The sequence below is a fragment of the Streptomyces sp. NPDC027663 genome (assembly GCF_055566415.1).
Genome location: NZ_JBVHSK010000005.1, coordinates 451,398 through 499,383, shown reverse-complemented (window position 1 = coordinate 499,383; position 47,986 = coordinate 451,398). Strand labels below are relative to the sequence as shown.

Genomic DNA, 47,986 nt, shown 5'->3' with positions numbered 1-47,986 from the left:
TAATCGGGATGAACACCACGAGAGCGGTGCGAGAGGAGGAATAGTCCTCTCGCACACAGCGTCCTCGCTGTGTTTTTCAAAGGAACCTCGTCCCGGTCGTGATGACCGGAGACGGGGTATCAACATATCTGGCGTTGATTTTTGGCACGCTGTTGAGTTCTCAAGGAACGGTCGCTTCCTTTGTACTCACCCTCTCGGGCTTTCCTCCGGGCGCTTCCCTTCGTGTTTCCCAGTCTATCAGATCTTTTCTCGATCCGATTTCCTCGGTGCTTTCCAGGTTCCCGCTCTCGCGTTTCCCTTTCCGGCGGTTCAAACTCTATCAAGCTTTTTCCGTCTCCCTGACCACCGTTCCGCAGGCATGCAGAAGGCGATCCCGGATAGGATTTGATGAGTTTGGGTTCTGCCGAGCGGTCGCGCTTTCACGCCCTTCCGCCCCGCGGCAGGAGTACGACTGTACACGGGGGCTCGGAGGGCGTGCAAATCGACGGGGTTGGTGGTCTAGACCACTAGCTGGTAGCTTCCATACGGAACGACCGCTTCATCTGACATACGCTGCTGCTCAGTGCGCCGTCCGGGACAGCCAATGACGGTCCGTATGCAGCACCACTCCTTGGGAGGCTTCCCATGACCACCGTGACGTCCCCTCTTGCTGGACGGGCCATCGGACTGGCCGCAGTGCCGGATCCGGTCTTCTCCGGGGCCATGGTCGGCCCGGGCACCGCGATCGACCCGGTACGCGAGCCCTCCGAGGCGGTTGCGCCCGTGGACGGCGTCATCGTTTCCCTGCACCCGCACGCGTACGTCGTCGTGGACGAGAGCGGGCACGGCGTCCTCACGCATCTCGGCATCGACACCGTCCAGCTGAACGGCGAGGGCTTCCAGGTTCTCGTCAACAAGGGCGACACGGTCACGCGCGGCCAGAGCATCGTGCGCTGGGACCCCGCCGCCGTCGAGGCCGCGGGCAAGTCCCCGGTATGCCCGGTCGTCGCGCTCGAAGCCACGGCCGAGTCCCTCTCCGAGCTCCGCGACAGCGGGGACGTGAAGGCCGGCGACAGCCTCTTCTCCTGGAACTGAATCAGTGCCGTCTCAGGACGGTGAGCAGGACGACCACCGCGGCGGCGGGACCCGCCGCACTATCGGAGACGGGTGAGATGGACACAACGCTGCGAGGCGTCGGCGTGAGCCATGGCGTGGCGATCGGCGAGGTTCGGCACATGGGTACGGCGGTGCTGGAGCCGCCGGCCAAGCAGATCCCCACCGAGGAGGCGGAGCGGGAGCAGGGGCGCGCCCGCCAGGCCGTGGACGCGGTGGCCGCCGACCTGATGGCGCGCGGCAACCTGGCCGGGGGCGAGGCCCAGGCCGTGCTCGAGGCGCAGGCCATGATGGCGCAGGACCCCGAGCTGATGTCGGACGTGGACCGGCGGATCGCCGTCGGCAGTACCGCCGAGCGGGCCGTGTACGACGCCTTCGCGGCGTACCGGGAGCTGCTGGCCGGTGCGGGTGAGTATCTCGCCGGGCGCGTGGCCGACCTCGACGACGTGCGGAATCGTATCGTCGCCCGCCTGCTGGGCGTCCCGATGCCGGGTGTCCCGGACAGTGACCAGCCGTACGTGCTCGTGGCCAGGGACCTGGCTCCTGCCGACACCGCGCTGCTGGATCCGTCTCTGGTCCTCGGTTTCGTGACCGAGGAGGGCGGTCCCACCAGTCACAGCGCCATCCTGGCGCGGGCGCTGGGAGTGCCGGCCGTCGTGGCTCTGCCGGGCGCCGGTGAGCTGGCCGAGGGCACGGTGATCGCGGTGGACGGCAGCACCGGCGATGTCTTCGTGAACCCGAGCCAGGAGAAGAAGGCCGAGCTGGAGGCCTCGGCCGCCGAGCGCAAGGCCGCGCTGGCGGCTTCGACGGGTCCCGGTGCGACGGCGGACGGGCACAAGGTGCCGCTGCTGGCCAACGTGGGCGGGCCGGCGGACGTTCCGGCGGCCGTGGAGGCCGGCGCCGAGGGCGTGGGTCTGTTCCGTACCGAGTTCCTGTTCCTGGACGACAGCAAGAACGCTCCTTCCGAGGAGAAGCAGGTGGAGGCCTACCGGCAGGTGCTGGAGGCGTTCCCCGAGGGCCGTGTGGTCGTGCGTGTGCTGGACGCGGGTGCGGACAAGCCGCTGGAGTTCCTGACGCCGGCGGACGAGCCGAACCCCGCGCTCGGCGTGCGGGGGCTGCGGACGCTGCTCGACCACCCCGAGGTGCTGCGCACCCAATTGACCGCGCTGGCGAAGGCGGCCGAGGGGCTGCCCGTGTACCTCGAGGTCATGGCGCCCATGGTGGCGGACCGCAGCGATGCGAGGGCGTTCGCGGACGCCTGCCGTGAGGCGGGGTTGCGGGTCAAGTTCGGCGCGATGGTGGAGATCCCGTCGGCCGCGCTGCGGGCGCGTTCGATCCTGCAGGAGGTCGAGTTCCTGTCGCTGGGAACCAACGATCTCGCGCAGTACACGTTCGCGGCGGACCGGCAGGTGGGCGCGGTGTCGCGGCTCCAGGACCCCTGGCAGCCCGCGCTGCTCGACCTGGTCGCGCTGTCGGCCGAGGCGGCCAAGGCCGAGGGCAAGAGCTGTGGGGTGTGCGGCGAGGCCGCGTCCGACCCGCTGCTGGCCTGTGTGCTGACCGGTCTGGGTGTCACCTCCCTTTCCATGGGTGCGGCGTCGATTCCGTACGTCCGGGCCACGCTGGCGAAGTTCACGCTGGCGCAGTGCGAGCGGGCCGCCGCGGCGGCGCGAGCGGCGGACAGCGCCGAGGAGGCGCGCAGCGCGGCTCAGGCGGTGCTGTCCGGCGAGTGAGCCGTGCCGGCTCCTTCGGATTGATCGGTACAGGGGCGTCCTGCCTTCGGGCGGGGCGCCCCTGCCGCGTCCCGGTCTCGCGTCGGGTGTTCAGTGGCGGTGGCCCGGCGTCCGTGTCTCCTCTCCGAGGTCGGGTGGTTGGCGGTAGTCGACGCCGGGCTCCGGGGAGATGAGGTCGCCGGTCTCGACGTCGGTGCAGTAGGCGTCGAAAACCTCCGATGCCGTCAGTGGTTCCAGGGCGCCGCCGCGCAGCCGCCAGCCGTAGACCCGGTCGGCCGTGCCGGTGGCGCTGGTGCGGATGACGAGGCCGCCGGGGCTGCGGGTCGCAAGGCCGAGCGCGAGGACGCTGGTGAATTCGAGGGCCTCCGCCTCGTCCAGGCGGGTTGCCCCGTGGGGGTCTTGGTCGCCGTGGAGTACGCAGACGAGGGTGTCCGGTGGTCCGGAGACGGTGCAGACGAGGTGCCGGTCGCCGGGCGGTGCGGTGTCGAGGATGCGGACCAGGAGGTCGGCGGCGCGGGTGAAGGCGGCCCGGCCGATGTCCTCGCCGCAGGTGGGGCAGGGGCCCAGGCGGGTCAGGAGGGTGGTGGCGTACTCCCAGGTGGCCTGGCGTACGGCCTCGTCGACGAGGACGGGCAGGAGGACGGCGAGCGGGCGGCCGTCGTAGGGGATGGTGGGGCCGGTGGACGCGAGTTCCGCGGTGAACCGGCTGCGGCTGGCTGCGGCTTCCGGGTCCAGACCGGTCCCCGTGCAGTAGGCGGCGTAGTCCTCGGGGTCGAACAGGGCGAGTGTGGTGTGTGTGCCCTGGGCGGCGCGGCTCTTGAGGACGGCCTCCAACTGGTGGAGGTAGGTTCCGTGGTCGTCGAAGGTGAAGCTGCGGTACCTCCGCATGGCGCGGAAGTCGTGTTCGTCGGTGAGGACGGCGATGGTGCCGGCGATCTCGCGGCGCAGGACGCGTCGCATGGTCTGGTGGTCGGTGTGCGCCATGATTCCCCCAATGCGCAGTCGATCAATGCTCACTCACCGTAACCGGCGGCACTGACAATGGGGGGTCTGCGGGAGGGCTGGACCGGGTGGCGTGGGCGTTTGTGCGGGTCACAGCCCTGGCAGCGGCGAGGTAGCGGCCGGCCCCGGACGGCGGTGAGGGGGCCGGCGGGTCCGGGGCCGGATGCGGAGGGTGATGCTCCGGTGGATCAGGTGCGCTTGCGGGCGAGTTCCTGGTAGAAGCCGAGCAGGGCGAGGTCGTCGATGGAGCCGGGGTTGACCGCCTTCTCGATGGGGGTGCCCTGCAGCAGGCGCTTGACCGGGACTTCGATGCGCTTGCCGGTGAGGGTGTGGGGGATGCCGGGTACTTCGATGATCTCGTCGGGCACGTGGCGCGGCGAGAGCTGTTCGCGGATGGCCCGCTTGATCCGGTCGAGGAGTGTCTCGTCGAGTGCGACGCCGGAAGCGAGGTGCACGAACAGCGGCATCCAGTAGCCGCCGTCGGGCTGCTCGATGCCGATGACGAGGGATTCCTTGATCTCAGGCAGGCGCTCGACGACCTCGTAGATGTCGGCGGATCCCATCCGGACGCCCTGGCGGTTGAGGGTGGAGTCGGAGCGGCCGTGGATGATCACGGTTCCGCGCGAGGTGACCGTGATCCAGTCGCCGTGCCGCCAGACGCCGGGGTAGGTGTCGAAGTAGCTGTCGTGGTACCGGCTGCCGTCGGGGTCGTTCCAGAAGTGGATCGGCATGGACGGCATGGGGTTGGTGACGACCAGTTCGCCCACCTCGTCGACGAGTGGCTTGCCGCTCGGGTCCCAGGACTGCAGGTCGGTGCCGAGGCCGGGCGCCTGGAGTTCGCCGGTGTACACGGGGAGGGTGGGTACGGCGCCGGCGAAGCAGGAGCAGACGTCGGTGCCGCCGCTGACGGAGGCGATCCACAGGTCGTCCCTGACCTCGTCGTGCAGCCAGCGGAAGCCGTCGGGCGGCAGGGGCGAGCCGGTGGTGGCGACGCACTGCACCTTGCTGAGGTCGTGGTCGCGGCCCGGATGGACGCCGGCCTTCCGGCAGGCCATGACGTAGGCGGCGGAGGAGCCGTAGAGGGTGGCTCCGGTGCGTTCGGCGACCCGCCACTGGGCTCCCGTGTCGGGGTAGCCGGGGCTGCCGTCGTACAGGACGATCGTGGTGCCCGTGAGGAGGCCGGAGACGAGGAAGTTCCACATCATCCAGCCGGTCGAGGTGTACCAGAAGAAACGGTCCTCGGGGCCGAGGTCGCAGTGCAGGCCGAGTTGCTTGAGGTGTTCGACGAGGATGCCGCCCTGGGACTGGACGATGGCCTTGGGCAGACCGGTCGTACCCGAGGAGTACAGCACCCAGAGCGGGTGATCGAACGAGACCTGTTCGAAGACCGGTTCCGCGTCCCCGGAGGTCAGGGCCGACCACTCCAGCGCGTCGTCGGGCGCCTCGGTGCCCAGGAGCGGGATGTGGACGACGGCCCGCAGGGTGGGCAGCTCGCGGCGCAGTTCGGCGACGATCTCGCGGCGGTCGTGCTCCTTGCCGCCGTACCGGTAGCCGTCGACGGTGAACAGGACGACGGGTTCGACCTGCTGGAAGCGGTCGAGGACGCTGCGGGCGCCGAAGTCGGGGGCGCAGGAGGTCCATACGGCGCCGACGGCGGCGGTGGCGAGGAGGGCGACGACGGCCTGCGGGATGTTGGGGAGGTAACCGCTGATGCGGTCGCCGGGGCGCACGCCGAGGGCGCGGAGTTCGGCGGCCAGGGAGCCGACCTGACGGCGGAGCTCGGACCAGGTCACGGGGCGTGGGTCGTGGGTCTCGTCCACGTACAGGAGGGCGGGTTCGCCGGCGCGGTCGGCTGCGGCGCGCAGGGCGTGCTGGGCGTAGTTGAGGGTTGCCCCGGGGAACCACTGGGCGCCGGGCATGCTGCGGTCGCCGAGCACGCGCGCGTAGGGCGTCGAGAACCGTACGTCGAACCATTCGGTGACGGCTTCCCAGAAGGTGTCCAGCCGGTCGACGGACCACCGGTGCAGGGCCGGGTAGCCGCCCTCGGCCGGTGCGCCGTGGTGCTCGGCGGCCCATGCCTGGAACTGGGTGATGCGGGCCTTGGCGATCCGCTGGGGATCGGGTTGCCAGAGCGGCTGGGGGTTCGCGGTCGACATTGAAGCGGCTCCCGGACTGTGCGCGTCGTGTGCGTCGGTCCGCGCACGGGCTGGGGTGTGCGCGTGACGCGGCTGACAGGGACGATGCCATGTGATCGACTTCTGCACCAGGGTGCGCTCCACATAGTCCATGTCATGAAGATGTGGTCTCGACACGGGTGAACGGCAGTTGAACGACACGCGTGTGTGGGGCGCTCAGTGGCAGGGTGAGCAGCATGGACGGTCGTGACCTGGTGCGTTCGGTGAGTGTGGTCGGTTCGGGGAGGGCGGCTCGGGGGTTGCGTACCGTACGGGCCGCATGGCGCAGGAGGCGCATCGACGCCACTGACCTGCCGCAGCGGGGGCCGGAGCGGGCCCGGGTGCCGGGGCAGGTGGAGGGCGTGGAGCCCGGTCCCGGGGGCGGTCTGATCCGGTTCAGCCGTTCCGAGCTGCGGATCGTCGTGGCGGTGAACGGAGCGGTCTTCTGGGGCTGGGACGGGGCTGGTCCGCAGCCGTCGTACGCGCTCGCCGGGAGCGGCCCGGAACCGGATCCGCGGGCGGTGCTGGAGCCGGACAAGGACGGCGGCTGGCGGGTGGTGGCCGAGCGGGTGACGGTCGTCGTGTCGCGGCACGGCGCGGTCCAGGTGTGCACGCCCGGCGGGGTGACCCTGCGGCGGGATCTGCCGCCGCGCTGGTGGGAGCCGGTCGGCGGGGGTGTGGCCCGGTGGATGCAGCGGTCGGAGGTGGCGGCGGACGCCCGGTTCTTCGGCCTGGGCGGGCGGGCGTCCGGGCCTCGGTTGCGGGACGGCGCGTACCGGCTGTGGAACACCGATCCCGGCCGTGTGTTCGGTCCCGGTGAAGATCCGCTGTATCTGACGATGCCGGTGCAGTTCGTGGTGGCGGACGCCGGCACGCATCTGGTGTTCCACGACACCACCTGGGACGGGACCGTGGTGCTGCGCGAGGGCGAGGAGGGCGCCGGGTCGGGGCACGACCGGGCGGGGCGCTGCGAGATGCGGATGGACGGTGGTCCGCTGCGCTGCTGGGTGATGGTGGGGACTCCCGCGCGCGTGCTGAACGCGTGGGCCTCGCTGACCGGTGCGCCGGCGCTGCCGCCTGCCTGGGCGCTGGGCCACCATCACGCGCGCTGGGGTTTCGGCAGCGAGCAGGAGCTGCGCCGGATCGTCGCGGGCTACCAGGATCACGGGCTGCCGCTGGACGCCCTGCACCTGGACATCGATCATCACGACGGCCATCAGGTGTTCACCGTCGACCAGGAGCGTTTCCCGAAGCTGCCGGTACTGGCGCGCGAGCTGCGCCGGAGCGGGATCCGGCTGGTGTCGATCGTCGATGCGGCGGTGAAGGCGGACCGGGGCAACGCCGTGTACGACAGCGGGTCGGCAGTGGATGCGTTCGTTAGGGACGCGCAGGGCCGCACGGTGCGGGGTGTGGTGTGGGCGGGCGAGTCGGTCTTCCCGGATTTCACGCACGCGCGCGTGCGCAAGTGGTGGGGAGGGCTGTACGAGGAGCGGCTGGAACAGGGCTTCACCGGGTTCTGGCACGACATGAACGAGCCGACGTCGTTCAACGCCTTCGGTGAGTCGACGTTGCCGCGTTCGGCCCGGCACGCCCTGGAGGGCCGTGGGGGCGATCATCGGGAGGCGCACAACGTGTACGCGCTCTGCATGGCCCAGGCCGGCTACGAGGGCCTGCGGGAGCTGGCGCCGCAGGAGCGGCCTTTCCTGTTCTCGCGTTCCGGCTGGGCGGGGATGCAGCGGTACGGGGGCACCTGGTCGGGGGATGTGGCGACGGGCTGGCCGGGGTTGCGGGTCTCGCTGTCGCTGGTGCTCGGGCTCGGACTGTGCGGGGTGCCGTACTCGGGACCGGACGTGGGCGGTTTCGACGGCAGTCCGTCGCCTGAGCTGTATCTGCGGTGGTTCCAGCTCGGCGCGTATCTGCCCCTGTTCCGCACCCACGCCGATCTGCGGGCGGGGCGCCGGGAACCCTGGGAGTTCGGGGACGAGGTGCTGGAGCACGCGCGCGTGGCGCTGCTCGAACGCCGGCGGCTGCTGCCGTACTTCCTGACGCTTGCGCATCTCGCCCGCCGGACCGGTGCGCCGTACGTGCGGCCGCTGTGGTGGGGCGCGCCGGAGGACCGGGCGCTGCGCGACTGTGAGGACACGTTTCTGCTCGGCGACAGCCTGCTCGTGGCCCCGGTCCTGGAACCCGGGGCGGACCGGCGTGCGGTGCAACTGCCGCGGGGCCGCTGGTACGACACGGCGACGGAGGAGGCCTACGAGGGGCCGGCCCAGGTTTTCGTGGACGCGCCGCTGTCACGGATACCGGTCTTCGCGCGCGCGGGAGCGGTGATGCCGGTGCGAGGCGCCGACGGCGGGCTGGAGCTGGAGGTGTGGGCGCCCGCGCGCGGGCGCACGGGGGGCGGCCTGGTCGTGCCGGACGCGGGCGACGGGTGGGACGAACCGGATGCCGAGCGCTACGTGGCCCGTCGGCAGGGCGGCCGGGTGGTGGTCACCCGGGAGCGGGAGGACGGCGTGGGTGAGCCGCCCTACCCGGTGCGCGTACGGGGGCTCGGCTGAACCGGCCGGCTCACACGTAGCGGCCCTCGAACCATGCCTTGACGGCCACCGTGTGCAGCGGGAAGGCGAGTTCCTCCGGCCTGCGCAGCAGCTGCCAGCCCGTTGTCTCGTCCGTCGGGCCGGAGGCCGGCAGTCCGTCGGCCGGGCGTTCCGGCAGCAGTCCGAACAGCAGCAGATGCCCGTCGGGTGAGCTCATGGCGTCCGCGAGCCGCACGTCCCGGGCGGCTGCGTCGATGCCGGTCTCTTCCTTGAGCTCGCGTACGACGGCCCGCTTCCAGTCCTCCCGGTCGTCGATGTAGCCGCCGGGCAGGGCCGTGCCTCCGCGCGCGGGGCCGATGGTCCGGGTGATGACGACCAGGGCCGTGCCCTTGGTGTCGTAGACGGGCTGGAGTGCGATCGCGACCGGCAGCGGGTTGCGGTAGGCGACGGTTCCGCAGGACGGGCAGGTGCGGGGCCAGCCTGAGACGCCCGCTCCATAGGACGTGCCGCAGCTCGAACAGTGAGAGCCCGGCGCGGAGTTGAAAGCTGGGTGCTGAATTTCGGACACGCGCGGACTGTATCCGATCAGCGGAAGGACGTCTTTCGGCCGTAACCCGGCAAAGAACGCGCGGGCCCAGGAAGGGGCGGCCGGAATCACCCCCGTCGGTCCCGGCCGCCCCTCCTGTACCACGACGCCCTGCGGGGCCGTTCGGTTCACGGTGACGGACTGCCCATTTCCGCTGACCCGTGGCAGACTCCTGACGCTCCGTCAGATGCGTACCGGGGAGGACTCTTGCCGCACACCCGCACACCCGCGATCGCCGGCTGGTTCACCGGCGAGGGTGACGACTTCCGGCTGCTGGGCACCCGCTGCACGGCCTGCACCTCGGTCTTCTTCCCGCGTGAGGACGTCCACTGCCGCAACCCGCACTGTGCGGGCGGCCCCCTGGAAGTCATCCCGCTGTCACGAAACGGGCGAATCTGGTCGTACACCGACAGTCGCTACCGCCCGCCGTCACCCTATGTGAGCAACCGGGAACTCTCGTGGGAGCCGTACACGTTGATCGCGGTGGAGCTGGAGGCCGAGCGGATCGTCGTGCTGGGGCAGGCGGCTCCCGGGGTCACCGTCGCCGATCTGACGGTGGGCATGGAGGTGGAGGCCGTCCCCGGAGTGCTTCACGAGGACGCGGAGACGACCTGGACCATCTGGCACTGGCGGCCGGCGGGGGTGGCGGCATGACAAGGGACGTGGCGGTGCTCGGCGCGGGCATGCATCCGTGGGGCAAGTGGGGCCGCGGATTCGTGGAGTACGGGACTGCGGCGGCCCGGGCGGCGATCGCGGACGCCGGTCTCGACTGGCGGGACATCGGCTCCGTCGTGGGCGCGGACACGGTGCGCGGCGGCTATCCCGGCCATGTGGCGGGAGCGACCTTCGCCAAGGCCCTCGGCTGGCAGGGCGCCAGGGTGGCCAGCGTGTACGCGGCGTGCGCGTCAGGGGCCCAGGCGATCGCCACGGCCCGGGCACAGATCCTCGCCGGTCTCGCGGACGTCGTCCTCGTGGTGGGCGCGGACGCCGCACCCAAGGGCTTCTTCCGGCCCGCGGGCGGGGATCGTCCCGACGACCCGGACTGGCTGCGCTTCCGCCTGCTGGGCGCGACGAACCCGGCGTACTTCGGGCTCTACGCGCGGCGGCGGATGGCGGTGCACGGGGACACCCCGGAGGACTTCGCGCTGGTCAAGGTGAAGAACGCCGCGTTCGGGGCGCTGAACCCGTATGCGCGCTACCGCAAGCGGGTCACCGCCGAGGAGGTGGCCGCCTCCGCGGTGGTCGCCGATCCGCTGCGGCTGCTGGACATCTGCGCCACCTCGGACGGCGGGGCCGCCCTGGTGCTCTCCAGCGTGCGGTTCGCGCATCGCCACGGGGTGGCCCGGCCGGTGCGGATCCGGGCGGTGTCGACGGTGACCCCCCGTTTTCCGAACACGGTGCTGGACCTGCCGGACATCGCGACGGATTCCGCGGTCGCGGTGACGCCCGCGGAGGAGACCTTCCGGGCGTCCATCGCGCGGGCCGCCTACGAGGAGGCGGGCATCGGCCCCGAGGATCTGTCCCTGGCCGAGGTGTACGACCTGTCCACCGCACTGGAGTTGCAGTGGTACGAGGACCTGGGCCTGTGCGGCGCGGGCGAGGGCGCCAAGCTCCTGCGGGAGGGCGTCACCGCTCCGGGCGGCCGGACCCCCGTGAACACCAGCGGCGGGCTGGCATCCTTCGGTGAGGCGGTGCCGGCCCAGGCCATCGCCCAGGTCTGCGAGCTGACCTGGCAGCTGAGGGGCACGGCCGGCGACCGTCAGGTCACCGGGGTGCGCGTGGGCGTCACCGCCAACCAGGGGCTGTTCGGGCACGGGTCCTCGGTGGTCGCAGTGCGCTGAGCGCAGCTCCGGGAGGCCGTCATGCGCCGAAGGGGACCCAGGAGAAATCACTGTGCGTGATCAGCTCGGAATCCTGCGTGAACGTCTCATGAACTGCGCCTGGGCGTGCTCGGGCAGCGCCATCATGCTCCCGTGTACTCCTGGTCGGATACTCTCCGCTTCGCCTTCCAGCCGGTGGTCAACCTGAGGACGGGCGCGGTCGCCGCACTGGAGACACTTGCCCGCCCGGAGACCGGCGACATCCTGGCCGAGGCCCGTCGCGATCCGGAACTGGACGGCAGGCTCGCCGTGCTGGCACTCCGTGCGGCGACCCGCCGGGAGACGCTGCTGCCGCTGCACCTGAACGTGTTCGCGGCCACGCTGGCCGACCTCGGCGGTCTCACCCCGCTGCACGACGCCGTGCGCGCGGCGGGCCGTATGCCCTGGGAGGTGACGATCGACATCGTCCCGCCCTGTACGCACGTGCCGCAGCAGGCGCTGCTGGAGGCGGTGGCCTCGCTGCGGGAGCAAGGGTTCCGGATCAGCGCGGACGGCATCGGTGACGGTGACGTACCCCTGAGGCTGCTCGCCGACCTCTCCCCCGACCTGGTCAAACTCGATGCGTCGCTGTTGGCGCGGCCCGGTGCGGTGCGGGCCATGCGGACGCTGTGCGAGGAACTGGGCGCCCTGGTGGCGGTGGAGGGCGTGGAGACCGAGCTCCAGTGCACCACGGCGCTGTCGGCCGGTGCCCAGCTGGCCCAGGGGCAGCTGTTCGCGCCGCCGGCCCGGATTCCCGCAGCGGACGTATACGTTCCGCCGCGGACTCCGGGTGTCGAGGCAGTGCCCCGACCCGGTCCGTCGGTGCGGGAGTTCGTGCGCCCTGCGGCCGTGCTGCCAGTGACCGCTTCGGCAGGGCAGGTGCGGTCACTGCTCACCGGGTCTCCGGAGGTCTCCGGTGTGCTGCTGGTGGACCAGGCGGGCCGGCCCGTCCGGTCGGTGCACCGCTCGCGCTTCCTGCTCTCGATGTCCGGCCGCTACGGGCACGCCCTGTACGCCGATCGTCCGGCCTTCAAGCTGGGTGACGCGCCCCGCGCGGTCGGCGTCGACGCGACGGCCTGGGAGGTGCTGGACGTGGTGGCGGTCGGCGGCCGGGACCGGACCTCCGACGACGTGGCCGTGGTCGACGCACGAGGCCGGTGCGTGGGGGTCGTACGGCTGGCGGACCTCGTGCGGGCGCTGGCCGAGAGCCGGGTCGAGGAGGCGGCCGGGCTCAACCCGCTGACACGGCTGCCCGGTTCGGACGCCATCGTGAGCGAGGTGGACCGGCGTATCCGCGACGGGCGGGCGTTCGCGCTCAGTTGGCTGGACATCGATCACTTCAAGCAGGTGAACGACAGTGCCGGGTTCGCCGCGGGCGACGAGCTGATCCGCGCGGTGGGCCGTGCGCTCCAGGCGGCGGCGCTCGCGGGACACGCGCGCGTGGGGCACATCGGCGGGGACGACTTCCTGGTGCTGGCCGACGCGGAAGCCCTCGATCCGCTGGTCACCGCCGTGCTCGACGCGCCCTGGTCGGCGGCGGGCCGGCCGGTCACGCTGTCGCTCGCGACCGTCGTGTGCGGTCCCGGCAGCGTGAGCGACCATCACCAGGCCGCAGCCCAGCTCGCCCCGCTGAAGAAGGCGGCCAAGGCGCTGCACGCCGCGAGCTGGGTGCTCGGGCACGCCGGGTTCCCCGGACACGAGATCCGGCGCGGCAGCCCGGGAACGGCCCCGGCACAGGCCGGGTACGCAGCTGCCGAGCCAGGATGGTGAACTGTCTTCTCGTCCATGTCCGTCACGGCGCACATCGGCCCGCCGGCGCCGGCGGGTGAGCCGGTGTCACCGTCGCCGTCGGCAACCTTGACGCCCCCCGGACGCCGGTGAACACTTCCCGGTGTCAGCCGACATCGCCATACATTCTCGGTGTTATCAGGCACTGCGGTACGGGTCTGTCCTGTTCACGGCCCGTCCGTTCAAGGCGATCCGGCTGCGACGGCACGCTCGTCACGGACGCCGGGCGGGGCGCGGGTCCCTCCCTGCTTTCGGCTGAAGTCGCCAAGGGAACCGTCCCGCACGACAGAGCCGGGGCCGAGCGCCCCCGATCGGCGCCAAGGGAGCCGCCATGAGCAACGGAGACATATTCGTCGGCGAAGTCATCGGGACCGCGATCCTGATCCTGTTCGGAGCCGGAGTCTGCGCCGCAGTCACCCTCAGACACTCCAAGGCGCGCGCTTCGGGGTGGGTCGTGATCGCGTTCGGCTGGGGCTTCGGCGTGCTCGCGGGTGCGTACACCGCCGCTCCCCTCTCCGGCGGTCAGCTCAATCCCGCGGTCACCGTCGGCATCGCCGTGGAGACCGGCAAGTGGGGCAAGGTCTGGGTGTATCTCCTGGGCCAGATCGTCGGCGCGATGCTCGGCGCCGTGCTGGCCTACCTGGTCTATCTCGCCCAGTTCCAGGCCAACGTCCGCACCGAAGACGCCACCGACGGCTCCGCCGGCGAACCGGTCCCGACCCTCGGCATCTTCTCGACCATCCCCGAGATACGGAACCCGGTCGCCAACCTCGTCACGGAGATCATCGCGACCGTGGCGCTCGTACTGCCGGTCCTCGCCTTCGGGCTGACGAAGGGGCTGGGCGAGTCCGGCACCACCGTACTGATCGTCTCCCTGCTCGTCGTGGGCATCGGACTCTCTCTCGGCGGACCCACCGGCTATGCCATCAACCCGGCCCGCGACCTCGGCCCGCGCATCGTGCACACCTTCCTGCCGATCCCTCACAAGGGAACCTCCGACTGGGGATATGCCTGGATCCCCGTCGTCGGCCCGCTGACCGGCGGACTGCTCGCCGGTCTCGTCTACAACGTGGCCTTCTGATCCCGCCGTTCCCGACTGCCCGGCTTCCGCTCCTCACGCGGCCTTCCGACCAGCGATCCGACCCAGCGACCCAGGGACAGCCATGACGGACACCGCCGACACGTACGTCGCCGCCATCGACCAGGGCACCACGTCCAGCCGCTGCATCGTCTTCGACCACAGCGGCGCGATCGTCGCCGTCGACCAGCGCGAGCACCGCCAGATCTTCCCCAAGCCCGGCTGGGTGGAGCACGACGCCACCGAGATCTGGTCCAAGGTGCAGGCCGTGGTGGCCGGAGCACTCGCCAAGGCCGGGCTGCGCGCCGACCAGCTGAGCGCCCTCGGTATCACCAACCAACGCGAGACCACGGTCCTGTGGGACCGCTCCACGGGCAAGCCCGTGCACAACGCGATCGTCTGGCAGGACACCCGTACCGCGGCCCTGTGCGGCGAACTGGGCGGCACGGACGGTCAGGACCGCTTCCGTGAGCAGACCGGCCTGCCGCTGGCCAGCTACTTCTCCGGCCCCAAGGCGGCATGGCTGCTGGACCATGTGCCCGGCCTGCGGGAGCGGGCCGAGCGCGGCGAGATCGCCTTCGGGACCATCGACTCCTGGCTGATCTGGAACCTCACGGGCGGCACCGAGGGCGGCCGGCACGTCACCGACGTCACCAACGCCGGCCGCACCATGCTGATGAACCTGGAGACCCTCCAGTGGGATCCCTCCATCCTGTCCGCGATGAACGTGCCCGAGGCCGTACTGCCCGAGATCCGGTCCTCCGCCGAGGTGTACGGCACCGCGGTCGGGCAGCTCGCCGGGGTACCCGTGGCCTCCGCACTCGGAGACCAGCAGGCCGCCGTGTTCGGGCAGGCCTGCTACGACGTCGGGACCGCGAAGAACACCTATGGCACCGGCAGTTTCCTGCTGCTGAACACCGGAAACCGGCCGGTGGCGTCCAAGAGCGGACTCCTGACGACGATGGGTTACAAGATCGGCGGGGAGGCGCCGGTGTACTGCCTGGAGGGATCCATAGCGATAACGGGCGCGCTGGTCCAGTGGTTCCGCGACCAGCTCGGGATCATCCGCACCGCCGACGAGATCGAGACACTCGCGTCGAGCGTCGACGACAACGGCGGCGCCTATGTCGTGCCCGCGTTCTCCGGCCTGTTCGCACCCTACTGGCGCTCCGACGCGCGGGGGGTCGTCACGGGCCTCACCCGGTACGTCACGAAGGCGCACCTCGCGCGCGCGGTGCTGGAGGCGACGAGCTGGCAGACCCGTGAGGTCGTGGACGCCATGTACCAGGACTCAGGAGTGCGGATCACCACCCTGAAGGTCGACGGCGGCATGACGAAGAACAACCTGCTGATGCAGCACCAGGCGGACGTCCTCGGCGTGCCGGTGATCCGGCCCCGCGTGTCGGAGACGACCTGCCTGGGCGCCGCCTACGCGGCCGGTCTTGCCACGGGCGTGTGGAACGACCTGGACGAACTGAAGTCGCACTGGCAGAAGGACGCGGAGTGGACACCGGCGATGGACGCCTCGGTGCGCGACCGCGAGTACCGCAACTGGCGCAGGGCCGTGGAGAAGAGCTTCGGCTGGCTGGAGGAGGGCGAGGCGTAGAAAGCGCGGCACGCGCGCGTGTGGGCGCTCCGCACAGGACCACGGCCCGTACCCCGGTCGGCGGGGGTACGGGCCGTGCCTGCCGGTCAGCCGATGACGGCTTGGCGGCGGTCGGCCGCGTACTGCATCGCGTGCTGGACGACGCCGATGAGTACTTCCTTGACCGACGCCCGGTCACGGGCGTCGCACAGCAGGACGGGCACGTCCGCGTCCAGGTCGAGGGCGCCGCGAACGGCCTCGACCGGATAACGGGCAGCTCCCTCGAAGCAGTTGACACCGACCAGGAAGGGTATGGAGCGCCGCTCGAAGTAGTCGACCGCGGCGAAGCAGTCCTCCAGGCGCCGGGTGTCGGCGAGGACGACGGCGCCGAGCGCGCCCTCGGACAGCTCGTCCCACATGAACCAGAATCGTTCCTGCCCGGGCGTGCCGAACAGGTACAGCACCAGGTCCTCGCGCAGGGTGATGCGGCCGAAGTCCATGGCCACCGTGGTGGTGTGCTTGCCCTCCACACCGCTGGTGTCGTCGACCGGCCGCCCGGCCTCGGTGAGCACTTCCTCGGTGCGCAGCGGCCTGATCTCGCTGACCGCGCCGACGAGGGTGGTCTTGCCCACGCCGAAGCCGCCGGCCACCAGGATCTTGAGCGTGACGGGCTCGACCGGGGACTTGCCGCGCTCAGAACGCCCGAAGATCATCGATCTTTTCTCCTGCTTGATGGGGGTCGGGTGACGGTCGGCCGTAGCCTCCGCCACCAGGGGTTTCGATGACGAGTACGTCGCCGGGACCGACGTCCGCCGAGCCGCTTCCGCCGAGGTCGGTGACCGTCCCGTCGGCGCGCTCCACACGGTTGGCGCCGAGGGCTCCCGGGGTGCCGCCGGCCATGCCGTAGGCGGGCACGCGCCGGTGCTGGGAGAGCGTGGAGACGGTCATCGGTTCGAGGAAGCGGATACGGCGCACGGCGCCGTCACCGCCGCGCCACCGTCCGGTGCCGCCGCTTCCCTTCCGGACGGCGAACTCCTCCAGCCTGACCGGCAGCCGCCACTCCAGGACTTCCGGGTCGGTGAGCCGGGAGTTGGTCATATGGGTCTGCACGACGTCGGCGCCGGGGAAGCCGTCGCCCGCTCCGGATCCTGAGGCCACGGTTTCGTAGTACTGGTGCCGTTCGTTGCCGAAGGTGACGTTGTTCATGGTGCCGGAGCCCTCGGCCTGGACGCCCAGGGCTGCGTAGAGGGCGCCGGTGAGGGCCTGAGAGGTCTCGACGTTGCCCGCGACGACGGCGGCGGGCGGCTCGGGCGCGAGCATCGAGCCGGGCGGCACGACGATGTCCAGGGGGCGCAGGCAGCCGTCGTTGAGCGGAATGTCGTCCGCGACCAGGGTACGGAAGACGTACAGGACGGCCGCGTCGACGACGGCCAAGGGGGCGTTGAAGTTGGTGGCGAGCTGCGCGGAGGTGCCGGTGAAGTCGATGGTGGCACGCCGTTGCCTGCGGTCGACGCGGACGCGGACCCGGATGACGGCGCCGGAGTCGGTCTCGTAGGCGTACTCGCCGTCGTCCAGGGCGTCGATGACGCGGCGGACGGCCTGCTCGGCGTTGTCCTGAACGTGCCGCATGTATGCCTGGACGACGTCGAGACCGAACTCCTCGATCATGCGGCGGACTTCCTCGACACCCTTCTGGTTGGCGGCGATCTGGGCGCGCAGGTCGGCGAGGTTCGTGCCGGGATTGCGAGACGGGTACGGCGCCTCGGTGAGCAGGCGGCGGGTCTCGTCCTCGCGGAAGCGGCCGTTCTCGGCGAGGAGCCAGTTGTCGAAGAGGACGCCCTCCTCCTCGATGGTGCCGCTGTGGGCGGGCATGGAGCCGGGCTGGATGCCGCCGATCTCCGCGTGGTGGCCGCGCGAGGCCACGTAGAACAGGATCCGCGGCTCACTCTGCGTGTCCGTCGCCGAGTCGGTGTCGAAGACGGGGGTGATCACGGTGATGTCCGGCAGGTGTGTGCCGCCGTGGTACGGATCGTTCACGGCGTAGGTGTCGCCGGGGCGCATCGCGGTAGCGCGGCGGCGGATGACCTCCTTGACGCTGGTGCCCATGGAGCCCAGGTGGACGGGGATGTGAGGGGCGTTGGCCACCAGATTTCCGTCCGGGTCGAACAGGGCGCAGGAGAAGTCCAGCCGTTCCTTGATGTTGACGGACTGGGCCGTGGACTCCAGCCGGGCGCCCATCTGTTCGGCGATCGACATGAAGAGGTTGTTGAAGACCTCGAGGAGAACCGGATCCGCTTCTGTGTCGAGATCGGAACTCTGTGTGATCGCCGTGCGTTCCATGACCAGATGCCCGTCATCGGTCGCGGCAGCCCGCCAGCCGTCGTCGACGACGGTCGTCGCGCCGGCCTCGGTGATGATCGCGGGTCCGGTGACGGTCTCGCCGGGAGGGAGGGCCTCCCGGCGATGCAGGGGTACGTCGCGCCAGGCGCCACCGGTGTGGAGACGGACGGTGCAGGGCGCGCAGGAGCGGCCCTCGTACGGGGCGAGGGCGGACAGATCGGGGGGTGCGGTGATGCCGGTGGCTTCGACGGAGAGTGCTTCGACGACGACCGGACGGTCCAGGGTGAAGGAGTACGTGGCGCGATGACGTTCTTCGAAGGCCTGCCGCATGGTGTCGGGCACCGTCAGTTCGACGGTGAGGGTGGTGTCGGTGCCGTCGTAGCGGAGCTGGGCGCGGCGGGTGACCCGGACTCGGTCCTCCGGGACGTCCTCGGCAAGCAGTTCGGCACGGGCGGCGGCTTCCAGGTCGTCGGCCGTCTTCCGGATGCCGGGCATGGCGGCGGCCTCCAGGGGTGCCTCCACGGACTGCTCGCGCATGGCGGTCGTGTCGGCGAGGCCGATGCCGAGCGCGGAGAGGACGCCGGCCATGGGGGGTACGAGGACGGTGCGGATCCCGAGCGACTCGGCGACCTGGCACGCGTGCTGGCCGCCCGCCCCGCCGAAGGTGGTCAGGGCGTAGCGGGTGACGTCGTGGCCCTTCTGGACGGAGATCCGCTTCACGGCGTTGGCGATGTTGGCGACGGCGATCTGCAGGTAGCCCTCGGCCACCTGTTCCGGGGTGCGGTCGTCGCCGGTGCGTTCGTGGATCTCACGCGCGAGGGCGGTGAACTGCTCACGGACGAGGGAGGCATCCAGGGGCTGGTCGCCGCAGGGGCCGAACACGGCGGGAAAGTGGGCGGGCTGGATGCGGCCGAGCATCACGTTGGCGTCGGTGACGGTGAGCGGGCCGCCGGCGCGGTAACAGGCGGGGCCGGGCGCCGCGCCCGCCGAGTCGGGGCCGACCCGGTAGCGGGAGCCGTCGAAGTGCAGGACGGAACCGCCGCCGGCGGCAACGGTGTGGATGTCCAGCATGGGGGCGCGCAGCCGGACGCCGGCGAGCTGTGTGGTGAAGACGCGCTCGTACGCGCCCGCGAAGTGCGAGACGTCGGTGGAGGTGCCGCCCATGTCGAATCCGATGACGCGGTCGAAGCCGGCGCGCTGCGACATGCGGGCCATGCCGACGATGCCGCCGGCCGGTCCGGAGAGGACGGCGTCCTTGCCGCGGAACTGTCCGGCCTCGGTCAGCCCGCCGTTGGACTGCATGAACATCAGCCGGACGCCCTGCAGTTCGTCCGCGACGTGGCGCACGTAGCGGCGCAGCACGGGCGAGAGGTAGGCGTCCACCACGGCGGTGTCCCCGCGCGGGACGAGCTTCATCAGTGGGCTGACCTCGCTGGACAGCGAGATCTGCGGGAAGCCGATGCGGGCGGCGAGTTCCCCGACCGCGCGTTCGTGGGCGGGGTGGAGATGGCTGTGCAGGCAGACGACGGCGACGGCGCGGATCCCGTCCCGGTACGCCTCCCGGAGCGGCCCCTCCAGGGCGTCGAGGTCGGGGGCGCGCAGCACGGTGCCGTCCGCGGCGACGCGCTCGTCCACCTCCACGACCCGTTCGTGGAGCAGTTCGGGCAGCTCGATGCGGCGGGCGAAGATGCGGGGGCGGTTCTGGTAGGCGATGCGCAGGGCGTCGCGAAAGCCGCGGGTGACCACCAGGAGCGTGCGCTCGCCCTTGCGTTCCAGCAGGGCGTTGGTGGCGACCGTGGTGCCCATGCGGACGGCCTCGACGGGCTCCTGGGAGCCCCCGAGGAGTTCGCGCACGCCCGCGACGGCCGCGTCGGCGTACCGGGCCGGGTTGTCGGACAGCAGCTTGTGCGTGAGCAGCCGGCCGTCCGGGCGACGCGCGACGATGTCGGTGAAGGTGCCGCCTCGGTCGACCCAGAACTGCCAGCCAGTCACGTCACTACCCCGCTTCCGCGCCGGTCACAGCGCCCGGAGGCCGTTGATCACGTCGCGCAGAATACTCTCGTCCGGCAGCTCGGCCGGGGGCACCGGGCGCGTCACATGGACGAGTTCCGCGTGCACGAGATCGCCGATGAGGACGCGGACCACACCGGTCGGAAGGTCGAGTTCCGCTGCGAGTTCGGCGACCGACTGCGGTGTGTCCCGGCAGAGCCCGACGATCTCCACGTGCTCGGGGGACAGCGTCGGGTCCGCCTCGGGATCACCGGCGTCGGGCTCCGTGACGACCACCGCGATCAGATCCAGGCGGTGCTGGGCCACACTCGTGGTGCGACCACGCGTCATCGCGTACGGGCGGACGACCGGTCCGGCTTCGTCGTCGAACCAGTGGTTTCTTCCCTGACCGTCTCCGCTCATGTCATCCCACTACCCGCCTGCGGGCAGATCGGTGCGCGGAGCGGTGCCCAGATGCACACCGACCCGCTTGACCAGGAGTGTCATCTCGTAGGCGACCTGTCCGACGTCGGAGTCGGCGTCCGAGAGGACGGCGAGGCAGCTGCCGTCGCCGGCGGCGGTGACGAAGAGGAAGGCGTCGTCCAGCTCGACCACCGTCTGCCGGACGCTTCCCGCCTCGAAGTGGCGGCCCACGCCCTTGGCGAGGCTGTGGAAGCCGGACGCCACGGCGGCCAGATGCTCGCTGTCCTCCCTGGTCAGGTCCTTGGACACACCCGTGGGCAGTCCATCGCCGGACAGCACGACGGCCTTGCGGATGCTGGCGACCCGGTCGACGAGCTCGTCGAGGAGCCAGTTCAGCTCCCCCTTGTTCGTCGCCGTGTGGCCGGTGGCCTTCGGTGCGGTCATCGACCGTCCCCCTTAGTCGTTCCTGGTGCTGTGCCGTTCCGGGCCCCGTCGCCCGCGGCGTTCTCCTCCCGGCCACGCTGCCAGCCGCGCTGGAGCGAGGCCATTCGGCTGCGGACCTCGTCGGCATCGCGGTCGGCGGGCTGTGCCGCAGGTTCGGCGCGCCGTTCGGAGTCCTGCTTGAGCTGGTGGGCCAGGCTGGCCTGGCGTACGCGCCGGGGCAGCGGCCCGGCGCCGGGTTCGGCGGCCGTGTCGGCCGTGTCGGCCGAGGGTGCGGCCGTGCTGCCGAGAGGCGGTGCCGGGTCCGCGGGTCCGCCGGTGCCGGACGCGCTGGGCCGGGTCCGCCTGGGCAGGGCGGGTTCCCCGGGCGTCTCGTCGGCGCCGCCGGCCGGGGCCGACGTGCGGTTCTCGCCGGGGTCGCCGAGGCCGGCGGGGCGCTGGGAGGCTGCGGTGCCGCGGCGCCGGGCAGGCAGCGGGGCCAGTCCGCCCGTGTCGGAGCGGGGCGCTGCGGCGGAGGGCTGCTGGTCCGGTCGGCGGGGACGCCGGCCGGTGACAGGCTTGCCGTGCGAGCTGACCAGCTTGGGCGTCTGCCGCCGTGGCAGTGGTATCGGTCCGCGGTCGCCGGCCTCGTCAGGCGCGACACGGTCGTCGGGCGCAGCGGCTGCCTGGTCCTCGGCACCTGGGCGTACGGGCCGGGAGCGGAACAGACCGCCGCGTTCGCTGTCCTCGTCCGTCAGGGCACCGGGGAAGTCGCCGAGGGCGTCGAGATCGACGGGGGCCTCCAGCTCGACCGGGCCGTCCAGCAGGGAGGTGGGCATGCCGGGCAGCTGCAGCGGGCCGTGGGACCGTCCGGCGGCACGGCCCACCGCCTGCTCGGAGCCCTTCGCGGAGCGGTCCCGGTCCAGCCGGAATCCGATGCCGTTGGTGTCCGGGACGTCGTCGGTGAGCAGGGCGTCCGGCATGAAGACGACGGCGGTGGTGCCTCCGTACGGCGACGGCTGGAGGGAGACCCGGACGTTCTGGCGCTGGGCGAGACGGCTGACCACGAACAGGCCGAGCCGGTCCGTGTCGGAGAGTTCGAACTCGGGGGTCTCGGCGAGGCGCAGATTGGCGTCCAGGAGTGCCTCGGCCGTCATTCCGAGACCCCGGTCGTGGATCTCCAGGGTGAATCCGTTGGCGACCCGCTCGCCGAGGACCTGGACGGCGGTGTGCGGGGGCGAGAACACCGTGGCGTTCTCGAGGAGTTCGGCGACGAGGTGGGTGAGGTCGGCGACGGCGGGACCGGTGACGGCGACCCGCGGCAGCCGCCGGACCTCGATGCGCTCGTAGTCCTCGACCTCGGCGACGGCGGCGCGGACGACGTCCATCAGCTGCACGGGCCGGCGCCACTGCCGGGACGGTGCGGCGCCGGAGAGGATCACCAGGCCCTCGGCGTGCCGGCGCATTCGGGTCGTGAGGTGGTCCAGGCGGAACAGGTCGGCGAGTTCGTCGGTGTCCTCGGTCCTGCGCTCCATGCTGTCGAGCAGCGTGAGCTGCTTGTGCAGCAGTACTTGGCTGCGGCGGGCGAGATTGACGAAGACCTCGGAGACGCCCGCCCGCAGCTCGGCCTGCTTGACGGCGGCCTCGACGGCTGCGCGCTGCAGGGTGTTGAGGGCCTGCCCGACCTCGCCCATCTCGTTCTTGTCGTACTCCAGGCGCGGCACCTCGGTCTCGACGTCGACCTGTTCCCCTGCGGACAGTCGGCGCATCACGCTGGGCAGCCGGACGCCGGACGCCTCGTGGGCCTCCAGGCGCAGTTGGCGCAGGTCGCGGATGAGGCCGCGGCCGATCCGTACCGACAGGACGACGGAGAGCAGGAGGGCGATCAGTCCGAGGAGGCCGGCGACGGCTGCCTGGACGATGACTCCCACGGCCACCGGGCGGACCCGGTCCTGGAAGCGGTCGCCCACCTGGTCGTCCAGGGTGCCGAGTTCGCCCAGGACGGTGGCCGCGGCGGTGTCCCAGTCCTTCGCGGTGACATTGCGCGGTGTGCCGGAGCCGGCGCCGATGACGGTCTGTTCGGCCACGCGCAGCGGAGCGGTGGTGGCGTTGTTCCAGAACCGTTCGTAGCGTTCGCGCTCCGCGGCGGGCAGCAGCGGCCGGCTGATGTCGTACAGGAGGGTGCGCTGGGCGACGAGGTCGGAGATGTCGCGGGTCTCCTCGCGGGTGAGCCGGCCGACCACGAGGGAGGAGCCGAGCAAGGCGTCCTCGCGGGAGAGCAGCTCCCGGGCGCGGGTGATGTTGACCAGGGCGCGGGCCTGCTTGTCGACCTCGACGTCGTCGATGCCGTCCAGGGACCCCAGCAGCGCGAAGCAGGGGTCGACAAGCCGGTTGTAGAGCTCGAGGGCCTGGGCCCGGGTGACGGTGCCCTGCTCGACGCTGCGGCGCAGGGGCTCGAGGCCGCCGAAGGCATCCAGGACGGCGGTCAGATGCTCGCTGTCGTCCGCGTCCATGCCGGCACGGAGGTCATGGTCCTTGGCGTTCTTGCGGATCGCGGCGATCGCCCGGTCCGTGGCGGTGCGCGTGCGGTGCAGCGCCGAGAGGGCCTGGGAGGCTCTTGGGTCGGCGAGATAGACGAGGGTCTGGCGTCGCTCCTGCTGCAGGACACGGACGGTGTCCTCCGCCGGGTAGCCGATGTCCTCCACGACGGCGGACACGCGGAACAGCTGGGCCACTTCGCGCCCCGTGAGTACCGTGGTGAAGCCCCAGACGGCGGTCAGGGCCACCAGCGGCACGAGAAGCAGCGCCACGATCTTCCGGCGGATCGACTTCCCGCGAAAGCGCATGGCCTCCCCCAGCTCGACCCCCGCCGGCCGGGGGTGCACATGTCCGTCAACAAACGGCGCGAGCCTACTACCGCCCCGCGGCTAACTCGAAGGCATGTCCGGAGGACGAACTTCCGCACCAGCGGCGAGACATGGCGAGTTGTCCGGTCATTGCAGGAGATTGTCACCACGATCCGGGCACTGTCGCCCGTCCGTCCGCAGCCACATGCAGTGGCGGTTGGCTGGATTTTTTCGCCTGTCGGGAATCATCGGGCCGTCTCGTTCGTCCTTCTCTACGGGAAATGGGGGGCGGAATGGGCCACAGGAGCCGCATCCCGCACTCGGGCGGCGTAAAACAGCGCAAGCCGGGCAGCCACTGGGGAGTCGGAGTCTTCGGACGCCGGGGGCGAGCGGTCTGCCGGCGGTGGGGAGTGACGCGGTGATGGGGACGGCGGAGCGGCGCGAAGCGTCCGGTGAGAGCGTGGCGGTGCGTTCGCAGGCGCGGCGGGTCCGGGAGGCGCCGGATCGCGACATTCCGGGGCGTGAGCGCACCGTTGACGCCGTCTGGGACGAACAGCAGTCGGACTACCGGCCCTTGTGGGTGGAAGAGCCCGCGCGCAGGCACCCGATGCCCGACCCGGTGCGCAGAGCGGCGGTGCGGGCGTTGATCGTCATCGCCGTCACGCTGATAGAGGCGATGGTGGCGTTCCTGTGCACGCTGGCGGGGTCCTGGCTGGCGTTCCCCATGGTGATCAGCGGTGTGGCGAGCACTGTGGTGGCCACCTGGGCCGTGGTCGACGTGTGGGTGACCCGTCAGGTGTGGAGCCAGCGGTACGGCGTGGTCTCCGAGCCGAGCAGCACGGCCCGGGCGCTCCGGCGCGAACGACGCGCCCGGCGGCGCCAGGAGCGGGCGGTCCTGCGGGAACAGGAGCGGATACGGCGTCGGGGCGGCGCCGGGCAGTTGTCGCACTCCTGACCCGCTCGGCCGCGGTGATCACGCCACGGGCACACCCGGCCCGTCCGTCGGCACCCGCCCGTCCGTCGGCACCCGGCTCGTCGGTCGGCACCCGGCCGTCCGTCAGAGCGCGGCCGGCTCCACCCCTTGCCGCTCAGCCCGTTGGAGCTCACGGCGGGCTCGCATGAAGGCGCGGGGCCGGTCCACTGAGAGTACGGCGACCGTGCGGCCGTCCCGTGTGCAGCGGGCGAGGAGGCCGGCCTCTCCGGGGCCGCCGTCGTCGGTGATGTCGCCCTCGGAGAGGTGGACGGTGTCGCCCTCGCGGTAGCGGCCGGCGAACTGGATCCGGGAGCCGTACTGGTCGGACCAGAAGTACGGGACCGTGCGGACGGTCGCGAGGGTGCGGCCGGCGAGCAGGTTGGTCACGGCGACGCGGGGCTGCTCGGTGGCGGAGGTCCAGTGCTCGGCGCGCGTGCCGCCGACACGGGCGACGTCGCCGACCGCAACCACCTGAGGCAGGGAGGTCACGCAGCCGTCGTCGCAGAGCACACCGTCGCGCAGGGCGAGCGTCGAGCCCGTCAGCCAGGCCGTGTCAGGGAGGGCGCCGATGCCGACGATCACGAGGTCGGCGGGCAGGCTGCGGCCGTCGTTGAGATCGACCCCGGTGACCGTGGCGGTGCCGCGGAGTCCTGCCACACCGGTCCCGGCGACCAGCTCCACGCCGCCGCGACGGTGCAGGGCGGCGCACACGGTGGCCATCTGCGGCCCGAGCTGGGGGGCCAGCGGCAGCGGTGCGGCCTCGACCACGGTGACGGTGTGGCCGAGCCGGGCGCACGAGGAGGCGGTCTCGGCGCCGATGAAGCCGCCGCCGATGACGACGATCCGGCGGGGCCCCCGGGCGAGGGCCGCGCGCAGGGCACGGGCGTCGTCCAGGGTGCGCAGGGTGTGTACGCCGGCGGGACTGACGCCGGGCAGCCGGCGGGCGGTGGCGCCGGTCGCGATGACCACACCGTCGGTGGAGACCGTGCGGCCGTCGCCGAGGAGGACGGTGCGGCCGCGGGGGTCGAGCCCGCGGGCGCGGACGCCGAGCAGCCACTCGGCACTCAGTTCGGCGATCTCGTCGGCGTCGGCGAGAGCGAGCCGGTTCTCGTCGGTGCGCCCGGTGAGGAAGTCCTTGGAGAGAGGAGGGCGGTCGTAGGGCCGGTGGGGTTCTTCGCCGACGATCACCAGTCGGCCGTCGAAGCCCTGGGCGCGCAGTTCGCGGGCGGCGTAGAGCCCGGCGAGGGAGGCGCCGACGATGGTCACGGTCCTCATGCGGCACGGCTCCTGGTGTCGGGGGCGGGGCGGTCGGGGCGAGCCGGTGCCGCACCGGGCGGACGGCCGAGGGGGGCGGAGGCGGGCTGCCGTTGCCCGGCGGTGCTCATGCGGCCGTGCCCTCCTCCGCGGTCAGGTGGACGTGGACCACGCCGTCCTCGACGGTGACGCGGTGCGTGCGGACGGGGCGCCGGGCCGGCAGGCAGGTGGGCTCGCCGGTGCGCAGGTCGAAGGAGGCGGCGTGCAGCGGGCACTCGACCAGGCAGCCCTCCAGCCAGCCCTCGGAGAGGGATGCGTCCTGATGGGTGCAGGTGTCGTCGATGGCGTACAACTCCCCGTCCTCGGTGCGGAAGACGGCGACCGGCGGTGCCGTATCGACGCGGACGGACTCGCCCTCGGGGAGGTCTTCGAGGCGGCAGACGGGAATCACGGGCCCCCCTCTCGGTCCGGGACATACGGTCCGGACCTGCTCGGTGCAGGCGTCAGGGATGCTGCCGGGAGCCCCGGCCCTCGTGGGCCCGGCCCGGTGCAGCGGTAAGGGAGTGACGGACCGTCGTCGGTCCGGGTGGTCCGGCGCCCTTCCGGGATCCGGACGGTTCGGTAACATGATGTTTCGTATAGCGCACAAGTAAGCGCCATGCGCAACAGAATCTGGGCGGGACGACCGTCGCGTCAAGGGCTTCCCGCAGATGCGGCCCGAACCGGGCCCACGAGGGGTGAGAGTTGAGCCATGACCCGCACGCAGAAGCAGCCTGACCGCAGCGAGGAGACCACACGGAACCCAGGGGCCGGCGGCAGGCAGAACGGCCGCGGAGCGGCAAGCGCGGTGCAGTCGGTGGACCGTGCCGTCAGTGTGCTGGAGATCCTCGCCCGCCACGGCGAGGCCGGCGTCACCGAGATCGCCGAGGAGCTGGACGTGCACAAGTCCACGGCGTTCCGGCTGCTCGGCGTCCTGGAGAACCGCGGCCTGGTGGCCCAGGCCAAGGACCGCGGCAAGTACTACCTGGGGGCCGGCGTACTGCGCCTCGCGGGGGCGGCGGCAGTGCGTCTGGACATCTCGCAGGAGGGCGTCCCGGTCTGCCGGGAGGTCGCGGACGAACTGGGCGAGACCGTCAACATCGCCGTGCTGGACGACGACGCGGCGGTCAACATCATGCAGGCCCGCGGCACCGCGTCCGTGACCGCGCAGAACTGGCTGGGCAGACGCACCCCGCTGCACGCCACGTCCAGCGGCAAGGTGCTGCTCGCGCACATGTCGCCGACTCTGCGCGAGGGCCTGCTGGCGCGGGCACTGCCGCGGTTCACGGACCGTACGATCACCGGTGCGGCGATGCTGCGCGCCGAGTTGCAGGCCGTGGTCGAGCAGGGGTACGGCGTCACGGTCGAGGAGCTGGAGCTGGGCCTCGCGGCGGTCGCGGCGCCGGTGCGGGCGCACGACGGCAAGGTGATCGCGGCGATCAGCGTCTCGGGGCCGGTGTACCGGCTCAATGCCGACCGGCTGCCGGAGGTGGCCAAGCGGACGGTGGCAGCGGGCGCCGAGTTGTCCCGGCGCATGGGCTACGGCTTCTGAGCGAGGGCCGCGCAGGTCCGGGCCACAGCCCTCCCCCGCAGGCCCGGGCCACAGCCCTCCCCCGCAGGCCCGGGCCACAGCCCTCCCCCGCAGGCCCGGGCCACAGCCCTCCCCCGCAGGCCCGGGCCAGGCCTTCCCCGCGGATCCGGGCCACAGTCCTGCCCGGTGGGGCAGGTCCTGGCCACAGTCCCCCCGGCAGATCTGGGCCAAAGCCCACTCCCCGCGGCCCCTGACACCTGCCGGAGTTCCGAGCGGCACCGCGCGAACGGCGGCGCGGTACCGGGGCGTTCCCGGTACCGCGCCGCAGTGTGTCCCGGAGGTTTCGCCCCGCAGGTTCCCTTTGCCAAGGGTTAACGCGCACCTCTTGACGGCCCCATGACGCCGTTCTCAGTATGTTCCCCATCGCGCAACCCATCGTGCAATGCGCAACAGCAGAGGAGCTTGTCGTGCCACACGAGGTCCGTGCCGTAGTCACTGTGAAGAAGGGCGCACCCGTGGAGGTGCGGACGATCGTCGTCCCCGATCCGGGCCCGGGTGAGGTCCTCGTGGATGTGCAGGCCTGCGGGGTGTGCCACACGGATCTCCACTACCGGGAGGGCGCGATCACCGACGACTTCCCGTTCCTGCTGGGCCACGAGGCGGCCGGCACGATCGCGGCGGTCGGTCCGGGCGTCACGGAGCTGCGGCCCGGCGACTATGTGGTGCTGGCCTGGCGGGCGCCGTGCGGCAGCTGCCGCTCCTGTCGCCGCGGCCGGCCCTGGTACTGCTTCGACTCCCGCAACGCCGCCCAGCCGATGACCCTGCCGGACGGCACCCCGCTCGCCAACGCCCTGGGCATCGGCGCGTTCGCCGAGAAGACGCTGGTCGCGGTGGGGCAGGCGGTGAAGATCGATCCGGCCGCGCGCCCCGAAGCGGCCGGCCTCATCGGCTGCGGGGTGATGGCCGGTTACGGCGCAGCCGTCAACACCGGCAACGTCGGCCGCGGAGACTCGGTCGCCGTCATCGGCTGCGGCGGTGTGGGCAACGCCGCCATCGCGGGCGCCTGTCTGAACGGCGCCATGAAGGTGATCGCCGTGGACATCGACGACAAGAAGCTGGACCAGGCCGAGAAGTTCGGCGCCACGCACACCGTCAACTCCCGCGGCGCGGACCCGGTCGAGGCCGTACGCGAGCTCACCGACGGCTTCGGCGTGGACATCGCGATCGACGCCGTGGGCCGGCCCGAGACCTTCCGGCAGGCCTTCTACATGCGCGACCATGCCGGCCTGCTGGTCCAGGTCGGCGTCCCCACCCCCGAGATGAAGGTCGAACTCCCACTGATCGACGTCTTCTCGCGCGGCGGCGCCATCAAGTCCTCCTGGTACGGCGACTGCCTGCCGAGCCGGGACTTCCCGTTCCTCATCGACCAGTACCTGTACGGCCTGCTGGACCTCAACGCGTTCGTGTCCGAGACGATCGCCCTCGACCAGGTGGAGGAGGCGTTCGGCAAGATGCACCGCGGTGAGGTGCTGCGCTCGGTGGTGGTCCTGTGAGCGTCCGCGGGACGGTACGCGTCGAGCGGCTCGTCACCTCGGGCACGTTCAGCCTGGACGGCCAGACGTTCGACGTCGACAACAACGTCTGGCTGATCGGTGACGACGAGGAGGTGCTGGTCGTGGACGCGGCGCACGACGCCGGGGCGATCCACCGCGCCACCGCCGGCCGCCGGGTCACCGCCATCGTCTGCACCCACGCCCACGACGACCACATCGACGCGGCGCCCACGCTCTCCCGCCTCACCGGCGCCCCCGTCCTGCTCCACCCCGCCGACCACGAACTGTGGTCCCGCACGCATCCGGACCGCAAGCCGGACGGCGAACTGTCCGACGGCCGCGTTCTCCCGGTCGCCGGCATCGAGGTGCAGGTCGTCCACACCCCCGGCCACACCTGGGGCAGCTGCTGCCTGTACGCCCCCTTCCTCGACACGGTCTTCACCGGGGACACCCTGTTCCACGGCGGTCCGGGTGCCACCGGCCGCTCGTACTCCGACCGCCCGGCCATCGAGGAGTCCGTCCGCGCGCGGCTGCTCACCCTGCCGGGCGCCACCGTCGTCCACACCGGTCACGGCCAGGACACGACGATCGCCGCCGAGCGGCCGAACGTCCCTGCCGTCTGAAGCGACCTCCCGCCCTCTGACTGAAGCGACCTCCCGCCCTCTGCCGTCCCCGCCACCACAAGGAGGGGCATGTCCAGCACACCCGGAGACCAGCCCGGCACGGCCGACCGCCGGCTCCACACCACCGGAACCCGTCCCCACGGCCCCCGCGTCGTCGTCATCGGCGCCGGCATCGTGGGCTGTTCCCTCGCCGACGAGCTGACCGCCCGCGGCTGGACGGACGTCACCGTCCTCGAGCAGGGCCCGCTGCCCGCCCCGGGCGGCTCCACCTCGCACGCGCCCGGGCTCGTCTTCCAGACCAGCCCGTCGAGGACCCTCGCGGCGTTCGCCAAGTACACCGTGGAGAAGTTCTGCTCCCTGGAAGCGGACGGAGTCTCCTGCTTCAGCCAGGTCGGCGGACTGGAACTCGCGACCACGCCCGAGCGCCTGGCCGACCTGCACCGCCGGGCCGGCTACGCCGCCTCCTGGGGTATTCGCGGCGAGGTCGTGAGCACGGCCCGCTGCAAGGAACTCTGGCCCCTGCTGGACGAGTCGGTCGTCCTCGGCGGCTTCCACACCCCCGACGACGGCCTGGCCCGGGCCCTGCTCGCGGCCCGCGCCCAGACGGACCGCGCCACCGCTCGCGGCGCTCGCTTCCTGGACCGGCACACGGTCACCGGCATCGAGCAGCAGAACGGCCGGGTCACCGCGGTGGTCACCGACCGGGGCACCTTTCCGGCCGACCACGTCGTGTCCGCGGCCGGTTTCTGGGGGCCGGTCATCGGCCGCATGGCCGGTGTCGAGGTACCGCTGCAACCCCTTGCGCACCAGTACGCGATGACGGGGCCGCTGCCCGAGCTGAGCGGCGCCACGGCCGAGGCCACACGGCCCATCCTGCGCTTCCAGGACCGCGACCTGTACTTCCGCGAGCACGCCGACCGCATCGGGATCGGCTCGTACGCGCACCGGCCGATGCCGGTGGACCCGTTCGCGGTCCCGGCGTACGACGAGGCGCGCGCCCAGGACATGGAGATGCCGTCGTCGTACCCGTTCACCGCGCAGGACTGGGCGCCCAGCTGGGAGGACTGCCGCCGGCTGCTGCCCGCGCTGCGCGAGAGCGGCATCGAGGCCGGGTTCAACGGGGTCTTCTCGTTCACGCCGGACGGCATGCCGGTGCTCGGCGAGGCGCGGCGGCTTCGGGGCTTCTGGCTGGCCGAGGCGGTCTGGGTGACGCACTCCGCCGGGGTGGCGAAGGCGGTCGCCGAGTGGATGGTCGACGGGCGGCCGTCGATCGACCTGCACGAGTGCGACCTCACGCGATTCGAGGAAGCGCAGCGTTCACCGTCGTATGTCCGTGAACGCGGTTCACAGCAGTTCGCCGAGGTGTACGACGTCCTGCACCCGCTGCAGCCGATGGAGCAGCCCCGTCCGCTGCGGGTCAGCCCCTTCCACGCCCGTCAGGAGCAGCTCGGCGCGTTCTTCCTGGAGGGCACCGGCTGGGAGCGTCCGCACTGGTACGCAGCGAACGCCCCGCTCGTGCACGCCCTCGGCGATCTGCCCGAGCGCGACGCCTGGTCGGCCCGCTACTGGTCCCCCGTCGCCGCCGCCGAAGCGATGGCCACCCGCGAGAGGGTCGCCCTGTACGACATGACCCCGCTGCGCCGCCTGGAGGTCACCGGTCCCGGCGCCCTTGCCTTCCTCGACCGCATGACCAGCAACAACCTCCGCAAGAAGCCCGGCGCGGTCACCTACACCCTGCTCCTGGACGAGACCGGAGGCATCCGCTCCGACCTGACCGTCGCCCGCCTCGACCCCGACCGTTTCCAGGTGGGCGCCAACTCCCCCGCCGACCTGGACCGGCTGCTCCGCCACGCCCCCGCCGACGTGCAGGTACGGGACATCACTTCCGGCACCTGCTGCATCGGCGTCTGGGGCCCGCTCGCCCGTGAGCTGGTCCAGCCGCTCACGAGGGACGACTTCTCCCACGAGGGATTCGGCTACTTCCGGGCGAAGCAGACGTACCTCGGACACGTGCCGGTCACGGCGATGCGGCTGAGCTACGTCGGTGAGCTGGGCTGGGAGCTGTACACCACCGCCGACCTGGGCCTCAGGCTCTGGGACACGCTGTGGGAGGCCGGGCAGGACCTGGGAGTGATCGCCGCCGGCCGCTCCGCGTTCAACTCCCTCCGCCTGGAGAAGGGCTACCGGGCCTGGGGCACCGACATGACCGGTGAACACACCCCGTACGAGGCGGGCCTCGGTTTCGCCGTCCGCATGGACAAGGAGGACTTCGTCGGCAAGACCGCACTCCAGCGTGCCGGTGAGCCCACCCGCCGTCTCACCCCGCTGCTGCTCGACGACCCGGCCGCCGTGGTCCTCGGCAAGGAGCCGGTGTATGCCGACGGTGCCTGTGCCGGCTACGTGACCAGCGCCTCGTACGGCTACACCCTCGGCCGTTGCGTCGCGTACGCCTGGCTCCCGGCACATCTGACCACCGGAACCGGCGTTCACATCGAGTACTTCGGCGAGAAGGTGCCGGCCACGGTCGCCGAGGAGCCGCTGTTCGACCCGAAGATGACCCGTATCCGTCGCTAGGAGGCGCCCGTGTCACCGTCTTACGACGTCATCGTCATCGGTCTCGGCGGCATGGGCAGCGCCGCCGCCCACCACCTGTCCGCGCGCGGCGCCCGCGTCCTCGGCCTGGAGAAGTTCGGCCCGGTCCACAACCGCGGCTCCAGCCACGGCGGTTCGCGGGTCACCCGGCAGTCGTACTTCGAGGACCCGGCCTACGTACCACTGCTGCTGCGCGCCTACGAGCTGTACGAGGACCTGGAGCGGGCCACCGGCCGGGAGATCGCCGTGCTCAGCGGCGGTGTGATGGTCGGGCGCCCGCAGTCCCGGACCGTCTCCGGCTCGCTGCGCTCGGCGCTGCGGTGGGGCCTGCCGCACGAGATGCTCGACGCCAAGGAGATCCGCCGGCGTTTCCCGACGCTGAACCCGGACGACGACGAGGTGGCGCTGTACGAGAAGAGGGCCGGCCTGCTCCGGCCCGAGAACACCGTGGCAGCGCACCTCCAGCTGGCCACCCGGCAGGGCGCCGAGCTGCACTTCGAGGAACCGATGCTGCGCTGGGAGCCGTACCGGGACGGGGTGCGCGTGCACACCGCCGAGAACACGTACACAGCAGGCAGGCTGGTGATCTGTCCTGGCGCGTGGGCGCCGCAGCTGCTCACCGATGTCGGTGTGCCGTTCACCGTCGAGCGGCAGATCATGTACTGGTTCCAGCCCAAGGGCGGTACCGCACGGTTCGTCCCCGAGCACCATCCGATCTACGTCTGGGAGGACGCGGCCGGCGTCCAGGTGTACGGCTTCCCGGCCATCGACGGTCCCGCACTGGGCGCCAAGGTCGCCTTCTTCAGGAAGGGCCGGGTCACGACCCCCGAGACCATCGACCGGACCGTGCACGAGCACGAGGTGCGGGCCATGGCGGACCACATGTCCCGCTGCATCCCGGACCTGCCCGGCACCTTCCTCAAGGCCGCGACCTGCATGTACACCAACACCCCGGACGAGCACTTCGTGATCGCCGGGCACCCCGCGCACCCGGAGTCGGTGACGGTGGCCTGCGGCTTCTCCGGGCACGGCTTCAAGTTCGTGCCGGTGGTCGGCGAGATCCTGGCCGACCTGGCGCTCACCGGTTCCACCCCGCACCCGATCGGCCTGTTCGACCCCGCCCGCCTCCGCTCCCGACCTCGCCCGAGCGGGGGGACCTCCACCGCCGCCGCGTCCGCCCGAGGAGTCCGCCCGTGACGACGACCCCGATCTCCCCGAGCCTCATCGCGACGCTTCCGGGCCACTACTACACCGACCCGGAGATCTTCCGGCTGGAGCAGGAGAAGCTGTTCGAGTCGATGTGGTTGTGCGCTGTCCGCAGCGCCGACCTGGACCGGCCGGGCGCGTTCCGCACGGTCCAGGTGGGCCGTGAGAGCGTCGTCATCACCCGCACCCGCACCGGTGAGCTGCGTGCCTTCCTCAATGTGTGCCGGCACCGCGGGGCGCGGCTGTGCACCGAGGAGTCCGGCGAGGTGCGGCGCACGTTGCAGTGTCCGTATCACGCATGGACGTACGACCTTGACGGCAAGTTGATCGCGGCACCCAACTTGATCAACATGCCGGACGTCGACCGGGTCGCGTACGGGTTGATCAATGTGGCCCTGCGGGAGTGGCTGGGCTACGCCTGGGTGTGCCTGGCCGACGAACCGCCCTCCTTCGAGGACACGGTGATGTCAGCGGCGGTGGAACGGCTCGGCGACGCCGCCGCCGTCGAGCACTACGGCGCCGAGCGGCTGGCCCTCGGCAAGCGCATCACCTACGACGTGCGGGCCAACTGGAAGCTGATCGTCGAGAACTTCATGGAGTGCTACCACTGCGCAACCATCCACCCCGAACTCACCGAGGTGCTCCCGGAGTTCGCGGACGGTTACGCGGCCCAGTACTACGTCGGCCACGGCGCGGAGTTCGGCGAGGAGATCAAGGGCTTCACGGTGGACGGCAGCGAGGGCTTCGCCCGGCTCCCCGAGGTCACCACCGACCAGGACCGCCGCTACTACGCGATCACGATCAAGCCGACCGTGTTCGTCAACCTGGTCCCCGACCACGTCATCCTGCACCGCATGTTCCCGCTGGCCGAGAACCGCACCGTGGTGGAGTGCGACTGGCTGTACGCGCCCGAGGTGGTCGCGTCGGGCGCGGACGTGTCGAAGTCCGTGGAGCTGTTCCACCGCGTCAACGCCCAGGACTTCGAGGCGTGCGAGCGCACCCAGCCGGCGATGGCCTCGCGCGCGTACCGCAAGGGGGGCGTGCTGGTGCCCAGCGAGCACCACATCGGCCTCTTCCACGACTGGCTGCTGACCCGGTTGGGAGACGCCCGTGCCTGATCTCCACATCGACGGCGCGTGGCGCAGCGCCCTGGACGAGCGCACCCGGGAGATCCGCTGTCCGGCCGACGGCTCGCTGGTCGGAGTCGTGGACGAGGCCGGCGGCAAGGACACGGTGGAGGCCATCGGGGCGGCCCGGCGGGCCTTCGACTCCGGACCGTGGCCGCGTACACCGGCCGCCGGGCGTGGTGACCTGCTCCAGCGGGTCGCGGACCTCCTCGTGCGCGACAAGGCCGAGCTGGCCCGGGCCGAGTCCCTGGACACGGGCAAGCGGCTGGTGGAGAGCGCGTACGACATCGACGACGTCGTCGACTGCTTCCGCTACTTCGGGCGGCTCGTCGCCGGTGAGAGCGGGCGGGCGATCGACACGGGGCGGGAGGACGTCGACAGCCGGGTGGTGTACGAGCCGGTCGGCGTCTGCGCGCTGATCACGCCCTGGAACTACCCGCTGCTGCAGACCGCGTGGAAGGTCGCCCCGGCGCTGGCGGCCGGCAACACCTTCGTGCTCAAGCCCAGCGAGCTGACCCCGCACACCGCGATCCACCTGGTACGACTGCTCACCGAGGCGGGACTGCCGCCGGGTGTGGCCAATCTGGTGCTCGGCGCCGGCCCGGAGGCGGGCGCCCCGCTCGGCGACCATCCGGACGTCGACCTGCTCTCCTTCACCGGCGGCCTGCAGACCGGCCGGCGGCTGATGGCGGCGGCGGCCGGCACGGTGAAGAAGGTGGCGCTGGAACTCGGCGGGAAGAACCCCAACATCGTCTTCGCGGACAGCGACTTCGAGGCCGCCGTCGACATGGCGCTGACGGCGGTGTTCCTGCACTCCGGGCAGGTCTGCTCGGCCGGCGCCCGGCTGCTGGTCGAGGACTCGCTGCACGACCGGTTCGTCGACGAGGTCGTACGGCGGGCGCGGCTGGTCCGGCTGGGCGGGCCGTTCGACGAGCAGGCGCAGACCGGGCCGCTGATCTCGGCGGCGCACCGGGCGAAGGTCGAGGCCTACGTCGCGCAGGGGCTCGCGGAGGGCGCGGTACTGCGCTGCGGCGGCGCCCGGCCCGCCGGGCCCGGCTACGACGCCGGCTTCTACTACCTGCCGACCGTGCTGGACGCCTGCACGAGCGAGATGTCGGTGGTCCGGGAGGAGTCGTTCGGTCCGGTGCTGACCGTGGAGCGGTTCACCGGTGAGGAGGAGGCCGTCCGGCTCGCCAACGACACGGTCTACGGCCTCGCGGGCGCCGTGTGGACCGGGGACGGGGCCAGGGCCGCCCGGGTCGCGGCAGGCCTGCGGCTCGGCACGGTCTGGATCAACGACTACCACCCGTACGTGCCGCAGGCCGAATGGGGTGGTTACAAGCAGTCCGGGTTCGGCCGCGAACTCGGACCGGCGGGACTCGCCGAGTACCGCGAGACGAAACACATCTGGCGCAACACCGCGCCGGCACCGCAGGGCTGGTTCGGCTGACCGGACCGGCCCCCTCCCGACCCCGGCACCCGCACGGGCCGCCGCCGCCCGTCCCTCAGGCCCACGAGGAGTCCCCTCATGACGACCACCGAGCAATCGCCAGGCCCACACCACCACGACGACACCGAACTCGCCGAGTTCGGCTACCGGCCCGAACTCAAGCGCACCCTGGGCAACTTCCACACCTTCGCCGCCGGGATCAGCTACATCTCGATCCTGACGGGCACCTTCCAGCTGTTCTACTTCGGCTACGGCAGTGGCGGCCCCGCGTACTGGTGGTCGTGGCCGATGGTCTTCGCCGGCCAGTTCATGGTGGCCCTGTGCTTCGCCGAACTGGCCGCCCGCTACCCGGTCGCGGGCTCGGTCTACAACTGGTCGAAGAAGGTCGGCAACCCGCATCTCGGCTGGCTCGCCGGGTGGATGATGCTGATCGCGTCCATCGTGTCCATCTCCGCCGTCGCGCTCGCCTACCAGTTGACGCTGCCGCAGATCTCGTCCTTCTTCCAGTTCGTGGGGGACGGCACCGGCACTTACGACGTGGCGACCAACGCGGTCGTCCTGGCGGCCGTGTTGATCCTGTTCACCACGCTGGTCAATGCGTTCGGCGTCAAGCTGATGGCCACGATCAACACGGCGGGCGTGTTCATCGAGTTGATCGCCACCGTTGTATTGATCATCCTCTTCGCCGTCCACATCACCCGTGGTCCTCAGGTCGTCATGCAGACGAACCACACGGGGTCCGGCTACTCGACGGGTTACCTGGGCGCATTCCTGGTGGCCTCGCTGGCGTCCGCGTACGTCATGTACGGCTTCGACACCGCCGCCTCGCTCGGCGAGGAGTCCCTGGACCCGTCCCGCAACGCCCCGCGCGCGATCATCCGGGCGATCGTCGCCTCCTTCGTCCTGGGCGGACTCGTCCTCCTGCTCGCCCTGATGAGCGTCTCCAGCCTCAAGGGCGACAAACTGTCCACGGACGGCCTCCAGTACGTCGTACTCGACGTCCTCGGCCCGACGGCGGGCAAGGCGATGCTGTGGTGCGTGCTGATCGCGGTCACGGTGTGCGCGCTGGCCGTGCACACGGCGGCGATCCGGCTGGCGTTCGCGATGGCCCGGGACAACAACCTGCCCGCGTCCTCGCTGATGGCCCGGGTCAGCCCCCGGTTCCAGACCCCGGTGCTGCCGGCCGTGATCATCGGCGTGCTGGCGCTGGCGATCCTCGTGGTCAACATCCGCCAGCCGCAGATCTTCACGGTCGTCACCAGCATCGGCATCATCATGATCTACCTCGCCTATCTGGGTGTCACCGTGCCGATGCTGGTGGCCCGGCTGCGCGGCAGGTGGCAGCCGGCCGGCGAGGGCAGGTTCTCGCTGGGCCGCTGGGGGCTGCTCGTCAACATCGTCGCGGTGGTGTGGGGCGCCGTCATGACGGTCAACCTGATCTGGCCGCGTGCGTCGGTCTACAACGCGGCCGCGCCGTACCACTGGTACCTGCGCTGGGGCGCGGTCCTGTTCGTCGCCGTCATCGCGGGCGGCGGCTTCGCCTACTACTGGTTCGTCCAGCGGCACCGCACCGGTGTGCTCGCCGAGCACCGCCTGGACGACGCGTCCGCCGCCCCGGCCGCTCCCCTCGCCGCCCCGGCGGCCGAGTGATTCCGGCTGTTCCCGCCGGCAAGGAGGTCACATGAGCATCGATGAGTTCGACTACGTCGTGGTCGGCGGCGGTACCGCGGGCAACGTCGTGGCCGCCCGGCTCTCCGAGGATCCCTCGGTGACGGTCTGCGTCCTGGAGGCGGGCCCCAGCGACGTCGGCGACGACGACGTCCTCAGGCTGGAGCGCTGGATGGGCCTGCTGGAGTCCGGCTACGACTGGGACTACCCGGTCGAACCACAGGCCAGCGGCAACAGTTTCATGCGGCACGCGCGCGCGAGGGTGCTGGGCGGATGTTCGTCGCACAACTCCTGCATCGCCTTCTGGGCGCCCGCGGAGGACCTGGACGACTGGGCGGCCCAGGGCTGTACGGGCTGGAGCGCTGCCGACGTGTTCCCGCTGTACCGGCGGCTGGAGAACAACGACGCGCCCGGCGAGCACCACGGCCGCACCGGCCCGGTGAAGCTGCGCACGCTGAAGGGCGGGGACCCGTGCGGTGCGGCCCTGCTGGAGGCGTGTGCGCAGGCCGGCATACCCACGGTCCCGTTCAACACCGGGAGGACGGTGGTGCGCGGGGCCAACTGGTTCCAGATCAACTCCGACGAGAACAACGTCCGCCAGTCCTCGTCCGTGGCCTATCTGCATCCGGTGCTGGGCAAGCGTCCGAACCTGGACGTGCGAACGGGCGTGCGGGCCAAGAAGCTGGTGCTGGAGGGGCGGCGGTGTGTGGGTGCCGCGTACCTCGATCCCGACCTGGTGCACACGCGCACGGTACGGGCCCGGCGCGAGGTGATCGTCTCGTGCGGCTCGATCGACTCCCCGAAGCTGCTGATGCTGTCCGGCATCGGGCCGGCCGGGCATCTGCGCGAGGTGGGCGTGGACGTCGTCGTGGACGCGCCCGGCGTCGGTGAGAACCTCCAGGACCACCCCGAGGGGGTGATCATGTGGGAGGCCAGGCAGCCCATGACCACCGTGTCCAGCCAGTGGTGGGAGGCGGGCATCTTCTACGACACCGAGCCGGGCCTGGACCGGCCGGATCTCATGTTCCACTACGGGTCCGTGCCGTTCGACATGAACACCGCGCGCTGGGGCTACCCGACCTCCGAGAACGCCTTCTGCCTGACGCCCAACGTGACGAAGGCGAGGTCGCGCGGCACGGTACGGCTGCGCACGCGGGACTACCGGGACAAGCCCAAGGTGGACCCCCGGTACTTCACGCACGAGCACGACGTGCGCGTGATGACGTACGGGCTGAAGCTGGCCCGTCGCATCGCCGCGCAGCCGGCGCTGAGCGGCTGGGCGGGAGCGGAGTTGGCTCCCGGCCCGGACGTGCGGACGGACGACGAACTCCTCGACTACGTCCACAAGACGCACAACACCGTCTACCACCCGTCCTGCACGGTGAAGATGGGCGCCGACAGCGACCCCTCGGCCCCGCTCGACGCCCGATTGCGGGTCAAGGGGGTCGAGGGGCTGCGGGTCGCCGACGGATCGGTGATGCCGGACCTGATCACCGTCAACCCGTGCATCACGACGATGATGATCGGCGAGAAGTGCGCGGATCTCCTGAAGGCCGACGTCCGCTGACTCGGCGCCCGAGGTCGCGGGGCGACTGCGGGCCGGCTGTGGCCGGCCGCGCAGCTCCCCGCGCCCCCTAGGGTGTGCTGTGCGCCGGCTTCTTGAACATCCGCGTGGCAGTGATCTCGCTGTGCACCGCCTCGCCCGCCCGGGGCTGCTGAGGCAGGCCGGGCCGCAGGTGTTCCTCCACGCTGATGTACTTCAGGCCGGCCCGGAGGTCGGCGTCGTTGCGCAGCCGGATGACCAGCGGGAACTCGGCGAGGGCGGTGGTGTCGAACAGTCCGGTGGTGTACAGCAGCTGGACACCCAGCGCGTCGGACACGGCTCGCTGCAGCTCCAGCAGGTACGTCGCGTTGGCGCGGCCGATCGGGTTGTCCAGGAAGAGCGTGCCGGCGTGCCGGTGCTTGTCCCGGCCCCGGTCGTTCGAGCGGAGCGCGGCCATCGTGCAGTACAGGGCGATGGCCGCGGTGAGCAGCTGGCCACCCGAGAACACGTCGCCCATCTGGCCGACGGGGACACGTTCGGCGCGCAGGACCGCGTCCGGCTTGAGGATCTCGACGGCCACGCCCTTCGGCCGGAGAGCCGCCGCGACGCCGCGCAGCAGCAGGGACATGCCGTCGCGCCGCAGGTCGGAGTTCTTTCTGACGGCCGCGCGCGTGGCCTCGTCGATGACCTCGCCGAGCCGTTCGGTGAGCGTCGCCTGGTCGGGCTCCTCGAAGCGGATGCGCAGGAACTCCTGGCCGGACCACTCGCCGAGCCCCTCGGGCAGCCGGGACAGCCGCTGGGCGGACCGCAGCGTCGCGAGCGCCGACTCCACGAGGCCGCGCAGCCGGTCAACGATCGAGTCCCGGTTGCGTTCCAGCTGGGCCAGTTCGTCGGTGAGGACCCGCAGCCGGGGTGCGAACGCGTCCGCCCACTTCTGGGCGTGCTCGGGCAGCGCGGAGGCGGGCAGCTCGCGGATCTGCTGCCGGGCGGGCGTGCGGACCTGCTCGTAGCGCGTGGAGTTGGCGTGCCGGACGAGGACGTCGCTCGCCTCGCGCACGGCGCTCTCGGCGGCCGACAGGTCGGCGGCGCAGCCGCGCAGCGAACGGCGGGCCTCGGCGGCGGAGTGCCGGGCCTCCTCCATGCCGCCGGGGTACGGCTCCGGCTCCTCCTGGTCCTCGTCGGGAGTGTGCTCCCGCAGCAGGTCGCGGAGCATCGCGGCGATCTCGTCGAACCCGCCGGCCGCGTCCTCGGCGGCGCGGTGGGCGTCCAGCAGCTCCGCGTGCACCTCACGGGCCTCCGCCAGGGCCTCGGTGCGGGTGGCGAGTTCGGCGGTGGCGGTGCGCAGCAGCGCCTGGGCGTGCTCGGCGTCGCGCGGGAGGAGTTCTTCCGGCAGCTCGGTGTGCGCCTCACCGTCCTCGGGGGCATGCCGCTCGGCCTCGCCGCGCAGCCGGCCGAGCTGCTCGCTCGCGGTCGACATACGGGTCTCCAGCAGCTGCACCAGCTCCTCCGCGCGTGCGGCGGCGGCCTGCCGGGAGGGCCCGTCGGAACCGTCGGGCGACTGCAGCAGCTGCTCGGCGCGGGTGCGGACCTTGTTGCTGAGCCGGTCGAGCTCGGCGCGGGCGGCGCTCTCGTCGCTCTCCGCGCGGGCCTGTTCGGCGCGCAGGTCGGCGCCGACGCCGACCTTCTCGTACACCTGGGAGGCGGCCCGGTAGGCCTCGCGGAGGGCGGGCAGGGCGGCCTTGGGTGCGTTCGCGTCCTCCGCCGGTACGTCGTCGGGGGCGCCGGCGATCTCGGACCGCTCGGCGCGCAGGGCACGCGCGGTGCGGCGGGCGTCGTCGGCGGCGCGCTGGGCTGCGCGGCGGTCCTCGTCGGCGGCGCGGGCGCGGTCCAGGCAGGTCTGGGCGCGGGCCTCGGACTCGGCGGCCTCGTCGGCGAGTTCGCGCAGCTTCACCTGCCAGCCGGCGCGCTCGCGCAGCCGGTAGGCGAGCCCGGCGAGGGCGTCGGCGGCACGGCGGGCCTTCTGCGCGGTCTCCTGTCGCTCGTCACGGACCTGGACGGCTTCGGCGGCGGCCTCGTCGGCCTCCGCTCGTACGGTCCGTGCCTCGGCGAGTTCGGCCTCGGACTCCTCGGCGAACGCGCGGGCCTCCTGTGCGGCCTCGGTCAGCTCGGTGAGGCGCCCCGCGGGACAGCCGGTGCGCCAGGAGGCGAGCCGGGCGGCCAGTTCGCGGTCCTTGCCGAGCCGGGCGGCCAGGGTGCGGATCTCCTCGTCGCGGTCGGTGGCCCGCGCGCGCAGGGCCTGCCGCTCCTCGTCGGCGGCGTGCTCGTCGTGCATGGCCGGGTTCGGCGGCACGAGGAACACGTCGTCCGGCGTGGCGCCGGCGGCGGGGGTCGGGGCGAGCAGGGCGGCGGCGGTGCCGACCGCGACGGCGGAGCGCGGCAGCAGGGCGGCGTCGCCGAGCGCCTGGCGGGCACGCGCGTGCGTGTCGGGATCGGTGATGATCACACCGTCGACGAGTTCCGGGCGGGCGGCGAGCACGCGCGCGTGGTCGGCGGGGTCGACGGCCTGCGCGAGGTAGCGCCAGCCGGGCAGGGCCGGGATGCCGTGCTCGCCGAGGAACTCGACGGTGGCGAGCACGTCGGGGCCGGGCGGCAGCAGTCCGCCGTCACCGAGGGCGCCGAGGATGCGGGCGTCGTCGGCGGCGGCCGTGCGCAGGTCGAACAGGTGCCGTTCGGCGGCCGACACGGCGTCGTCGAGGAGGGCGCGCAACTCGTCCGCGAAGCGGTCGAGTTCCTCCGCGGTCAGCGGGCCCGCCGCGGCGACCGCGGCGTCCGTTCTGGATGCCCCGTGCGTGTCGCCGTCCGCGTCCGGCCTCGGGGCGGGCACCCGCGCCCGGACCGGTGTACCCGGCAGGCTCAGCAGCTGCGCGAGCCGCTCCTCGGCGGCCAGCGCCTCGGCCAGCCGCCGCTCGGCCTCGCAGGCCCGCTCGGCCGCGGTGGCCGCGTCGGCCGCGCGGGCCGCGGTCAACTCCGCGCGGGCTTCGGCGGCGGCCGTCTCGCGCGCCTGTTCGGTGGCTTTGCGGGCGGCGTCGCGGGCCGCGTCCCAGGCGGCCACCGCGGTCTTCTCGGCGTCGCTGGCGGCGAGCGCGGCCCGGGCGGGGTCGGCGTCCGGGGCGCTGTCGTCCAGCCAGCCCGCGCGGACCGCCTCCGCGGTCTCCTGCTCGACCTCGGTGAGCCGCTGGCGCAGGTGACCGGCCTCACTGCGGGCGCGCTGCGCCTCGGTGGCGGCGGCGGTGGAGTCCCGGTAGGCGCAGTCGCTGACCTCCTGCAGGGCCGCGGAACGCTCCTCCTCCTCGTTGGCGAGGGCCTCGGCGCCCTCGGCGGCCGCGTGCAGGGCCCGTACGAGATCCACGGCGGCCTTGGCGCGGGCGGCGAGCGCGGGGGCCGCGTCCCGTTCGGCCTCCTGGATGGCGGCGGACACGCGCGCGACCCGGTCGGCGGCGGCGCGGTGCCGCAGCACTGCCTCGGCGGCCTGCCAGGCGGCGTGCAGGGTGCGGGCGTCGGCCAGTTCGCGCTTCTGCGCGGCGGCGGACTTCTCGGCGGCGGCGAGGGCCAGGGAGGCGTGCCGGTAGGCGAGTTCGGCGGCGATCAGGGCGCTGCGCTCGCGGGCGCCCTCGGAGTGCGTGACGGCGTATGCGGCGGCCGTGACGCGCTGGGCGAGGTCGGCGGCACGGACCCGCTCCTGCACGGCCCGCGCGGACAGCCGCCGGGCCAGCGTGCGGGTACGGCGCTCGGCACCGGCGTGGATGTCACGCGTGCGTGAGCGGGCCTCGGCGGCCTCCACGATCCGGCCCAGCAGGTCGACCGAGCCGGCGGTGAAGTCCCGTTCGGCGATCAGCTCGGCGCGCCGGCCGAGCTTGTTGCCGAAGCCGCTGACGAGATCGGCGAGGCCGTCGGTGTCGCGCGTGTCGGTGACGGCGCGCAGCAGCAGGTCGGTGAAGTCCGAGTCCTTCTTCACCGCGAAGAGACCGGCCGCCTCGCCCTCGTCGGCGTTCATCTCGCGCTGGTAGCGGAAGAGTTCGGGATCCAGGCCGAGGTCGCCGAGGTGTTCGGTCCAGCGCTCGTGGATCTCCTCCCAGTGCACCTCCAGGTGCGGGTAGGCCTTGCCGGCCTCCGTCAGGGCGTCACGGAAGCCCTTCATGGTGCGGCGGCGGCCGTGCGCGCCGGAGGTGCCCTCGGCGGCGGGCCGGACGGCGGTGGACTCGGCGACGGGGAGGTTGTCCAGGCTGAGGCCGGGGCCGGGCCGGAAGGAGTACCAGGCCTCGGCGAACTTGCGCGGGTCGTTGGACACCTGGCGTCCGCGCCACTCGCTGACCTTGCCGACGACGACGCACTCGCCGGTCAGCACGTGCTGCCACTCCAGCGCCACGTGGCCGCAGTCGTCGGCGAGCAGGAACTTGCGCAGCACGCCGGAGCTTGCGCCGCCGAGGGTGTTGCGGTGGCCCGGCAGCATCACCGAGAAGATCAGCTTGAGCAGCACGGACTTGCCGCCGCCGTTCTCCAGGAACAGCACGCCCGCGGGCGCGGGCCGGCGCGGCGGCCCGGACGGCTCCTCCTCGAAGAACTCCGCCTGCGTGGGCGCCGGGTCGGGCACGGGGACGCCGACACCCCGCAGGTCAAGCACGGTGTCGGCGTAGCGCGCACCGGCGGGACCGATGGAGTAGAGGCGGACCCGGGACAGCTCGTACATGGCGGACTCTCGTCAGTCTTCTTGCAGGTGGGGGGAGTTCAGGAGTGGAACGGCAGTCCGGCGTCGGCCACCAGGTCCAGGTCGTCGGTGTCCTCGGCGGGCATCAGGGTGGCCGTGCCGTCGGTCACCGGGACGACGCCCAGCTCCAGCAGTTCGGTCAGGGCGGCGCTGCCCGCCAGGTCGCGGACCTGGAGCTGGTATCGGGCCGTGGTGCGGTACGTGCCGCCGTTGTCGTCGCCGGTGCGCTGCAGGAAGCCCGAGTCGGTGAGGAAGGCGAGAGCCTTCGCCACGATGCCGGTGGTGGAGGCGGCCGGCCGGCGGGCGTCCTTGGTGGCGCCGGTTGCGCTGCGCCTGGCCCAGATGCGCCAGGCGGCCTCGAGGCCGGGCGCGTCGGTGGCCGGGTCGGTGTTCTCGCCCTGCTCCTCGGCGCGTTCCTCCAGCCGTCGGCAGGCCTGCCGGACGAAGGCGTCGACGCCGTTGACGGTGACCCGGCCGATGTAGGTGTCGTCGGCCAGGTCCTCCGGCCGCGGGAAGGCCAGCGCGGCGGCGGCGAGATGGGCGAGGCCGTGCAGGAAGCGGTCGCCGGAGTCGGCGGCGGTGCGACGCGCGTAGTCGCCCATGCGGACGGCGAAGACCGAGTCCTCGCCGGCCGTCACGGCCATCCCCGCGCGCGGGGACACCTCCAGCACGACGAGCCCGAGTCCGGCGGCGACGGCGTCCGCGAGCCGGGCGAACGCCGGGTCGTCGCGGTAGCGGCGCAGCAGTTCGGTGTACTCCTGGTCGCGGGCGGGCTGGAGCCTGGGCTGCAGCCCGAACGCGACGAGCCGCGCCGCGTCGGCGGCGTCGGCGGGGGTGACGGCGGCGGACGCCGACGGGGCGGACAGCTCCGTCTCACTCCACTCGACGGGCTCGCTCACGACTGCAACTCCTTGTTGTTGGAACGAGGGGGTCGGGCAACTCCCTCAGGGGCACGGGGAACCGCGCGACCAGCCACAGCGGACCCGCGTCCGCCCACCGGCGCAACCATCACGCGGCCTCCGTCCTGTCGGCCGCCATCCCCGCCGCGTCCAGCAGCGCGGTCCCCACGATCAGATCGGCTCCGCCGAACTCGGGATCGTCCAGCTCGGTACCGTCGTCCACGGCGAACAGGAGCTTCTCCTCGCCCTGCCGGTAGGCCGTGCCGACGGCGGGGCTCGCCGCGTGCACCGCCAGCAGCGCGACCAGGTACGCCAGGTCGGGGTCGCCGGTGCGGCGGGCCTCCGCCAGCAGTCCCGACAGCCTCCGCGGGGCGTCGGCGGGCAGGTCCAGCAGTTCCGTGGCGGCGGCCAGCTGTTCCTCGCTGAACCGGCTGTCGTCCGGCGTCGCGATCAGGTCGGGCTCGGGCATCTCGGCGCCCAGGTGTTCCCGCTCCACCGGCGGCGTCAGCAGTATGTCGACGAGGTCCGCGACCCGGACGGACACCGGCGTGCGCAGTCCCGTGCCCCGTGCGAAGAACGCGTCCGTGACCCGGATCGCCTGCTCCAGGGGCAGCGGCAGGACGGGGGCGACGAGATGGCCGTAGAGATCCATGCCGGAGGTCGTGGCCGGCGTGGCGAAGGCCTGACGGTCCTGTTCGGCCCGGAACAGCGGGCCCGCCTCCAGCAGACGCGACTGGAGCTGGGTGTGGCGCCGGATGCAGTCCTTGACGATGTCGACGAGTTCGGCGGCGCGGCGCTTGTGCTCCGGGTCCTCGGTCTCGTCGCGGGCCTTGCGGATGTTGGTGAGGATCGCGTTCTCGTGGCGGTAGCGCTCGGCCACGTGGTCCAGGGCTTCGGCGATCATGTCGGGGACGGCGCTGAGCCAGTCGACCGCGCGGACGTTGCGCCGGGTGGCGTCCAGGGCGCGGCGGAGCGTCTCGGAGTACTGCACGGTGCGGTAGCGCGCCTGCTCGGCGGCGAGCTGGGCGTCGGCGAGCCGGCCGCGGTTGATCAGCACCTCCAGCTTGACCTCTGCGGCGATCTGGGCGCTGGTCACGTCGGTGTCGAGGGCTCCGACCAGGACGTTGACCGCCTCGTCCGTCGTCCGCAGGTAGACCGTGCCGCCGGGGCCGGGGACCTCCTCGATCAGCTTGAAGTCGTAGTCGCGGCGGACGTACGTGCCGTCCGGCGCGAAGGTGCCGTACACCGCGCGGAAGCCGCGGTCCACGCTGCCGACGTTGATCAGGTTCTCCAGGACCCAGCGGGCCACGCGCTCGTGCTCGGCGGTGGACCGGTGCGGGGCCTGGGCGGCGATGCGCGGGATCAGCCGGGCGACGATCTGCTCGTGGTCGGCGCCCGTGTCGAAGTCCATGTTCAGCGTGACCAGATCGATGGCGGCCAGGGCGACCTCGGCCATGCCGTACACCGAGTACTCGCCGGCCAGGTTGGCCTTGCGCGCGTCCAGGTCGTGCAGCGGCGCGGTGCAGGCGAGCGCGCGCAGCCGACGCGCCAGCCCCTCGTCGGCGGCCGGGCCCGGAGCCGGGCGCGGCCCCGCGCTGAGCTGGGGCGGAACGCTGTCCGTCGATGCAGGCGAAGTCACGGTGCACAGACTAGGTCCTCGGTCTGACATCGACCCAAACGAGAGGCTCCGCCGGTTTCGCGGACAGAACCGGCGGTCGTCGTTCCGGTGCGCGCCGTCCGTGGCCGGTTCGTGGATCCCGTGCGCGCCGTCCGTGGCCGGTCGTCGTTCCGGTGCGCGCCGTCCGTGGCCGGTTCGTGGATCCCGTGCGCGCCGTCCGTGGCCGGTCGTCGTTCCGGTGCGCACCCTCCGTGGCCGGTTCGTGTATCCGGTACGCGCCGTCCCGGGCCGGTCTCGCCCCGCGCCGGAGCCGTGAGCGAAGGGCCCCGTGCTCCTACGGGGCGCTTTCCTCGCCCACCCGGCGCCGGTACACCTCGACCACCCGCTCCAGGGAGTCCGTGAGATAGGTCGCCAGCAGTTCCTCGGCGGCGCGACGGTCGCCGGACTCCAGCGTCCGCAGGATCTGCCGGTTGCGGGCGAGGTACGGCTCGTGCAGGCGGCGCGGGTCGTCCACGACGTGGAAGGCGAGCCGAAGCTCGGCGAAGACGCTGCGCATCAGCTCGTCGGTGCGTTCGCTGCCGGCCAGGGCGACCAGTTCCCGGTGGAAGTGGATGTTGGCCGTGCCCAGCGCTTTCCAGTCATTGTCGACGGTCGCCCGCTCCCCCTCGGCGACCGCCGCGGCCAGTCCCTGGAGCGGGTACGGCGGCTCGCCCAGGCCGCGCACGACGGCGCACTCGACGAGGGAGCGCGTGCGGTAGATGTCCTCCACGTCCTCGACGGTCAGGACCCGGACGAACACGCCCCGGTTCAGCTCGTGGACCAGCAGGCGCTCGTGCGTGAGCAGCCGGAACGCCTCGCGCAGGGTGTTGCGGGAGACGCCGAGCGCCCCGCCGATGCTGTCCTCGGACAGCCGGGTGCCGGGCGGGAAGTAGCCGTCGGCGATGCGGCTCCTGAGGATGTCCGAGACCCGCTCCGCCGTGCTCGTCCGCCCGAGGAGGGCACGGTCGTCGGCCAGTCCCGCCAGCTGCTCTGCCATGCCCGGAATTCAATCGCAGACACGGGGACGAAACAACGTAGGTATTGAAGGATCGTTGAACGATCCTCTACGGTGCTCCGCACAGCTCACTTCCCAGCACCCTCCGTCCCCCTCTGCGAGGTGCCCATGAGCACAACCCCTCCGCCCCGAGCCCTCGACCCCGACTCCCTTCCTGGGCAGGGTGAACGCGCCGCCGAGGACGGCGCGTTCGGCTGGCTGCGCGCCCTCGGCCCGCGCGGCCGCCGGGCCTTCGCCGGCGCTTTCGGTGGATATGCCCTGGATTCATACGACTACTTCACCCTGCCGCTGAGCATGGTGGCGCTCTCGGCGTACTTCGGGCTGAGCAGCGGCCAGACCGGCCTGTTCACCACCGTCACGCTGGTGGTCTCGGCGGTCGGCGGCGCCGCAGCGGGCGTCATCGCGGACCGCGTGGGCCGGGTCCGGGCCCTGATGATCACCGTGCTGACGTACGCGGTCTTCACCGTCGCCTGCGGCTTCGCGCCCACCTACGAGACGCTGCTGGTCTTCCGCGCCCTCCAGGGCCTCGGTTTCGGCGGCGAGTGGGCGGTCGGGGCGATCCTGGTCGCCGAGTACGCGAGCGCGCGCCACCGGGGCCGTACGCTCGGCGCGATCCAGAGTTCGTGGGCGGTCGGCTGGGCG

The 47,986-nt window shown here is 72.0% G+C and carries 33 protein-coding genes (1 of these 33 running past the window's edge); 19 read left to right on the top strand and 14 right to left on the bottom strand.

What is annotated here, in order from left to right; translation table 11 throughout:
* Positions 1 to 624 precede the first annotated feature (624 nt).
* Positions 625 to 1,074: a PTS sugar transporter subunit IIA gene (locus ACZ4SF_RS17745; RefSeq protein ID WP_468384827.1), complete on the top strand. Its 450-nt coding sequence runs from the start codon at positions 625 to 627 to the stop codon at positions 1,072 to 1,074.
* Positions 1,075 to 1,151: 77 nt separating this feature from the next.
* On the top strand, positions 1,152 to 2,822 hold the full coding sequence (gene ptsP / locus ACZ4SF_RS17740) for a phosphoenolpyruvate--protein phosphotransferase (RefSeq protein WP_468384825.1): 1,671 nt from the start codon (positions 1,152 to 1,154) through the stop codon (positions 2,820 to 2,822).
* 90 nt (positions 2,823 to 2,912) lie between these two features.
* Here the strand turns inward: ptsP and ACZ4SF_RS17735 are convergent, their stop codons facing one another.
* Together ACZ4SF_RS17735 and ACZ4SF_RS17730 are read right to left on the bottom strand one after the other, a co-directional pair.
* Positions 2,913 to 3,806: a hypothetical protein gene (locus ACZ4SF_RS17735; RefSeq protein ID WP_468384822.1), complete on the bottom strand. Its 894-nt coding sequence runs from the start codon at positions 3,804 to 3,806 to the stop codon at positions 2,913 to 2,915.
* Between the two features lie 206 nt (positions 3,807 to 4,012).
* Positions 4,013 to 5,980 (bottom strand): acetoacetate--CoA ligase, encoded by a 1,968-nt coding sequence (locus ACZ4SF_RS17730; protein WP_468384819.1) that lies wholly within the window; start codon positions 5,978 to 5,980, stop codon positions 4,013 to 4,015.
* 215 nt (positions 5,981 to 6,195) lie between these two features.
* Between ACZ4SF_RS17730 and ACZ4SF_RS17725 the strand changes: the two genes are divergently transcribed.
* Positions 6,196 to 8,556 carry a glycoside hydrolase family 31 protein gene (locus tag ACZ4SF_RS17725; protein ID WP_468384816.1) on the top strand — a complete coding sequence of 787 codons (2,361 nt, stop codon included), beginning with the start codon at positions 6,196 to 6,198 and terminating at the stop codon, positions 8,554 to 8,556.
* 10 nt (positions 8,557 to 8,566) lie between these two features.
* Here ACZ4SF_RS17725 and ACZ4SF_RS17720 read toward each other — a convergent pair whose 3' ends face one another.
* Positions 8,567 to 9,103 carry an NUDIX domain-containing protein gene (locus ACZ4SF_RS17720; protein ID WP_468384813.1) on the bottom strand — a complete coding sequence of 179 codons (537 nt, stop codon included), beginning with the start codon at positions 9,101 to 9,103 and terminating at the stop codon, positions 8,567 to 8,569.
* A gap of 225 nt (positions 9,104 to 9,328) precedes the next feature.
* On the opposite strand from ACZ4SF_RS17720, the gene ACZ4SF_RS17715 reads away from it, so the two are divergent.
* The 5 genes from ACZ4SF_RS17715 to glpK all read left to right on the top strand — a co-directional run bounded on the left by ACZ4SF_RS17715 (position 9,329) and on the right by glpK (position 15,452).
* Positions 9,329 to 9,775 carry a Zn-ribbon domain-containing OB-fold protein gene (locus ACZ4SF_RS17715; RefSeq protein WP_468384810.1) on the top strand — a complete coding sequence of 149 codons (447 nt, stop codon included), beginning with the start codon at positions 9,329 to 9,331 and terminating at the stop codon, positions 9,773 to 9,775.
* Positions 9,772 to 10,962: a lipid-transfer protein gene (locus ACZ4SF_RS17710; protein WP_468384807.1), complete on the top strand. Its 1,191-nt coding sequence runs from the start codon at positions 9,772 to 9,774 to the stop codon at positions 10,960 to 10,962. The genes ACZ4SF_RS17715 and ACZ4SF_RS17710 overlap by 4 nt, the downstream gene beginning before the upstream one ends.
* A 132-nt stretch (positions 10,963 to 11,094) precedes the next feature.
* A complete protein-coding gene (locus ACZ4SF_RS17705) occupies positions 11,095 to 12,750 on the top strand; it encodes an EAL domain-containing protein (RefSeq protein ID WP_468384805.1) in 1,656 nt (551 codons plus the stop codon).
* Positions 12,751 to 13,099: 349 nt separating this feature from the next.
* Positions 13,100 to 13,849 (top strand): MIP/aquaporin family protein, encoded by a 750-nt coding sequence (locus ACZ4SF_RS17700; RefSeq protein ID WP_468384802.1) that lies wholly within the window; start codon positions 13,100 to 13,102, stop codon positions 13,847 to 13,849.
* An 82-nt stretch (positions 13,850 to 13,931) separates the two neighbouring features.
* Positions 13,932 to 15,452 (top strand): glycerol kinase GlpK, encoded by a 1,521-nt coding sequence (glpK, locus tag ACZ4SF_RS17695; RefSeq protein ID WP_468384799.1) that lies wholly within the window; start codon positions 13,932 to 13,934, stop codon positions 15,450 to 15,452.
* A gap of 86 nt (positions 15,453 to 15,538) precedes the next feature.
* Here the strand turns inward: glpK and ACZ4SF_RS17690 are convergent, their stop codons facing one another.
* From ACZ4SF_RS17690 to ACZ4SF_RS17670, 5 genes are read right to left on the bottom strand one after another with little or no spacing between them, the layout of a single operon-like run.
* A complete protein-coding gene (locus tag ACZ4SF_RS17690) occupies positions 15,539 to 16,144 on the bottom strand; it encodes a GTP-binding protein (protein WP_468384796.1) in 606 nt (201 codons plus the stop codon).
* Positions 16,125 to 19,763, bottom strand: a complete 3,639-nt coding sequence (locus ACZ4SF_RS17685) for a hydantoinase B/oxoprolinase family protein (protein ID WP_468384794.1) — start codon at positions 19,761 to 19,763, stop codon at positions 16,125 to 16,127. The genes ACZ4SF_RS17690 and ACZ4SF_RS17685 overlap by 20 nt, the downstream gene beginning before the upstream one ends.
* A 24-nt stretch (positions 19,764 to 19,787) precedes the next feature.
* Positions 19,788 to 20,183 (bottom strand): DUF742 domain-containing protein, encoded by a 396-nt coding sequence (locus tag ACZ4SF_RS17680; protein ID WP_468384791.1) that lies wholly within the window; start codon positions 20,181 to 20,183, stop codon positions 19,788 to 19,790.
* 9 nt (positions 20,184 to 20,192) lie between these two features.
* Entirely contained in the window at positions 20,193 to 20,627 is a 435-nt protein-coding gene (locus ACZ4SF_RS17675) for a roadblock/LC7 domain-containing protein (protein ID WP_468384788.1), read from the bottom strand.
* Positions 20,624 to 23,449: a nitrate- and nitrite sensing domain-containing protein gene (locus ACZ4SF_RS17670; RefSeq protein WP_468384786.1), complete on the bottom strand. Its 2,826-nt coding sequence runs from the start codon at positions 23,447 to 23,449 to the stop codon at positions 20,624 to 20,626. The genes ACZ4SF_RS17675 and ACZ4SF_RS17670 overlap by 4 nt, the downstream gene beginning before the upstream one ends.
* Positions 23,450 to 23,870: 421 nt before the next feature.
* Here ACZ4SF_RS17670 and ACZ4SF_RS17665 point away from each other — a divergent pair, with 421 nt between their 5' ends.
* Positions 23,871 to 24,404, top strand: coding sequence for a hypothetical protein (locus ACZ4SF_RS17665; RefSeq protein WP_468384783.1), 534 nt, complete (start codon positions 23,871 to 23,873; stop codon positions 24,402 to 24,404).
* Between the two features lie 102 nt (positions 24,405 to 24,506).
* Here the strand turns inward: ACZ4SF_RS17665 and ACZ4SF_RS17660 are convergent, their stop codons facing one another.
* Both ACZ4SF_RS17660 and ACZ4SF_RS17655 read right to left on the bottom strand, forming a co-directional pair.
* Positions 24,507 to 25,697, bottom strand: a complete 1,191-nt coding sequence (locus ACZ4SF_RS17660) for an NAD(P)/FAD-dependent oxidoreductase (protein ID WP_468384780.1) — start codon at positions 25,695 to 25,697, stop codon at positions 24,507 to 24,509.
* Positions 25,698 to 25,803: 106 nt separating this feature from the next.
* Positions 25,804 to 26,127, bottom strand: a complete 324-nt coding sequence (locus tag ACZ4SF_RS17655) for a bifunctional 3-phenylpropionate/cinnamic acid dioxygenase ferredoxin subunit (RefSeq protein WP_468384778.1) — start codon at positions 26,125 to 26,127, stop codon at positions 25,804 to 25,806.
* A 300-nt stretch (positions 26,128 to 26,427) separates the two neighbouring features.
* Here ACZ4SF_RS17655 and ACZ4SF_RS17650 point away from each other — a divergent pair, with 300 nt between their 5' ends.
* From ACZ4SF_RS17650 to ACZ4SF_RS17610, 9 genes are all read left to right on the top strand, one after another.
* Entirely contained in the window at positions 26,428 to 27,267 is an 840-nt protein-coding gene (locus ACZ4SF_RS17650) for an IclR family transcriptional regulator (protein ID WP_468384775.1), read from the top strand.
* Between the two features lie 446 nt (positions 27,268 to 27,713).
* A complete protein-coding gene (locus ACZ4SF_RS17645) occupies positions 27,714 to 28,799 on the top strand; it encodes an S-(hydroxymethyl)mycothiol dehydrogenase (protein ID WP_468384773.1) in 1,086 nt (361 codons plus the stop codon).
* Positions 28,796 to 29,422: an MBL fold metallo-hydrolase gene (locus tag ACZ4SF_RS17640; RefSeq protein ID WP_468384771.1), complete on the top strand. Its 627-nt coding sequence runs from the start codon at positions 28,796 to 28,798 to the stop codon at positions 29,420 to 29,422. The genes ACZ4SF_RS17645 and ACZ4SF_RS17640 overlap by 4 nt, the downstream gene beginning before the upstream one ends.
* 69 nt (positions 29,423 to 29,491) lie before the next feature.
* The gene (locus ACZ4SF_RS17635) at positions 29,492 to 31,996 is read left to right on the top strand and encodes a GcvT family protein (protein WP_468384768.1); all 2,505 of its coding nucleotides are present in this window, start codon (positions 29,492 to 29,494) and stop codon (positions 31,994 to 31,996) included.
* Between the two features lie 9 nt (positions 31,997 to 32,005).
* The gene (solA, locus tag ACZ4SF_RS17630; RefSeq protein ID WP_468384765.1) at positions 32,006 to 33,211 is read left to right on the top strand and encodes an N-methyl-L-tryptophan oxidase; all 1,206 of its coding nucleotides are present in this window, start codon (positions 32,006 to 32,008) and stop codon (positions 33,209 to 33,211) included.
* A complete protein-coding gene (locus tag ACZ4SF_RS17625) occupies positions 33,208 to 34,338 on the top strand; it encodes an aromatic ring-hydroxylating oxygenase subunit alpha (protein WP_468384762.1) in 1,131 nt (376 codons plus the stop codon). The genes solA and ACZ4SF_RS17625 overlap by 4 nt, the downstream gene beginning before the upstream one ends.
* The gene (locus tag ACZ4SF_RS17620; RefSeq protein ID WP_468384759.1) at positions 34,331 to 35,797 is read left to right on the top strand and encodes an aldehyde dehydrogenase family protein; all 1,467 of its coding nucleotides are present in this window, start codon (positions 34,331 to 34,333) and stop codon (positions 35,795 to 35,797) included. The genes ACZ4SF_RS17625 and ACZ4SF_RS17620 overlap by 8 nt, the downstream gene beginning before the upstream one ends.
* 78 nt (positions 35,798 to 35,875) lie before the next feature.
* Positions 35,876 to 37,447: an APC family permease gene (locus ACZ4SF_RS17615; protein WP_468384756.1), complete on the top strand. Its 1,572-nt coding sequence runs from the start codon at positions 35,876 to 35,878 to the stop codon at positions 37,445 to 37,447.
* A gap of 31 nt (positions 37,448 to 37,478) precedes the next feature.
* Positions 37,479 to 39,032 carry a GMC family oxidoreductase gene (locus ACZ4SF_RS17610; RefSeq protein WP_468384752.1) on the top strand — a complete coding sequence of 518 codons (1,554 nt, stop codon included), beginning with the start codon at positions 37,479 to 37,481 and terminating at the stop codon, positions 39,030 to 39,032.
* A 67-nt stretch (positions 39,033 to 39,099) separates the two neighbouring features.
* Here ACZ4SF_RS17610 and ACZ4SF_RS17605 read toward each other — a convergent pair whose 3' ends face one another.
* The 4 genes from ACZ4SF_RS17605 to ACZ4SF_RS17590 form a co-directional block, all read right to left on the bottom strand.
* A complete protein-coding gene (locus tag ACZ4SF_RS17605; RefSeq protein WP_468384749.1) occupies positions 39,100 to 43,755 on the bottom strand; it encodes a hypothetical protein in 4,656 nt (1,551 codons plus the stop codon).
* Between the two features lie 38 nt (positions 43,756 to 43,793).
* Positions 43,794 to 44,672, bottom strand: coding sequence for a hypothetical protein (locus tag ACZ4SF_RS17600; RefSeq protein ID WP_468384746.1), 879 nt, complete (start codon positions 44,670 to 44,672; stop codon positions 43,794 to 43,796).
* Positions 44,673 to 44,781: 109 nt separating this feature from the next.
* Positions 44,782 to 46,311 (bottom strand): hypothetical protein, encoded by a 1,530-nt coding sequence (locus ACZ4SF_RS17595; protein ID WP_468384743.1) that lies wholly within the window; start codon positions 46,309 to 46,311, stop codon positions 44,782 to 44,784.
* 313 nt (positions 46,312 to 46,624) lie between these two features.
* Positions 46,625 to 47,326 (bottom strand): GntR family transcriptional regulator, encoded by a 702-nt coding sequence (locus tag ACZ4SF_RS17590; protein WP_468384740.1) that lies wholly within the window; start codon positions 47,324 to 47,326, stop codon positions 46,625 to 46,627.
* Between the two features lie 126 nt (positions 47,327 to 47,452).
* Here ACZ4SF_RS17590 and ACZ4SF_RS17585 point away from each other — a divergent pair, with 126 nt between their 5' ends.
* Positions 47,453 to 47,986: the start of an MFS transporter gene (locus tag ACZ4SF_RS17585; protein ID WP_468384737.1), read on the top strand. Its footprint extends 786 nt past the window's final position; the window shows 534 of its 1,320 coding nt (coding positions 1-534); its start codon is at positions 47,453 to 47,455; its stop codon lies beyond the right edge, outside the window.

What these genes read in the sequence shown, in the direction of transcription:
- ACZ4SF_RS17745 (WP_468384827.1), top strand. Translation starts at nt 625, where the DNA reads ATGACCACCGTGACGTCCCCTCTTGCTGGACGGGCCATCGGACTGGCC.
- ptsP (WP_468384825.1), top strand. Translation starts at nt 1,152, where the DNA reads ATGGACACAACGCTGCGAGGCGTCGGCGTGAGCCATGGCGTGGCGATC.
- ACZ4SF_RS17735 (WP_468384822.1), bottom strand. Translation starts at nt 3,806, where the DNA reads ATGGCGCACACCGACCACCAGACCATGCGACGCGTCCTGCGCCGCGAG.
- ACZ4SF_RS17730 (WP_468384819.1), bottom strand. Translation starts at nt 5,980, where the DNA reads ATGTCGACCGCGAACCCCCAGCCGCTCTGGCAACCCGATCCCCAGCGG.
- ACZ4SF_RS17725 (WP_468384816.1), top strand. Translation starts at nt 6,196, where the DNA reads ATGGACGGTCGTGACCTGGTGCGTTCGGTGAGTGTGGTCGGTTCGGGG.
- ACZ4SF_RS17710 (WP_468384807.1), top strand. Translation starts at nt 9,772, where the DNA reads ATGACAAGGGACGTGGCGGTGCTCGGCGCGGGCATGCATCCGTGGGGC.
- ACZ4SF_RS17700 (WP_468384802.1), top strand. Translation starts at nt 13,100, where the DNA reads ATGAGCAACGGAGACATATTCGTCGGCGAAGTCATCGGGACCGCGATC.
- glpK (WP_468384799.1), top strand. Translation starts at nt 13,932, where the DNA reads ATGACGGACACCGCCGACACGTACGTCGCCGCCATCGACCAGGGCACC.
- ACZ4SF_RS17690 (WP_468384796.1), bottom strand. Translation starts at nt 16,144, where the DNA reads ATGATCTTCGGGCGTTCTGAGCGCGGCAAGTCCCCGGTCGAGCCCGTC.
- ACZ4SF_RS17680 (WP_468384791.1), bottom strand. Translation starts at nt 20,183, where the DNA reads ATGAGCGGAGACGGTCAGGGAAGAAACCACTGGTTCGACGACGAAGCC.
- ACZ4SF_RS17675 (WP_468384788.1), bottom strand. Translation starts at nt 20,627, where the DNA reads ATGACCGCACCGAAGGCCACCGGCCACACGGCGACGAACAAGGGGGAG.
- ACZ4SF_RS17670 (WP_468384786.1), bottom strand. Translation starts at nt 23,449, where the DNA reads ATGCGCTTTCGCGGGAAGTCGATCCGCCGGAAGATCGTGGCGCTGCTT.
- ACZ4SF_RS17665 (WP_468384783.1), top strand. Translation starts at nt 23,871, where the DNA reads ATGGGGACGGCGGAGCGGCGCGAAGCGTCCGGTGAGAGCGTGGCGGTG.
- ACZ4SF_RS17660 (WP_468384780.1), bottom strand. Translation starts at nt 25,697, where the DNA reads ATGAGGACCGTGACCATCGTCGGCGCCTCCCTCGCCGGGCTCTACGCC.
- ACZ4SF_RS17650 (WP_468384775.1), top strand. Translation starts at nt 26,428, where the DNA reads ATGACCCGCACGCAGAAGCAGCCTGACCGCAGCGAGGAGACCACACGG.
- ACZ4SF_RS17635 (WP_468384768.1), top strand. Translation starts at nt 29,492, where the DNA reads ATGTCCAGCACACCCGGAGACCAGCCCGGCACGGCCGACCGCCGGCTC.
- ACZ4SF_RS17615 (WP_468384756.1), top strand. Translation starts at nt 35,876, where the DNA reads ATGACGACCACCGAGCAATCGCCAGGCCCACACCACCACGACGACACC.
- ACZ4SF_RS17610 (WP_468384752.1), top strand. Translation starts at nt 37,479, where the DNA reads ATGAGCATCGATGAGTTCGACTACGTCGTGGTCGGCGGCGGTACCGCG.
- ACZ4SF_RS17605 (WP_468384749.1), bottom strand. Translation starts at nt 43,755, where the DNA reads ATGTACGAGCTGTCCCGGGTCCGCCTCTACTCCATCGGTCCCGCCGGT.
- ACZ4SF_RS17590 (WP_468384740.1), bottom strand. Translation starts at nt 47,326, where the DNA reads ATGGCAGAGCAGCTGGCGGGACTGGCCGACGACCGTGCCCTCCTCGGG.